This window comes from Nocardia sp. NPDC051321 (genome assembly GCF_044455225.1).
GTDB lineage: Bacteria > Actinomycetota > Actinomycetes > Mycobacteriales > Mycobacteriaceae > Nocardia.
The window spans coordinates 172,685-230,355 of the sequence record NZ_JBITEM010000007.1; the positions used below are offsets into that span (position 1 = coordinate 172,685).

Sequence of the window (57,671 nt, forward strand, 5' to 3'; positions counted from 1 at the left end):
CAGCTCCTCGATGAGGGCGACGACCAGATTCGCCTGGCTCCCACCGTCATCGGCGCGTGCCTGTCGAAGCATCTGTACCGAGGAGTCGACGCCGACGATCGTCGCGCGCACACCGACTTTCGCGGCAACGGCGGCCGCGGCGCCGGTTCCGGTGGCCACGTCGAGGACGCGCTCGAAGGCCAGCGGGCGGATCATCTCGGCCAGCAGTTCCACATCGAGGCGGCGCGCCTGTCCGCCCGCGTACGACTGCGCAATCGTCGCGAACCTCAACTGGTTTCGGGAAACCTGCGCGCGGTAGCCATCAGTCATCTGTCACACCTTCGGCGCCGTGCGGGTACCTGCTACCCCGGGCAACCGGGGAGATGACGAACTCTGATATTCGCCGATATTCATCGGCCCTACGGTACCGTGTATTCACGCAAAACACCGCGTCCGAGCTCCGGGGGGAGATCATCGGGACCGCCTGTTTCGTGGTCGGCACGCCGGCCAGCGCAGGGTGCCCGACGTGCTGCCGGCGTCCGTATCGAGGTGCCTAGCGGCAGTAACTGGGATCTCGATGGAGGCAGGTGGTTCGATGGACGCCGCCGACGTTCGGCGCGGCACCGTGCTGCTGGACTCGCCTCACACGATGGTCGGGGTGCGGGCCGCCGAGGTCGCCGAAGAGGTGGTGACCGCCGCGGCGGGGGCCATGGCTCCGCGCGTAATCGTCGTAGCGGGCAGTGGTTTCGCACTCCGTAGCTGGTCCGAACCGCTACTGGTGGCACTGCGGAAGTTTCCGCTGCGCCTGACGATCCAATCAGGTTTGCCGACACCGGAATCCGTGGCACTGCTGGCCCGCCAGATGCGGGCGCATCGAGCCGACGTGGTCGTCACGGTCGGCGGCGGCAGCGTCATGGACGCGGGCAAAGCCGCTGCGGCGCTGTCGATCACCCATGATCCCACGCCAGAATCGGTGGTGCGCGCGTGCGAAGAAGGCGCACGCGCCGAGGGTGTTCCGCCGATCATCGCGCTGCCGACGACTCCGGGAACCGGTGCCGAGGCGACACCGTTCGCCACGATCTGGCACCGGGACCAGGGCCGCAAGCTGTCGCTGCGTGGATCAGCCCTCCTACCGGTGACGGCGGTGCTCGACCCGGACCTCCTCATCGGCCTTCCCCCAGCGCATTTCGTGAGTTGCCTGCTGGACACCCTTGCGCAGGGCTTGGAGGGCGCGTGGTCGATTCGCGCCGACGAGCGATCCGAATGGCTGGGAGCCACCGCGTGGGAGCTGTCGGCCGATCTGCTCGACCGGCCGCACGACCGCCTGGGATCGGCGCAGCGCCAGGCCGCGCTGCTCGCCGGACACCTCGCCGGGCGAGCGATCGCCATCGCGGGAACCACTGTGTGCCACGCGATGTCGTACTCCTTGACGTTGCGCCACGGGCTCAGCCACGGTCACGCGTGCGGGCTCACGCTCGGGTCGGTGCTGCGGTACAACGCCCTGGTCGACGACGACTGCACCGATCCGCGCGGCGCCGCGCGAGTCCGCGGCGCTATCACCGGGGTCGTGCGGGCCGCGGGTCTGGACAGCGTCGAGGCTTTGGCCCGAAAGGTCGAGGAGCTGGTGCGATCACCCGCGCTGCCGCCGGCCCCCGACATTCGCCACGACGCGACTCGGATCGCTACCGAAGCACTCGCCTACGACCGCGCGGGCAATAACCCTCGCCGCGTGGATGTGGCGGCACTGACGCGTTTATTGGCCGGGACCGCGGAGAGAGATTATGCGCGTTGACAATTACAAGGTCGTGCACTGGCTGAACACCAGGAAAGTCACGACCGGCCAGGTAGCGGAAACCATCGGCATGGACCACGCGCAACTCGAGAAGTTGCTGGCCAGCGAGGACGAGTGGCCCGACGAGGTGGCCGCCGCGCTGGCCCGCGCGCTACAGATCACGCCCGAGCAGCTCGTCGCCAGCGGCCGATCCGAGGCGACCGTGCTGGTCCGCACCGCACAGGAACTGCGCGACACCCGGCGTGCCATTCAGCGCGACGGCATTCACTTCTACAACTACTACACAATGGCGGCACCCCAAGGCGCGGTCGCGCCGGTCATTCTCGACATTCTGTGCCCCGCCGACCGCGTTCCCCAGCTGAACAACGGCCATCTGGAACCCGCCATCACCATCAACCTCGGCCCCGGCGATATTCACGGGCGATGGGGCGAGGAGCTCGGCGAGGCGACCTGGCAGGTGATCAAGGCCAACGCCGAGGCCGACAATTGGATCGTCGGCGACTCCTACGTCGAGCCGTCGTACTGTCCGCACAGCTACTCGCTCGCCTCGGACGCTCCGGCCCGAATCGTCTCCTACACAGGACAATCCGCGCTTGCCGGGCTCATGGAGGACGTCAACGACTGGTCGGATCCCGCAGCGCGGGCCATGCTCGGCTGGCTCGACGAGAGCCTGACTCCACAGCAGGTCGCCGTCCTGCTGCTGGCCCGCCGCGGGCACACCCTCGAGTCGGCCGCGGTGCGGCTCGGCGTGCGCGAAACCGATCTCGTCGCGGCGCTCGACCAGGGCACTGCCGAGCTGTTGCGTGCGCTGGGGACGACGCTCGGCTTCGACTACCGGCTGCTGATCCAACCCGCGACCAGGCACGACGCGGTGGGCAAGACATTCAAGGACATCGCGGAATGTCGTGCGGAGACACGGAACTTCCAGGGTTACCAGGTCACTTCGATGGCGTCGGCCCCACACCTGCCCGACCTCACCGGATTGTTCCTGCGCGTAGCCGGAGACAGCGGTGCGAGTCTGTGCGAACCCGCCGAGACCCACTACCTCGTGTCCGCCGGGTCACTCACGCTGCATTGGACCGGTTCCTACGGAAGCGACGAACAGGCGGAGCTGGGTGTCGACGCGTCAGCCTGGGTGGCCCCCTTCGTGACGCATCGATGGTCCGGCGACGGTGCGCTGATCAAGCTGGGTTCCGGCCGGCATCTCGACTACCTCGACCTGTACGAACTCACCAATACCTATGCCGCGGTGTCGACTTTGCGGCGCGGCCGCCGGGACAACCGCGGCTGGGGTTACGACTCTTGAGATCCATTTCGCGTCACCAGGGGAGAGAAGATTGCGCGTCGTCTACACCGATCCCGCCTGGGCCCTGGATGATTCGGGACAGCCGGACCTCGCCAGGGCCGATATCGAACGCACGGCATTCGGCAGCGACATCGAACTGCGCCTAGGGCTGTTCGACGGCCGATACCTGGTGGCGGGCCAGGACTTTCACGATCACGTGCGCGGCGCCGACGCGCTGGTGATCTATCGCTGTCAGGTCACCCCCGAGCTGCTCGACGCGGTCGCGCCGACCTGCCGGGTCATCGCCCGCAGCGGTGTCGGCATCGACAACCTGAACGCGCCGCTGCTGGCAGGCACCGGCATCGTGTCGTTCAACGTGCCCGACTACTGCGTCGACGAGGTCAGCACCCACACCCTCGCCCTGCTGCTTGCGCTGGAACGCAGCGTTTGCACGCAGGACCGCCTCGTCAAGTCCGGCCAGTGGAATATCCACGCGGGCGGCGTGCCACGACGGGTGGGGACGCGGACCGCGGGCATCATCGGATTCGGCCGCATCGGCCGCGCGACCGCTCGGAAACTGCAGGCGTTCTACACCAAGATCATCGCCTACGACCCCTACGTGTCGGCCGACCTGATGGCCGGATACGGCGTCACCGCCACCACCGGTCTGGCCGAATTGTTCGCTGCCGCAGACGCTGTCGTGATCCACGCGGCATTGACCCCCGAGACCGAACGGATCGTCGACGCCGCGGCACTGGCCGACGTCCGGCCTGGAGCCTTCCTCGTCAACACCGCCAGGGGTCGCCTAGTAGACCCGGCCGCCGTGCTCGACGCGCTCGACGCGGGGCGGCTCGGCGGTTTCGCCTCGGACGTTTTCACACCCGAGGATCCCAATGACGATCCGACCGCGCGCAAGCTGCTCACCCGAGACGACGTGGTGGTGTCGTCGCACCGCGCGTTTCTGTCGGTGGAATCCGAGCGCAGCAGCCGACGCCGGATCGCCGAGGGAGTCGCCAACGTTCTGGCCGGCGGGCCACCACCCGCCGAAGGCAGAGTGACCTGATCCGAGAGGCAGTGCGCGTGATAGAGAACTTCCCTGTTCAGACAGGATCTCCAGCCGAGTTCGCGGCCGGTCTGCGGTTGCGCAAGCTTCTTGCCGAACCCGAGCCGTGTTACCTCATGGGGGCGCACGACGGGCTGAGTGCCCGGATCGCGGCCGAGGCCGGGTTCACCGGGATATGGGCGTCCGGCCTGTGTATGTCGACCGCGCTCGGCGCGCGGGACAGCGACGAGGTGTCCTGGGGAGAACTCCTCGATCTCACCGCGCGGGTGGTCGAGGGCGGCGGGTTACCGGTGCTCGTCGATGCCGACACCGGCTACGGCAACTTCAACACCGCACGGCGGGTCGCCGCCCGCGCCCAGCAGCTCGGCGCGGCCGGAATCTGCATGGAGGACAAGGTCTTTCCCAAGATGAACTCCTACTTCGGGGACAGCCATCCGCTGGCACCGATCGGCGAGATGTGCACCAAGATCGCGGCCTGCCGGGACCGGGTGGACGCCGAATTCGTCCTCGTGGCACGGACTGAGGCATTGATCGCGGGTGCCGGTTTGGCCGAGGCGCTGCGTCGTGCCGAGGCGTATCGGCAGGCCGGTGCCGACGCCATCTTCATTCACTCGCGGCAACGAACCATCGAGGAGATCGCCGAGTTCACCAGGGAGTGGGCGGCGCGGCTGCCGTTGGTGATCGCGCCGACCACCTATCACACGGTCCCAAGGGAGACGTTCGCCGAACTCGGTATCGCCGCGGTGATCTGGGCCAACCAGGCCATGCGGGCGGCGGTGGCCGCGATGCGACAGGTGTGCCGGACGCTGCTCGCCGACGGGGCCGCGGCCGTGGAGCCGAGCATCGCCTCGCTGGCGGAAGTGTTCGCGCTCATGGGCTATCAGGATCTGGAAGTCGATGAGGCGCACTACAGCGCGTTGGCGAAGAAGTGGGTGGATTCGTGATCGACGCCGGCGAACTGGTCGGCGGGCTCGTCGGCCGCGGGGTGGTCGATGTTGTCGGCGTGCCGTGCTCCTATCTGACCCCGTTGATCAACAGGGTGGCGTCCGGGTCGGCCGCACGCTATCTGCCGGTGACGCAGGAGGGTGAGGCGGTGGCGATCGCCGCGGGCTGCTGGCTGGCCGGCGCCACCGCGGGTGTCATCGCGCAGAATTCGGGCCTCGGCAATATGGTCAACCCGCTGACATCGCTCACGTACCCCAGCCGCATTCCGGTTCCGCTGATCGTCAGCTGGCGCGGGGAACCGGGACGCCAGGACGAGCCGCAGCACGAGCTGATGGGGGCGATCACGCCTGGGCTGTTGGATCTCATGCGCGTCGGCCACGCGGTGGTGCCTGCCGATACCGAGGGACTAGCAGCGTGCCTGGACGCCGGTTGGGCCGAAATGGACCGGGAGCAACAGCCTTTCGCGTTCGTTCTGCGCGAGGGCGTGCTGAATTCCGAGCGGCTCGCGGAGCCTCCGCTCGCTAAGCCGGTGGTGCCGGCAGTCACCCGGTCGCACAAGGGCCGGGACGCGCCCGCGCGGATGGCGGCGCTGGAGTGCCTGATCGGGACGCTCGACGATTCGGCGGCCGTGCTGTCCACCACCGGTAAGACCAGCCGTGAGCTGTACGTGCTGGACGACCGGCCGCAGCACTTCTATCTGGTCGGCGCGATGGGATCGGCCAGCGCGGTGGGGCTCGGCGTTGCGCGGCATACGCCACGGCCGGTGGTCGTGATCGACGGAGACGGTGCGGCGCTCATGCGGCTCGGCACGCTGGCAACCGTCGGTGCGCACGGCGGCGCCAACCTGGTACATGTGCTGCTGGACAACAGGGTTCACGACTCCACGGGCGGGCAGCAGAGCCTGGCCGGACAGGTCGACTTCCCGGCTTTGGCGCGGGCGTGCGGATATGCCCGCGTGCACGACTGCGCCGACCTTGCCGAATTCGCCGACGCCGTCAAAGCCGCGCAGGTCGAGCATGGGCCGACATTCATCTATCTGATGATCCGGCCGGGCTCGATCGCCGGGCTCGGCCGGCCGACGGTTGGCCCGTCGGAGGTGGCAAGGCGGTTCAGGGATTTCGTGAGCACGAAGGTCGAGGACGTGAATCATGTTTCGTGACGGCGCATTACAGCCTTCGGTCGACCAACTCGCCGTGCGCAATCCCTGGAACGGGGAAAGCGTCGGCGAGGTAGCCCGCGACACCGTTACCCAAATGGACGAGGCGGTGCGGGGATTGCGCGCCGCATGGCGACCGCTGCGCCCGGACCGGCGGGCGACCATCCTGAGTGCGGCCGCCGGCCTGATCCGGGAACGCGCCGGGGAGCTGGCCGAATTGATCTCTCGCGAGTCCGGCGTGTGTATTGCCGAGACGCGCAAGGAGACCGAGCGGGCCGCGGCGAATCTCGTTGTCGCCGCGACGGAGACCGAGCGGCTGCGGGGTGAGAGCATTCCGGTGCCTGGCCAGGATCGGTTGGCGCTCACCCTCTTCGAGCCGATCGGGATCGTCGCGGCGATCACGCCGTTCAATCGGCCGCTCAACCAGGTGGTCGTGAAGGTGGCACCGGCCGTGGCCGCCGGATGCGCGGTCGTGCTGAAACCGTCGGAGAAGACGCCACTCACCGCGCTTGCCTTCGCCGAGATCCTGCTCGAGGCCGGGTTTCCGCCCGAAAACCTGGTTGTCACAACGGGTGAGCCCGGCGTCATCGGTTCGGCGCTCGCCGGCCACCCGGACGTCGACATGGTCACCTTCACCGGCTCGGTGCGCACGGGGGTGGCGGTATCGAGGGCGGCCGCAGGCAAGAAGGTCCTGCTGGAGTTGGGCGGAAACGATCCCCTGATCGTCCTGCCCGATGCCGATCTCGGGCTCGCGGTGCAATTGGCGGGCCAAGGCGCCTTCGCCACCGCCGGACAGTCCTGTCGAGGGATCAAGCGGGTGATCGTCGTCGGCGAGGTAGCCGACGATCTCGTTGCCGGGCTGGTCGAGCAGGCCCGGCGCAAACAGGCGGGGGATCCACTGGATCCGGCGACCGATGTCGGGCCGCTCATCAGCGAGGAAGCCGCGGTCACCGTGCAGCGGCGAATCGCCGACGCGGTCGCCGCGGACGCGAAACTGCTACACGGCGGGGATCGGCGCGGTTCGCTCATCACGCCCGCCGTACTCGATCACGTACCCGCCGATGCCGAGCTGGTGGTCGAGGAGACGTTCGGCCCGGTGGCGCCGGTGATCCGGGTCGCCGACACGGCCGAGGCGATCAGGGTCGCCAACGGGACGCGGTACGGGTTGCAGGCCGGTGTGGTCACCTCCGATGTCGCCGCGTTCACCGAGATCGCGCACGCGCTGCGGGTCGGTGCCGTAAACCTCAATGCCGGACCGCATTTCGATTCGCCGCACATCCCGTTCGGCGGCGTAAAGTCCAGCGGTATCGGCCGCGAGGGCATCCCCTATTCGATCCGGGAGATGTGCACCATCAAGACCGTCACGCTCCCCTACCCACTCCAGCAAGGTTAGGACGAACCGATGACCGCGGAACCGGATGCCAATCCCGCTACCCCCGACTATCAGGCGCTGTTTCACCTCGCCGGGAAACGCGCCATCGTGATCGGCGCGGGCAGCGGCATCGGGCGCGAATCGGCCCTCGCCCTCGGTGCGCTCGGCGCGGAGGTGGTGTGTGCCGATATCGACCTCGAGCGGGCCGAGGAGACCGCGAAGCTGGGCGGACTTGCCGCGGCCATCCAGTTGGATGTGCGGGACGCGGCCGCCGTCGACACGGCGGCCGCGGCATTGCCGGAGCTGGATGTGCTGGTGTTCACCACCGGGCGGAATGTCCGCAAGCGTCTGCTCGACTACGAGGTGGCGGAATTCGACACCGTCGTCGATCTGAATCTTCGTGGCGCCTTCCACATTCTCCGTGCGTTCGGCCGGGGAATGGTCGCGCGCGGGGGCGGTTCGATCATCGGCATGTCATCGATCCGGGCGATCACCGTGGAACCCGGGCAGGCGGTTTACGCGGCGACGAAAGCGGCGCTGCTCCAACTGATTCGCGGGGCGGCGGCGGAGTTCGGCCCGGCTGGCGTTCGGGTGAACGCGGTCGCGCCCGGGGTGGTGCGGACGCCGCTGACCGATCCGATCTTCGCGGTGCCGGAGTGGCAGCAGGCGTACGCGTCGAAGAGCGCGCTCGGCCGGTGGGCTCAGCCGAGCGAAATCGCCGGGGCCGTCGCGTTTTTGGCGGCCGACGCAGCGAGCTTCGTCACCGGGACGATGTTGTATGTCGATGGCGGCTGGACGGCCATCGACGGTCGCTACGATCCGCCGCGTTGAGCTGACGAATCGACGAGCGCTACCGCGTCTTCGACGAAGGTGCCCATGTCGGGTGCCTCGAAGAGGAGGTTCATCGGCAGCTCGGTGCCGAATTCCGCACGCAGGGCCGACATCAGCTCGCCTGCCAGGAGCGAGTCGCCGCCGAGTTCGTAGAAGTTCGCGGTCGGCTCGGTGTAGCCGGTACCGCATACCCGGCCGACGACGACCCATAGTCGTTCCCGCACGCTCAGTCCTTTCGCCGCAGCTTGCCGGAGGGCGTCCGGCGCACGTCGGGCACGATCTCGATCGTCCTCGGTATCTGGGCTCTGGTCAGTTCGGCGCGGCAGCTGCGCCAGAGTTCGGCCGAGACCTGCTCTGTGTCACCACCATTCAAGCTCACCTCGGCGTGCACCACCTCGCCAAGCGCGGGATCGGGCATTGCCCGGACACGGACATCGCGCACCGCGGCATTGCATTCCAGGACTCGCTCGATGTCGCGGGGAAAGACCTTGACGCCGCCGACATTGATGGCGTCGTCCTTGCGTCCCACCAGGGTGACATAGCCTTCGTCGTCCATCCAGGCGAGGTCGCCGACGCTGAAATGGCCAGCCACCTCCGCCAGTTTCGGTCCGGCGCCGAGATAGGTTGGCTGTCTGGCATTCTCGTCGGCCATGAACAGCTCCCCTGTCGTGCCTACCGGGACCTCATGCCGGAACTCGTCGAGAATACGAATCGAACAGTGAATCGGACGTCCGACGGAGCCGGGATGCTGGAGCCAGTCGTCGCCGCGGATGCTGAGGACGCCGATCCGTTCCACGCTGCCGTATTCCTCGTACACCTTGGTCGGCTCGATCAATTCCAGCCAACGACGTTTCACCGACTCCGAACACCGGGCGGCGGTGTGCACGACCAGCCTGAGCGAGGCGAACCAGCCGCCGTCCATACCGGACGCTTCGATGAGCGTGCCCATCTGGGCGGGCACGGTCCGAAAAACCTCTACGCGTTCGGATTTGAGCAGTTCCAGGAACAGCTTGGGCGAGGCATTGCCGGGGATGACGATGCGATGGCCCAGTGCGAGGCCGTGGTAGAGCGCGCCGAAACCCGCGTGGTACAGCGGAAGTCCGACGATTTGGGTCTGTCCGTACGCCATCCCCCGCTCGCTTTCCTTGCTGCTGAGCGGTTTCGAGTCGGCGTAGGCCCACGGGCGGTTTCTGATGATGAGCTTGGGAACCCCGGTCGTGCCGCCGGAGAGCGACACCGATCTCGGTAATCCGTCGGCCGGTAGGCCCGAAATCGGTTCTTCCCGTTGATGGTAGGAAATCAAGTCGAGGTCGTTTCCTTCGACCACCCAGCCTCGGGGATACCGGTCGACGATGTCACGCTTGGCCGCAGCCGACCATCGATGGTCCACCGGGATAACGGTCGCGCCGACCTCCCAGAGCGCCAGCGTCGCCACGACGTGGCCGATTCCCGGTGGAAGTGCCACCGCGGCAACATCTCCCGCGCGCAATCCGCTCTTCCGGTAAGTATCGGCTCGTTCGAGCATGCTGATGACGAGTGCGCGCCAGGTGATGTCGTCGCTGGTGGCGTCGGTGAAGCCGCGGACCTGCACGGCGCAGTCCCGCGGCCGGTCCGTCGCCGTTTTCGCGACGAGCGCACAGATCGAGACGTTGTCCATCCGGATCATCCGTTGCCGAGGACGTATTCGTCGGCGATGCACAAGGTTTCGTCCAGCAAGGCCATGCCCTCCCGGATCTCCGCCTCGTCGATGATCAGCGGCGGGCACACCAGGATCATGTTCCAGTGGGTGAGCAGGTACAGGCCCTTGCGGAAGGCTTCGGCGGTCAGCCTCGTCATCGGCTCGGCGGCCGCGCCGTCCGGATTGAACGGGACGAGTGGTTCTCTGGTCTCGCGGTCGACGACCAGTTCGATGCCCCAGAAACAGCCACTGCCTCGGATGTCGCCGATGGATGGATGCCGTTCGGCCAGCCGATGCAGTTCTGCTTCGATCAGCGGACCCATGCGGTCCGCGCGTTCGATAAGCCGTTCCTTCTGGTAGACGCCCAACGCGGCGACGGCCGCCGCGCAGGCGACGGGGTGGGCGCTGTAGGTCAATCCGTAGGGGAACACCGACTCTTGCAGCCAGCTGGACAGTCGGTCGCTCACGGCGACGGCCGCCAGCGGCAGATAACCGGCGGTCAAGCCCTTCGCGCAGGTGATCAGGTCGGGGACAACGCCCCAGCGGTCGCAGGCGAACCAGCTTCCGGTGCGGCCGAATCCGGTCATCACCTCATCGAAGATCAGCAGGATGCCGTGTTCGGTGCAGACCTCGCGGATCGCCCGCAGGTAACCGTCGGGTGGGACGATCACCCCGTTGATGCCGGTGATGGGCTCGATGAACACCGCGGCCACGTTCTCGGCCCCCTCGTACTGGAGCAACTCCCGGAGATGGGGTGCGCCCGAGCAGACCGGGCACGGCGAGGGATGACCGGCCGGACAGCGGTAGGTGTACGGGTCGAGCATCCTTACGACACCCGGCATTCCGGGTTCGCCCACCCACCGGCGTGGCTCACCGGTCAGCGTGAGGGCACCTGCCGTGCTGCCGTGGTACGAGCGGTAGCGGGCGATAATTTTGCTTCGGCCGGTGTACGCCCGGGCCAGCCGGATCGCGGCCTCGTTAGCCTCGGTTCCGCTGCAGGCGAAGAAGAACGAGTTCAGGTCGCCCGGCGTGACCTCGGCGAGTCGATCCGCCAACTCGTCGACGACCTCGATGTCCCACGGGCGACCCAGCGTCGCCGCGGTGGCCACCTGCTTTTGCACCGCCTCCTGGACCTCGGTGCGGCTGTGTCCCAAGTTGGCATTGACGAGTTGGGAGCTGAAGTCGAGATAGGAGCGCCCGGCGGCGTCGAAGAACCGGCATCCGTCGCCGCCGACGATTCTCGGTGGCGGTTGCGCCCCCTGTCTCGACCATGACTGGATGACCCGTCCCCTTGACTCTCCCATGTGAGACACCTCCGATTACGTTGGCACTGCGGCGATTCCGGCCTCAGCGAATGGCGACGCGACGCTGACTCCCCGGATCGAAGGCGAACGTCGCGATGATCGATAGGACGCTGGCCCAGCCGGTGAGCACGAGCAGGTTCGGCACGATGCTGACAAACCCACCGTGCTGCGCGAGCACACTTTTCATCCCGTCCACCGCCCAATACTGCGGGGTCAGCGGGGCAAGCGGACGATTCCAGGCGGGCATCAGCCGCACCGGTACGACGGCACCACCCACCGCGCCCATGCCGAGTACGACCAGCTGGCACAGGTTTTGCATCGCCGAGACATTGCGAGTGAGCGAGATCAGCACCAGCCCAAGGGCAATGGCCGTCCAGGCGATGGTCAGGATCAGCACCACCAGGGCGAGCAGTGATCCATTGACGCTGCCGCCGAACAGCACTCGTCCGGTGACGATCAACAGCGCCATCTGCGCCGCGGAGAGAAGGAAGTACGGGATCGCGAGCTGGATCGCCATCATCCCTCTGGACAGGCCGCTGGTTTTCACCAAACTCCATGCCCCCGAGGCGTGTTCGCGGTAGTGCGAGGTACCCATGAACATCATCACGTAGAAGCCGAACATGATCGTGAAGCCTGGGACGGTCTGATTTGCCCCCGCGCCGCCGGTTATTCCGGAGAAAGCGTCGCTGAGCAGGGCCTGCATCAGTAGTGGGGCGGCGAAGAGGAAGACGAACAGGGTGGGGTCCTGGCGCCAGGTTGCCAGTTCTTTTCGGATGAAGGCCCAGGTGATCGTCATAGCGCCTGCCCGATCACCTGCAGGAACGCGTTTTCCAGGGAGACCGGAACCGCTCGCACGTCCTTGATGGGGAGGTTGCTCTCGTCGAGTAGCCGGACAATCGTGGGGAGGAGTTCCGCGTTGTGGGTGCCGACCCTGATTCGCCTGCCGTGCACGGTAATACCGTTCTCCGGTAGTGCGCCTTGCAGTAACGTCGCCACCGCCGCCGCCTCGTCGCTGACGATCTCGCAGTAGGGGCTGGCGTGTTCCGCGACAAAGCTTTTCACGTCGGCGGTGACCAGGATCGATCCCGCGTCGAGCACACCGATTCGGTCGCAAAGAATTTCGGCTTCGTCCAGGTGATGAGTCGTGTAGAGGATCGTCGAGCCTTCGCCACGGAGTTCTCTGAGTAGGTGGTGGATGGCGTGGCGGGAGTCGATGTCGACGCCGGTGCTCGGTTCATCGAGGACCATCAGCGGCGGCGAATGCACGATTCCCATGCCGATCGTCAGCCTGCGGCGCTCACCGCCGGACAGGTTCGCGCCGCCGCGGTTCGCTATCCCGCTCAGACCCAGGCGCTCCATCACCTCGGCTGCCCTGCGTTGCGCGGTGGCGCTCGGCATCCCGCGCACGATCGCGGCGAAGTGCAGGTTCTGCCAGACGGTCATCGCCAGGTAGACCGTATTGTCTTGCGGCACATAGCCGATGCGGCGGCGCAGCCGGCGGCCGTGCCTGCGCACGTCGGTGGCGAATACCTCCACCCGGCCCGCGGTCGGCTTGACGAGCCCGCAGATGATGTCGAGAGTCGTGGATTTGCCCGCGCCGTTGCGGCCGAGTAGACCGAAGATCTCGCCGCGACCGATCGCCAGGTCGACCCCGTTCAGGGCGACGACCGAGCCGTACGTTTTTCGAAGGCTCGCCACGCGAACAACCGGCTCATCGGCTAAATCCATGACGTGGCCTGGTGTCGCGCCACTATGGAGCGGACCTGATCTCGATAGTGGACTGCTCGCCCGTAGCACTGGGTCATCAGGACCACACCCACGCCACTGGGAATGTGGTGGACGAAGCTGGTGGCGGCACGTCCAAGCCACCCGACGGTCTGCGCGTTCGGATCCAGCGCCGCCCAGGTCGGATCGTTGCTCGGTACGTGGAGGCCGTAGGAGAAGCCGTAGCCAGGCCCTGGAATGTAGTCGGGGCCGCCGCCGGCCAGCGGTCCGATCTGATCGGTAAAGAGTTGCCGGGTGATAGGCCCCAGCGCCGGGATGGCCAGTTGGCCGTCGTGGTCGGAAGCTATCGCGCACAACAGCTTTGCGAAGTCGATGGCGGTGGAATAGCCGCCTGATCCGGCCGACAACCAGGGCGGTCGTTCCCGGTGTGTCACCAGTCCGGGTGGGGTGACGAATGGTTCCGCGACGCGATCCATGTCTTCGGCCGGAACGCTGAATCCGGTGTCGCGCAAGCCAAGTGGGCGGCAGACTCGCTGTTCGATGATTCCGTCGAGTGGCCGGTTGTCCGCTAATTCGAGGATGCGGCCGAGGACGTCCATGGCCATGCCGTATTCCCACACGGTCCCGGGATCGGTGGCCAGGGGCTGCCTCGCCATTTTCCGTACGACGTCGTCGAGGGTCGGCAGCTCGGCTTTGTGGTCGTATTTCCGCAGCTCAGCTTGCTCGTAGTACGGCTTGATGTTCGCCGAGGTGTGGTAGCCGCCGCCGATGCCCGCGGTCTGTCGCATCAAGTCCTCGACCAGAAGGGGGCGGGTCGGTGGTCGCAGCGCGCCGCTGTCCTCGACGCGGGTGCCGGTGAAGTACGGCAGCCACCTGGTGACGGGATCGGCCAGTCGAAGCCGATTGTCGGCCACCATCAGTAACGTTGCCAGCGCGGTGAAGACCTTCGTCATGGAGTAGACGCGGAAGATCGCGTCGCCGGGCATCGGCCGCGCGCCGTGCGGGTCGAGGGTGCCGACGGTTTGGAAGTCGATCAGCGACCCGTTGTCCGTGATCGCGAGGACCGCGCCCGGTATTCGGCGCGCTGCTACGTCGGCCGAAACCGCCTCCAGCAGTTCGGTCATCATGTCCATCGTCGCCTCCCGCGCCCCCCGACGCTTCACTTACCGTCCAGCTCCCTGGAGCTAGACCTCCACGTTGTCGATCAGACGGGTACTTCCGACCCAGATGGCGGCCACCAGCCGGTTGCCCGCGGTGGCCGCGGCGACCGGGTCCAGCGTCTCGCTGTCGACAAGTTCCACATAGTCGATCCGGTGCGCACCGGCCTGGGTCAACGCCGCGCGACCCGCGTCGAGCACGGTGGCGACCGACCCGGTTTCCGCCCGCAGCTGCGTGGCGAGCTCGGACAAGATGCGGAACAGCGATGCCGCGATCGGCCGCTCAGCCACGGCAAGGTAGGCATTTCTGGACGAGAGAGCCAGGCCGTCCACCTCCCGCACCGTCGGCACCGACCGGACCTCGAGCGGCAACCCGAGGTCGCGGACGACGGCCCGCAGCACCACCAACTGCTGAAAGTCCTTCTCCCCGAGATACACCGCGGTCGGCGCCAGCAGAATCAAAATCTTCGACATCTCGGTGGTGACTCCGGCGAAGTGGGTAGGCCGCCGCTCCCCACACAGCACGGCCGAAAGCCGCGGCACCGCTACGGTCAGCCCGAAGCTCGGCGGGAACAACTCCTGCGCCGTCGGCAACCACGCGATATCCGCCTCCGCTTTCTCGCACAGGCCCAGATCGCGCTCCTCGTCGCGCGGGTAGGTATCGAAGTCCTCATCCGGCCCGAACTGCAACGGATTCACAAAGATCGACGCCACCACCACGTCATCGCGCACCTTCGCCTCGCGAACCAGCGCAAGGTGCCCTTCATGCAGGGCACCCATCGTCGGCACATAGCCGATGCTCTTACCCTGCGCTCGAGGTTCCGCCAAGGCGCGCTGTAACTCCGCGGTACTTCTGACAACGATCATCGCGTCGATTCCCTCAGCAGTACGACTCGCGCAAGCCGCCGTGGCCGCAGGAAACTCGCCACGCTCGATTCATCCGCCGATCCTAACAAGCAGACTCGACCCACATTCTCGAATTCGACCTACTCCGAACGGTTTTGGGGAAATTTGGGGACTCACTACACCAGCCGATACCCGCCGCTATTGCGCACCCCATTGCCCACATCGCCCAACCCGCGATCAGCTCCCGTCACGACCGCAAACTTGGCCGACCAGTCGGCGGTCCCTCACTCCCCCATGTTCCCACGGAAGACAACCCGAAATATCCCCCCGACCGGGTGTTACGTCGAGAAGATTTCCGTGCTCAATCGTCGAACCAGTCCGGAAACTCGCTGTGGCCCTTCACACCCGCGCGTCCGCCGATCCTCAGCAATCCGGCATCCGCGAAGGTGGTCCCCGCACACCCGACGCCTCCCGGCACTGCCGCGAACCGAGAACGCCGCACCGCCACCCTTACGGTTTGTCATGTCGCTCCGGCCAGTCGACATCGCTACGGCTCCGCCGTGGTCCATCGTCGCGGTCGAGTTCCAGCCCACATCGAGGAGCACACGACAACCGGCGGTGTGACATCTTCTGGTCCGTCATACCAACTTCGACGCCACCAACCACGCGGTGGTTCCCGCCGAACCCGGTGACACCACCGGACACTCCCCTCGCCTCCTCATCGCCGAAGAATCATGACCTCACCCTCGAGCGGGGCTGCGGCTGGCAGTGGGACGGCACCTCTAACCCGACACGCTGAATGGTGGTCAGCAGGAGGCGCTGCGTCGCGTTGGTCTCCGTGCCGTCCGTGAAACCTGTTGGTATACACGTGGATTCACTGAGCCGCAATACCTTCCACAGGCATCGGGGGCCTTGCGAGAGGTATGAGGGGTCTGTGAGATCGGCCGGTGAGCTCAGTAGCGCTGCTCAGGACCGTATGCGTCGCGGGTCGCTGATTGCGGTGAGTTGTTCGGTGATCGGGTCGGTGATGGGGGTGGTTTTCACCAGGTCGATGAGTTCGCCGCCGGGGTGTTCGTGTTCGAGTATGGGTTCGCCGAGGCCGATCTTCTGCTGGATCTTGGTCATCCAGGCCGGTGCCCACCAGCAGTCGTCGCCGAGCAGCTTCATCGTGGCAGGCACGAGCAGCATGCGCAGAATCGTGGCGTCGATGAACAGTGCGGCGATCATGCCGTAGGCCATGTACTGCATCATCACCAGATCCGAGAACGCGAACGCGCCGGTCACCACGAGCAGGATCAGCGCGGCCGCGGTGATGATGCGTCCGGTGTGCGCGGTCCCGACACGCACCGCCTCGGTGGTCGAGGCGCCTTGCGCTCGTGCTTCGACAATTCTCGACAGCAGCAAGACCTCATAGTCGATGGACAGGCCGTAGATGATTGCGATGATCAGCACCAAAACCGGTGCCATGATCGGTTGCGGGGTGAAGTTGAGCAGGTCCGCGCCGTGCCCGTCGATGAAGATCCAGGTCAAAATCCCTAGCGTCGAACCCAATCCGAGCGCGCTCATCAAGGCAGCCTTGATCGGCAAGACCAGGGAGCCGAAGGTCAGAAACATCAGCACGGCGGTGACGAACAGGACCAGGACCACCATCAACGGAATACGAACCAGCAGTGCGTCGATGCTGTCTTTCTGCATCGCGGGCAGCCCACCGACCAGCATGCTCACCCCCGCAGGCAACTCCAGGGATCGCAGGTAGTCGATCGTCTTGCCCGCGTCGTTGATGTCGACCACGCTCGCCTTGGTGCGGTAAACCTCGGGGCGATCGCTGGCGCGCGAGGGCACTTCGAAAGGCGTGGTCAGGCCGGGAGCCTGGTTGGCCTGTTTCCACACCGCCCCGACCGCGGTGCTGTCGTCCGCGACGAAAACCAGCTCGAGCGGGTCGGATCTGCGCAGCGGGAAGTAGGTGTCGATCTGTTCCTTGGCCTGGCGGACCTCGTCGCCCGGGGGCAGGTACTTCTCGCTGAGCCCACCGAAGAGCAGATGCTGCATCGGCAGGATCAGTACAACCAGTGCGAGACACAGCGAGACGGCGATCTTTATCGGGTGCTTCATTACCCAGACCGTCGTCCGGCCCCAGAACCCGTTCTCGATCTCCTCGGCGGTCTTGGTTTTGCGGAACCCTTTGAGCCCCAACGCGTCCACTCGTTTACCGAGGACGGCCAGCATCGCGGGCAGCACGGTGATCGAGGTGAGCGCGGCCAGCGCCGCCGTGGTGATCGCGCCGTACGCCATGGTTTTCAGGAAGCCCTGCGGGAACAGCAGCATGCCGCCGAGGCTGGCGATGATCATCGTCGCGGAGAACACTACGGTGCGGCCCGCGGTCATCACCGAGCGACGGACCGCCGCGCGGGTGTCATAACCTTCGGCGATCTCCTCGCGGAATCTGCTCACGATGAACAGCCCGTAGTCGATCGCCAGACCCAGGCCGATCATCGTCACCACCGGGGAAACGAAGGAGTTCACCTCGGTGAAGTTGGTAAAGATCCGCATGACGCCCAACGAACCGATCATCGTCAGACCTCCGACAGCCAAGGGCAATGCCGCCGCGACTACCCCACCGAAGATGAAGAACAGCAACAACCCCACCGCGGGCAGCGCGATAACTTCCATCCGGCGGATATCGTCAGACATCCGGTCGTTCAAAGTGCCCGCGATCGCTTGCACCCCGCTGACCTGCACATCCACCCCGGGGATGGCGAAAACATCTTTTACCTTGCGGTAATTGCGCACCATCTCGGTGTCGCTGTCACCACGAATGGCCACCAACGCGATCGCGTGCTTCCGATCCTTGGTCGCCGCGACCGAGCCACTGGCCTTACCGGTCTCGGTCCGCCAATACGCCGCGTTGATCCCGGCGATCTGGTCGGGATAGTCGCGCGGCAGGCTGTTGAGGTGATCGGTGACCGTACGGGAGAACTCCGGATCATCGACTGTCTTGCCTTCAGGCGCGGTATAGAGCAGGGCTACGTCGACATCATGGTTACGGCCGAACGCCTCATCCGCCAGGCGCCCGGCTTGGGATGACTCCGATCCCGGATCGAACAGGCCACCGGAGCTGAGATGATCCTCCAACCCGAATCCATAAGCGCCCAAAGCCAACAGGCCCGCCACCGCGACACCGATGACCCCGAATCGCAGCCGATAAACCAGATCGCCCCACCAGGTGAACACCTAGACCGCCTTTGATCTGGACTCGCCCTCAGTCACTGGACTGTCAAACCCGCACGCACGCAACAGAATCACGCACGGCAGTGAATCGGCGAGCGGTGCGGACGGCTCCACCGTGCGCCGGACCGCTCCCATCGCTTGTCCAGCACCCGGTGCCATCATTTGAATCCTCCCGCTCGATGTGACTACGAATCAAACGTACCGACTCGTAATGAGTTGCCTCCCCAGACAGTCCTTCGGGGCTAGCCAAGCCCGGGTTACCGTCGCGGCCGTCCGTAGTCGAAAGCGGCGTCGCATCTTCGGCCACACCCGAGCGGAATTCTGGACGGTCGTCGGCAGCGTTGCCGGTGTCCTTGGAGTGCTGGTCACCTTGATCTTCGGGATCGCGCAATGCTCGCCGGGCTCGAACACGACGAGCCAGACATCGCCGCCGCTGACAACGATCCCGAGTTCGACACCGACCTCCACCCAGCCCAGCGCCGCTTCCACCACCACCACGTCCGCGCCCACAACGCCGCCCGCGGAGAACGAACCACCGCCATACAGCAGCGGCAGCGTCGTGATACCCAATTCGAGCAGCCCATGGGGCGTCTCGATTTTCGACTGGGGCGGCGGCTGGACCGACAACCCCGTGAGCGCCGCCACCATCGTCATCGATCCTGACGTCGGGATCTCCGCATCGAAAGGCGCGATCTTCGCGACAGTCACAACCCCGGGCTATTCAGCATGCGCCGCCGCGAACTACAACCTCACGTCGCGAGCATGGACAGAGCTACCGACCGGGACCACCTTGTGCATCAGAACGGAAGACACACGCGTCGGCCGAGTGCAGTTCTTCTGGAAAAAGGGCCGCGATACCACCGCCGCCGCAATCCGCGTGATCGGCGTCATCTGGGAGCCGAAGCATCCGTAGTTCAGGTGGGTATGGCCGCTGGGCAGGCCTGGACCGAGATCGATGCACTCGCCGGCGCAGTGCCCGAAGAGCCATCTGGGTCGATCTTGCTCGCGCATGGTGCGGTCTCGCGGGTGCGGCGGCGGTCTCGATCTCCGATCCGCAGTTGCATGCCTTCAGCTGCCAACCTTCCGGCGCACGCGTGTCGGCCTAGCCGCCTACTCCGCCGCGAGCTAGGTTCAAAATCACGAGTCCGCGTGATTCTGTCCGGGCTAGCAGGCGCGCGCCTCGCTCGGCTGCCAGCGTGCGATCATGTCGCACGCGATATCGATTGGGGGATAGGTCCACCATGGAACCAACACTGCCGACCTCGACACGGGTCAATACTCATGCACCACAACCTGTTTCGCCGGAGCAGCTAGAGCGGCTGCGGAAGAATGCTCCAGGGTCGCTGCCGGACGATCTACTCCAGTGGTCGGCCGCGGTCGGTGCCGTCGCGCCGGCAGCGACAATCTTCGGCAAAGCGTTCCTGGAATCGCTTGCCGAGCGGGCGGCCGACGGAGTGGCAGGACTTCCGGGCAAGCTGCGCCAGCGCTGGTTCCGGCATGGACGCCAAGGCTCCGGCAACAACGAACTTTCCGCTGTGCTCGACATCGAGAACGGAAGTGCTGCGGCCATTCTGGTAACCGCTGACCTCCCAGACGAAGCGCGATTGGCCCTGCTCGACCTCGACCCAACCGAACCCGCGTGGCAGGGAAAGATCTTGGGCTGGGATTTCGACCGCCAGCGGTGGGCCCCGGTAGAGCCGCCAACGACACAGGTGACGCCGCCGAGCCCTGCGTAACCGCATCAGGTCGACGTAAACGTTGTCGGCATTGAACGCGGCTGCCGAACACGGTATGAGACATGTCTGGCACGACATCGGATCATCCGCGCGTGCGCGCAGAGAACTCGAGCAGATCTTCGATCTGTCGACGCGTGAGCGGATCATCCCTGCAAAACGCGGGAGGCACTTCCGAATCACGCGACGGTTCATCGTTGGCAACGGGCCATCGTTGGCGAGCGCGAGGAGCACGGTCCGGTGCCGATCTTCGCGATCCTCAGTCAGCGACTGAGCAAACGGATCCCGGTGGCTTTCGTTGTCGCCCTTGGGAATCTACTGTTCGCCATCGGCACAGTCCTGGTCATCACCAGCGCCGCTACCCATGTGCAGTACGCGACTCAGGTCCTGCCCGGTTGGATGCTCTCCGGAATCGGAATCGGAATCGGAATCGGAATCGGCCTTGCCGTGCCAAGAATGATCGCCTCCGACGCCCTCGACCTGGCGCCGGACCAGTCCGCCACCGGAAGCGCCGTGGTGAACACCGCCCGCCAGCTCGGCTACGTGCTCGGTGTCGCCATTCTGATCGCCATTCTCGGGTCGCTCAACGTCGCATCCGATCAGATACTGACGTCCTTCCAGCACGGCTGGTGGTTCATCGCCATAGCCCCCGCCAGCGCCGTAACGGCGTTCGGTATCACATCTCGCGTTCGCGCTGTCCAGCCGAGATTGCATTCGAATGTCGGCGCGTTCGTGGTCCTCTGCCGACCTAGGTGGACTACCCTCCCTCCGGTCAGGCGTTTCCTTTCCGAGTGAAACGAGTTGCCCATGGCTGGCAGGGTCCGACGAATTGTCGCGGTGTCGGCTGGGTTGACGGCCCTGGTATTGGTGAGCCTCTCAGCTAGGGCGCCGACATCCGCGGTCGCCGACGATTTCTCCACCCCGCCGACACCGGGCGACATAATCAACAGTGAGCCGCTACGGATGGCGCTGTCGGTGCCGCTCGACCCTGGATCATTTCCAGCCAACGCTCACCGAATCGTCTATCACACGACCGCCGCCAAGGGTGAGCCGACAACCGCGACCGCAACGGTGCTCAGCCCGATTCCGCCGTGGCGCGGCTCCGGCGAGCGGCCACTGGTGAGCTTCGCGGTCGGCACCCATGGGATCGCGCCGCATTGCCGCACTTCGGAATTGGTTCAACACATGCTGACCTATGATCCGCCGTTGGATATTGCGACCGAATACGAGGTGACGTTCATCGGTGCGATGCTGATGCAGGGGATCGCCGTGGTAGTCACCGATTACATTTCCAACACCTATCTCATCACTGAAGCCGAAGGAAATGCCGTGATCGACGCGGCGCGGGCCGCGCAGCGGCTGCCCGACGCCGGTATTCCAGCACACGGGCCAATCGTGTTCTGGGGTTACTCACAGGGCGGGCACGCGGTGGGTGCCGCCGCTGAGCAGGCCGGATCTTATGCACCTGAACTCGATCTCAAAGGCTCTTACGTCGGCGCACCAGTGGTATCGCATCTGAATTTGTTCAGGTACGCCGAGGGCGGGATGTCGCTGGGCGCCGGTGGGTTCTTCCTGAAGTCGCTGATCAGCTCCTACCCAGAGGTGGAATCCGCAGTCGACGAGATGCTCAGCGATAAGGGTCGGCAGTTCCTCGAGACGGCCGCCGCCCAATGCGTGGCCGGGGCGATGCTGAGTTACGGCCTCCAGCCGTCCAATTCGCTGACAAAGGACGGCCGCTCGATGGCGCAGGTCCTCGAAGCCGACCCGCGGACAGCTCAGGTGCTCGAGAAGATGACGCTCGGCCGCACCGGACCCACCGCACCGATAATGCTGGTGACCGGAAGCAATGACGACCTGGTACCCCCTGCTGATCCCCGGCAACTCGCCCGCACCTGGTGCGGCACAGGTGCCACGGTCGACCTGGTTGATCTGCCGCTCCCAATGGTGTTGCCCGGCTCGATCATCGGACACACTGTCAACTCGCCGATCGTCGGGCTCGCTGATGGGCAGCGTTGGCTCAACGACCGATTCAACGGTGTCGCCGCGCCCTCCACGTGCCCCTGAGTGGCTGTGCACACGACCACACAAATAGGCGGAATTTCATCTGATTCAGTATTCGGCACTTGTCGATACAAGTCGAATGCCCAGTCTGGTTTGACCCCGGCGCATCAGCGAATGCTCTTTTCCCACAACATATTCGATCACGTTCATGTCGGTCGAATAGAGGACTAGATTACCCCTCGCGCCGAGACCTGCGGAGCCTACTCTGAAAGGTCTTCAATCGGCGGTTTCCGACCGAATACCCGAGGGGGAAAGTCCATGACGCCGTGCTCGCACAGCCAACGCCAGCGGTGACGGCCATGCTTCCACCCGACACGGTCACGCTCGTCGGCCGCGACGACGATTTGCGGCGGATCCTGGCGGCCGCGAAACCAGGACGGGTGTTGTCGATTCACAACGAGCACAGCGGGTCCGGGAAGACCGCGCTGGCGACCCGCGCTGCTCACCAGCTGAAACCTGAGTACCCGGACGGGCAGTACTTCGTGATGCTGCACGCGAACACCCACGGACAGCCGCGCGCCACGCCCCCGGACGTGTTGGCCGATCTCCTGGTCGGTCTCGGCGTCGACCCTCGATGCCTGCCCGACACCGTCGACGAGTCCAGGAACCTGTGGCGACATCGGCTGGCGGACAAGCGGGTACTGCTGGTGCTGGACGATGCCCAGGACCTCGCCACGATCGAACCACTGCTGCCGAACAGCGAGCTGTGCTTGACCTTGGTGACCAGCCGCCGACACCTGTTCGCACGGGGTGAGGCCGTCCCTCTCGCGCTACACAGGCTGAAGGAGGGCTCCGCCATCAAACTGCTCACCGACCTGTCCCACCAGCATCCCGCCACTCGCCAGGACGACCGTGCGGTCACCAAGATCGTGCGGTCCTGCGGGTATCTGCCTTTGACTATCAAGGTTTCGGCGGGGCGGCTCGCGCGTCACCCCGGCCGGAGCCTCACCGGTCAGGCCGACGACTTGGCCGCGACAGCCAAACGGCTGGCCGGGCTCGACATCAAGGACCCCTCCGCATTCGCGGTGTTCACGCTGTCGTATGACGACCTCACACCCCAGCGGCAGCGACTGTTTCGCCGTCTGAGCCTCAATCCTGGCCCGGACTTCGACGCATACGCGGCCGCGATGCTCAGCGAGGTGGACCACGCCACGGCCGAGTGCGAACTGAGCGCCTTATGCACCGACCATCTGCTCGAGGAAACCGCTCGCGGCAGGTACCGGCTACACGACGGGCTGCTCGAGTACGCCTGCTACCTCACCAGCCGTGAACCCGCCTCGGACCGCACCCGCGTCGTCGAGCGACTGCTGAACTACTACCAGGACAGTGCCGCAAACGCGGACCGGCTGCTGGCACGCTACGTCCGGCCCTCCGCGTCCTCGCAATCCACCGCTTCCGCGGACATCCCAATCCAAACGTTCGGCATTCCCAAGGAGGCACTCGCATGGATGCGCACCGAACGTGACAACCTGCTGGCCTGCCTGGAACACAACGCCACCCGCGATACCGCTCGAATGGTCACGCTGACAGCCGTTTTGGCGATGCTCCTGTACCAGGACGGCCCCTCGCCGCTGGCGGTTCAGTTACATGAGCGTGCGATCACCACCGCGCGCAACCATGGCGACATGCTCGAAGAAGCCAACGCCCTTGTCAACCTCGGTGCTGTACGCACGCTAACCGGCGACTACGCCCACGCCACCGAAGTGATCGAGCGAGCCCTAGGCATCTACCGCGCGAAGCACGACCGGCATGGCGAGGCCAACGCACTCGATCACATCGGCATCGTGCGCCGGCTGGCCCGGGAATACGGCCCGGCCGGCGAAGCCTTCGAGCAAGCGCGGGATCTCTTCGATGATCTAGGCGACCAATTGGGCAAGGCCAACGCTCTCAACGACCTCGGCGTTGTGCACTGGCTGACCTGGGATTACCGGCAGGCCGCGACAATGCAGGAGCAGGCACTCGAGCTTTATATCGACGTAGAAAGTCCTCGCGGCAAAGCCAACGCACTGACCGACCTCGGCATCGTGCGCTGGATAGCCGGGGATTACCAGCAAGTCGGCGACCTACTGGAACAGGCACTTCGGCTTTATGAGGAACTCGCGGTTGTCCGGTGGGAGGCCAATACCGTCACCGACCTCCGGGTCGTCCGCCGATTGAACGGCGACTACGACAAAGTCGAGGAGCTGCTGTGGAAAGCTCTGGCGCTCAACGAAAGCATCGATGACCGCCTCGGAATAGCCAGCGCACTCAACAATCTCGGCATCGTGCATTGGTTGACCGGTGACGACGTCAACGCCGGCGACCTGCACAACAGAGCGCTGACGCTCTACCGTGAATTGGGCTACCGCCATGGAGAGGCTGACGCCCTCAACACCCTTGGCATCGTGCGTCGCCTGACAGACGACCTCGAGGAGGCGGAGACCCTGCATCGGCAGGCCCTCACTCTCTACGAAGAACTCGGCGACCGCTCCGGGAAGTCCGACGCGCTCAACAACTGCGGCACCGTACGATGCCTGACCGGGGAATACCAGGAAGCCGAGGCGCTGCATCGGCAGGCCCTCGACCTCTATCAAGGACTCGGCGAATTGCTCGGCGAAGCCGAGGCGCGCAACGGGATCGGGAAGGTCCTGCTGGCAACCGGTAAACCACGCCGAGCACTGGACGAATTCACGAAGGCTCACGACATCACCGACAGGATCGGGAGTCGCCTCGAACATGCTCGGTCCGTGGAACTCCTGGCACGGTGTAACGCCGAGCAGAACGATATCGTCGCCGCCATCGCGGGCCTTCTCCAAGCCATCGATACCTACCGGTGTTTAGGCGTTCGCGAATCCGACACCGCTACGGCATATCTCGCCGAGCTCATGACTGATCGCGGCAGAGCGCTGCTGTCCGATTTCGAAAGCACAGGGAAGATTCTCGATCTCAACGAGGCGATCGAGTTCTTCCGATACGCACTGTTCGCTGCGCGCGACAGCCACCCCGAGCTGACCACCGCGCTGTCGAATCTCGGTGGCGCACTGTCCGTCAAGTCCGAGTACACCGGGTCACTCGCCGAACTGGACGATGCCATCCTCCTGTTCCGACAGGCCGCCCACATCGCGCGCACGAACCCCAACGATCAAGCCGCCTGTCTGACCAATCTGGCTGCGAACCTTCACGTTCGGTTCGCACGCACCGGGTCGGCAGCGGATCGCGACGAAGCGAATCAGCTGAGGCAACACATGGCCGATGCGAATGACATGATTCTCCGCGAGGACGACCGACCATCAGACACCTCTCATACTCGGACTCCCACTGTTTCGCCGGACTCGGTACTGGCACATGTCGAATATCTGGCGGACGAGTCGGCTCTGGTAGGGCGTCCGTTCAGAGTCTCGGTGTGGATAGAAGCCGCCGAACCGCTCGTTCCGAATCCGGAGCTTGTCCTGCTCCGCGTCGTATTGGATGCTCCCCCGAGCATCGTCGCCCCAGTCACTCGAAGGACGCGGATGGGGCCGGACCGGCGGACGGAGCCCGTCGACTTCGAGGTCATGCCGACGCTGTCCGGCTCTTTGCCAATGATTTTCCGCTTCTACCGGGACCCCGACAATCATCCTGTGCTCGAAATAAGATCGGGCCTGCTGGTCGGCACTAGGGAGACGGCGAGATGACCCAGGCACTACCTGCCGCGGTCACCGGAGTCTTCGGTCCCCTCGCTCCACGAGACTACGATCGGCCCAGGACGATTCATCTGCGGTTCGTCGAGCGGACCGGAGATCGTCGCTATCTCGTCGAAGCGTGGGGTTCGGCATTCCCCGAGGACGGCGGCGGCACCTACCAGGGCTGGCTAGGCCGCGATGCGCTGGGGGTGATCTCGCTACGTGAGTTTCTGCGTTGGGAGTGGGAAAAACACATCCTCCAGTACGAACCCGGTAGTGAAGGTACTCGGTTCCCGTTCTCCGATCTGTGCAATCTGTCGCACAAGCCACACCTGTTGGAGCGCAAAGCGTTTGAGCTCGTCCACATCGGTGCGACCACCTTCCGAAGCCTGTTCGACGGCAACGATGAGGGCCTGCGACAGATCCGCACACTCCTGGAGAACGCGTTGCGCAGTGGAACGCAGGTCATCACCTTCGAGTCCGAAAAACTCTGCATGCCATGGGGAATGCTCTACACCTCGCCCTACGCGGATCACCCTATTCCGTCCGAAAGTCGCTGGTCCTACGAGGGATTCTTGGGCTACCAGCACATCATCGAGCACACCTTCGGACGCATGACCGACTTCGATCCACGAATCCTCATCCCTGACACCGGGCTCGCCGTCGGCATAAACGTGGATCACCGGATCGATGACGAGTTCCCCGATACCCCGTACATCGGTCCTACCATCGCGTTCTTCCGCGACAAATCCAAAGTCGTTGTGCGAACCACGAAGCGCGAGGTGGAGGAGGCGTTCCGGAACAAGGACTTCACAGACAACATCACGTACTTCGGCTGTCACGCTCGAGTGACGGGCCAGAACGGTCTATTCATGTTGTCCTACGTCGAACTCGACGAGGACGAACGCATCCACGGCCAAGAGATCAGCGATTGGCTGAAGGAACCCGGCTTGGCGACCCGCCCACTCATTTACATCGGCGCCTGCCAAGGTGGCCTGGTCGATTCAACCTTCTACTCTTCATTCGGCGGCGCCATGCTCGATAAGAACGGCGGGCGATGTCTCGTCGGCCCACAACTGAACCTGCCGCCAGTGTTCGCGGCCGAGTACTCGCGCCAGTTGTTCACCGAATTCCTCCGGCCGGAAACCAAATTGGGCGATCTCATGCAGAACCTTGCCCAAAAATTCATCGATGTGCACAAGAATCCGCTGGGTCTCATGTTCGCCCTCTACCGAGGGATCGACGTCCATCTCTGGCCGGAGGGGAACGACCAATGACAGCGCTGACGACTCTCGATCTGGGCGAAGACGGGAACCTGCTGCGGCCCGACGACGGCTCACCCGTCCGCGCCGCGGCTGTCCCCAACTTCTTGACCAACCGGCTCGCCATCCCTCGAACCGCCACGGACATCGTCGTATTCGCGCACGGCTGGCGGAACACTCGCACCACTGCCGAGCAACGAGCCAGGCAGTTCTTCACACTTGTGGAGGACCGCTATCGCAGCGAGCGCGACTCCTACCCCCGATTGAAAGCCTGGCACGGCTACTACGTGATCGTCCGATGGCCGTCCATGAGCAATCCCCGGCCCAGCGGATATCGGCGCATCCGTGATCGCGCGCACGCGATGACCACCGAGGGTCGCGCCGCCCAGGCCCTCGGCCAGCTCCTCGGATACCTGAATACCGAACGCCAACTTCCAGGCCCATCCGCGCTGCGCAATGCCAGCGGCCAGTATCTGCATTGCGTTGGGCACTCCTTCGGCGGCCGATTCCTCGTCGAAGCGGTCCAGGCCGCGGCCGACAAGGACCCGCCGGCCCTAGCCTGGAACCGCGCCAACTCTCGCTACCCTTACACCGTCGATACCCTGCTGATCTTCCAGATGGCCGCTCGCCCAGACATTTTCACCGGCCCCTTCGCCCGCATACTGAACGACGACGCGCCTATCAACGGGCCCATCGTCCTGACTCACTCGCGCGCGGATCGAGCCACCGGCCTGTGGCATCGCCTGGCCGAGGGCACACCCGGAATCGGACACGTTGGCGCACGATCACCCGCCAACCACATTGCCAACGCCACCCTGCACAGCATCGACGAGCGCTACCGCCACGCGGAACTCGATCAACGCATCGTCAATGTCGACGCGGGATGGCTTTTCCGCCAGGGCCGTTGGCGGAACCCCGCCGGGGCGCACTCCGACATCTGGTATCCCGAATCAGCGCACCTCCTGCTCTCGCTCGCCGAACTCGCCCGGTGACGAGGCGGGCGTGCTCAGTCGGGAGTCAGAGGTCCATCGTTCACGCCAGCTGCGCCAGGCACACCGGCTGCCCCGCCAGCACAATCAGAGATGCCTTCCGCCAGCGCGGCACTCCTATGCGACCGCCAGGAGGACGGCACCGCGGCCCGTGATGTCGCTCCGGCGTGTCGACATGCCGGAGCATCAACAAGTTTCGCAGGCAAGCCATCGGCCAGCAGTCGGGGACGGCTGCTGGCCTGCGTACTCGGCGGCGGACCCACCGCGCTGCACGGCGACCAGGCACAACTTTGGAAGGGATTGTGCCACGCGCTTCGAGTGCTCGGGTCACGGGCAGCTACCGGTTGCGGCATCACGGGCACCGTCGATGACGGCATGGTGTTGTGGTTCGCTGAGCACCGGCCAGTCCGGGGTATCGGTGAAGTTGGCGATCGCGGCGTCTGCTGCCTGGTCGACGCCGCTTTGGCCCGAGGTCTTGCGCACAGATTCGAAGCGGGGCAGCAGATCCTCGCAGGTTTTGTGGCGCAGTTGTGCGGGTGTGCTGCCAGAGGGCACCGATACCGGGCGAGAGTTGTCCGGCGGCAGCAGGACCTCTGGGGTGGTAGGGCGGGAGGCCGAGGTTGTCAGCGACGTCGACGCCGATGGTGGTGCGGTGTCTTGGCCACCGACGAAGTCGCACGCCGGAGTCGGCAGTACGGCGGCGCAGACGATGGCGAGCACGGTACGGCGCATGCGCTTTCCTCACAAAGTCGAGAGTCGGCTACCTCATAGTCGAGGAGGTACCCACACGCTCGCCCCTGAAGCGAACTCTGCGTATTTGAGTGGTGGTCGCGAGATTCGGAGAACTTCATCGGACATGGATGTCGAACCTACAGCCATCGGGTCCTCGTCGACCTCCTCGGTGGTGTGCACGGCAGCCTGCTCGTCGTGCTCAACCGTCACACCGGCCATGCCAACCCCCGCCGGCACCCCATTGAATACAGCACGGTCATCGCGCAGCACATAGCGAGGAGCGCACGGAGTTGGCCGCCGTCGTCCAGCCGCCGAATGGTCGGCCGACCACGAAATAGTGGTGCCACTCGACGTGCGTTCTCGCTGGTAAACCCAGCCGGGTCGACGATGTTTCAGCACCCTTTTCGGGGGCAGGGCCAAAACTACAACGGGTCAATGAGATGGCCGATGTCCAACGAGCTCCGAGGAGTGATTCCATGACCGGCGGATCCCCTACCCCGAAAACCCGAGTCGTAGTAGTAACAGGGGCCAGTGCGGGCGTGGGACGTGCCTGCGCCCGGGCCTTCGCCGCGCGCGGTGACCGGGTCGCCCTGTGCGCCCGCGGCGAGCAGGGGCTGGCCCATGCCTGCCGGGAAATCACCGAACGCGGCGGCACCGCCGTCGCCGTGCCCGTCGACATGTCCCAACCCGAGGCGGTCGAACAAGCCACGGACCGCATCGAGCAAGAGCTGGGACCGATCGACGTGTGGGTCAACAACGCGTTCGTCGGCGTCTTCGGGCCGTTCGACCAGATCGGCCCGAAAGAGTTCGAACAGGTTACCGCCGTGACCTATCTCGGCTGCGTCAACGGCACCCGAGCCGCCCTGTCTCGCATGCGCGAGCGCCGGCGCGGCACCATCGTCCAGGTCGGTTCGGCCCTGGCCTACCGCGGTATTCCGCTGCAGTCCGCCTACTGCGGGGCCAAGCATGCCATCCAGGGATTCACCGAGGCGCTGCGCTGCGAGCTGCTGCACGAGCGCAGCTCCATCCACATCACGATGGTGCAGATGCCCGCGTTGAACACCCCCCAGTTCCAATGGGCGCTCAGCCGCATGCCCGACCAGGCACAGCCGGTACCGCCGATCTATCAGCCCGAGGTCGCGGCCGAGGCGGTGCTGTACGCGGCCGATCATCCCGGTCGACGCGAATACTGGGTCGGCGCGAGCACGGTCGCGACCTTGCTTGCCAACAAAATCGCTCCTGGCCTGCTGGACCGCTATCTTGCGCGCACAGGATTCGGTTCCCAGCAGACCCCGCGACCGGAGAATCCGCACCGACCGGCGAACCTGTGGGAGCCGCTCGATGACGCCGACGGTCATGACTTCGGCGCGCACGGCCGGTTCGATGCCAAAGCGGTGAAGTTCAGTCCGCAACTGTGGCTGTCGAGGCATCGGGGCGGCGCGCTCGCCGCGGCCACGGCGGCGGCCGTAGGCGCTTGGGCGTTGCGGAACCGGATCACCTCGTCCGCCCGATGAGAATCGAACGTTCCGCGTCTACCGGGGCCGAATCGTGTCGGAGATGGTTCAGCACAACGACTCTCGCACGCTAGAACCAACGCAGCTCGAACTCCTCAGCGCAGCGCGCACACGCTTATCCTGGCACCGCTTTCGTCCCCCTGCCCGGGATCGTCGGTGCCGGTATGGACGATGACCGCGCTGCCCCCATCGGCGCTCAGGTCAGCGACGGTGAACGCGCTCGTCGTGGTCGTCAGCAAGCAGCGGTAGTCGGCGCGGACCTCGATCGAGCTCGCTCCCGCAGCTTTAAGCACCTTCTGACGACCCGGTTATCGCAGCAGGACGTTCCGTAGGGCTGATACCCGCGATCGCGGTATATGACTGTTCGATCGCCCGCGACCACGCTCTGTGAAAATCGTCAAATTTGCGTCATCCGGTTTTATTGCAGTGTGCAAGGGTAGGCACCAGGGTGTACGGCTGGCCAGCCCCAGCCACCCCGCCGCGCACCAGGTTCCGCCGTCTGCGGCGGACCGAATAACTACACCACCGCCCTGCCACAGCTGCAGTCGGCCCCTGTGCGCCGACTGCGCAATGAGAGGTCTCGGTCATGCCGACATCCAGATCGACGCCGGCGGCGACCCGTCGCTGCCGGACGTTGCCCGCTAACTGAGCACCAATGCATGCACGGTATGAGCGGCGTTCAACCGAACGCGCTCGCACCCACGAGAGCACTAGTGACGAGGTTTGTTGTTGATGGAAACAAGAACCGATGCCGATTCCTCCGAGGACCAGCCGATCACGTCCGCCGAACCGAGGTACTCCCCGCTCACCGATGTTCCCCAGCCGGTCGGCGCATTTCGCTTCTGGTTCGCCGACGAGCGCTGGGAGTGGTCAGACGAGGTAGCCCGCATGCACGGCTACGTGCCCGAGTCGGTGCGCCCGACAACGAAACTTCTTTTGTCGCATAAACATCCCGCCGATCGAGCCATGGTCGCCGATACCCTGGCTCGCTCGGTGGAGAACGGCGCACCGTTCTCGAGTCGACACCGCATCATCGACACACAGGGTCGTGAGCACCACGTCATCGTGGTCGGCGATCGGATGGTCGACGACACCGGACGCGTCGTCGGTACCAGGGGCTACTACATCGATGTCACCGACGCCCTGGCCGTACATCGACGCGAAATCCTCGATGCCACAGTGCCGGACGTCTTCGCCTCCCGTGCGGTGATCGAACAAGCCAAAGGCGTGCTGATGCGGATGTACCGCGTCGATGCAGAGCAGGCGTTCCGCATTCTGCGGTGGCGGTCCCAGGAAACGAACGTCAAGCTCCGGCTGCTCGCCCAGCAGATCATCGACGAACTGGACACGGTCCCAGCAACTCCCCCGCACACCCAGAGTCGGTTCGATCACCTCCTGCTCACCGCGCACCTGCACGTACCGCCGCAGCGGGACACAGCCGGCCGACCGACCGGCCCGGCATGAAAGGCACGCTGATGACGCACGAGGCGACAACGAGCCCTACCCCATCAGGTCGCGCCTACCGTGGCACCGGCGCCGACAGCTACGACCATATCGAAGTCTGGTTCGAAAAGCTGGCCGCGACGTCAGAGGACCGCTGCGAGCGCGCGCGGCTCCGCGAACACATTCTGCGGCTGTGCCTGCCGCTGGCCGAACACATCGCACGCCGCTTCACCGGCCGCGGCCAGGACTACGACGACCTGCTCCAAGCGGCACGCGTCGGACTGGTGCTCGCGGTGGACCGGTTCGACGTCGACCGCGGACCGTCGTTCCTATCGTTCGCTATCCCCACCGTGACCGGCGAAGTCCGCCGCTTCTTTCGTGACCACACCTGGGCTACCCACGTGCCGCGCCCGATCAAGGAGCTTCAAGGCCGTATCGGGCCGGCCACCGAGCAATTGGCCCAGCGTCTGCACCGCATGCCCACCGCCCGCGAACTGGCGCACGAACTGGACGTCGAACTCACCGAGCTCACCCACGCGCTCGTCGCAGCCAACGCGTACCACACCAATCCGCTGGATAAGTGCATCGAGGACGAAAAAGACGACGGTGAACTGGAATGGACCGCGCCTCTCGGCACCGACGAACCCGGCTACGACTTCACCGAACAGGTGATCAGCGTCGCGCCATTACTGCAAGCCTTACCCGAACGCGAACGCTCCGTCCTCATCCTGCGCTTCGGACACAATCTCACCCAGGCACAAATTGCCCGAATAGTCGGCCTGTCCCAGATGCAGGTTTCTCGCATCCTCGCCAAGACTCTCCAGGACCTGCGCAACCAGGTGCTCGGTGAGCAGTACACCAGCGTTTGACCGAACTCTCGGTACGGCGACAGGTTTGCATGATCTTGGCGGGGTAGTGCAACAATATGCGCAGGACAGGATCTGGTTGGAGTAGCGACAAGACTATGTTCGCCGGCTTTGCTCTGTTGATCACCGGCACTGTTGCCGCGGGCTTGTTCTTGGTAGCCGTCGGCCTCGCGCTGCCGATCCGGGCGATCGTTGCCGTCGTCGCGGCGCTCGCGTTGCTGAGCGGCGGGGCGACGATACTAATTCGCGCCTATCATCATCGCGGCGGGCTGCTCGATCCAGACCCGACCCGCAAAGAAGTGCAAGAGTACAAGACGGATTATCGCCGCTAGATTCCCCCGCTGGCGGGCTTGACACCAGCGCCTCTCCCCGCCGAGCACGCCCGGCATCGGCGCCTCATGAAAGCACGCGTCGGTGCCGGGAGCAACCGAGCGGTTCACCGCGAAGATGGTCACCGCAACGGTTTCCGGCGCTCGCGCAGTTCGTTCGGCGCACTGTCATAAGTAGGGCCGTTGCCCACCGGCTAGCGCGCTGATGGTCAGACACGCGAACACCAGCACCGTAACAACGCTGGTCGGACTGTGTCGGCGAGGAGTTGTCGACAACGTTGCGCCTGAACGGCTCTCGTACTGCTCGGCGGCTACCCGGTCCAGCGTGGCCCGCGTGGAACCCGCCGCAAACGCCGCCAGGTACGGATTGGCGTGCGTGAGATGGCACAACCCGTACAGGGTGCCTACAGGCAAATGCCGCCGTGGTGGCTCCTGAAGCGCCCGGGCGTAATTGGCAAAAGCCTGCCGCGCCGAACACTGCCCCGGTACTCTGCCCACTCGCTCACGGAAAGGGGGCCCGCCATGACTGAAGTCGTCGCGGTTGCATTGATCGGGCTATTCGTCAGCCTCGCCCTGCTCATACGTCGCCTCAATCGTTCTGTCGACTGAATGTCCACCGCCGAGCCGTAGACACTTCAACTACGCTTGCGTATGGCAACTGTTGCAGGCTGCCGCTATCGGGTAGGGTCTGGCACTCGTGGTGGCAACTGCGGCAACGACATCGCGCGACGAGGTGTATCGGTGGGGGGCTGTCACCGCGGCAGGCGTGGTGATCGGCTACGCGGCGGTGCTGCTGGCGAACGCGCGGCATTACTACACCGATGACACCGAATCCCAGTACGCCGCACTGTGGGTGATGCTGGGACGCCAGTTGCGGGCAGGCCATTTTCCGGCGCTGGTGCCATGGGAGTGGATGTCGGGCAACTACGCGATGGAAGAGGCGGGACTGTACAACCCGCCGCAGTTGCTCATCGATCTGATCGCGCCGTCGGTGGACAATCTCGCGATCTACGCGACCGTCGTGAAGCTGGTGTTCTCGATCATCGCCGCGCTCGGGGTGTTCCGGATCTGCCGCGAGTACGGCGCGCGGGCGCCCTGGGCGGCGGTCGCCGGGATCGGCTTCACGCTCAGCGGATGGTTCCTGTTCTTCGATGAAGCGAGTTGGGCGACCTCGCTGACCGGTACCGCGTGGCTGGTCCACGCCTGGGCGTCGGGGGTCCGTTATGCGAGGGGGCGAAGCGGGCCGATTCCGGCTTTCGTGTTCTTGTATCTGGCGATCTCGGTCCAATACATCTTTCCCGCAGTGGAATCGGCGCTGATGATCGCCGCGGTGGCGGTCGGCGAAGTCGTATACCAGCGGCAGTGGGCGCCGACGTGGCGGTTGCTCGCGGCTGCGGGGTGCGCCGGACTGGTGGGGCTGGAAACCTATCTGCCCGGAATGTTGTCCTCGGCGACGACCTGGCGTGGCAACGAACGGGTTCTCAATGACCCTTTTCTGACGGTGCCGTGGTCGGAGTCGCTCAACGCGAGTCTGCCCAGTACGGTGCCCGCGTTCACCGGGTGGTGGGGATATGTCCAGCCGCTACCCATGGTGTACATCGCGTGGTTCTTGATTCCGGCACTGGCGTTCATCGATTGGCGTGCGGCGGTGCGGTCGGTCAGGGAGCTGAGCGGAGTCGGACTGTTCGCGGTGGCGGTATTGATGTGGACTGCGGGGCCCGGGCGGATCGGGCCGCTGCGCTGGCCTGCCAGGGTGCTGCCGATGGTCGCGCTCGCGTTGCTGGTGCTGATGTGTGTATTGCTCAGTCGCCATGGGACTTTCACGCGGGCGCGCAGCAGAGGCGCGGCCGCCGTGGTGTTGATCGGCCTGTTGCTCGCGCGGTCGTTCTCGGCCGACCCGCAGCACCTGGTGCGGCATCTCGTCGCGGTCGGGGCCGTGGTCGGGCTCGGCGCTGTCGCGGTGTGGCTCGGCCGGACCCGGGGGACGGTGGCGGTGTGCCTGTTGATCATCGGGTCGATGTTCCCGATCGCCTACCTTCAGGTGCACTCCGCGCCGCCGACACCGCTGTCTTACAACTTTCCCGAACGGCGCTCGGAGATGACCGGTGCCTTTCCCCATTTCGGCGGTGTCACTCTGCAATTAGCCGACCGTGGCCTGCTGCAACCGGCGGACGAGAGCTTGGCGGGTGCGTACAGTTCGCTCGCGTTCGGCAACTATGCCAAGAATCTCGGGTTGGACTACGTCAACGCCTACACCCCGATAGGTCACGCCGCCTTCAGCGCCATGCTGTGCATGGGCTGGGACGGCAGCACGTGCCCGGATGCGTTCCGGCGCGCCTTCGCGGTCGAATCGTCCACCGGCCGAACGATTGTCGACCTGATGAAGGTCGACCGAGTCGTGCTGCAGCGAGCCCAGTTCCCCGACGCACGTAACCGTCCCGCGCCGCCGGGCTGGAAATGGGTCGACTATCCAGGACACGAGCGTTACATCTGGGTTCTGGAACGCACCGACGGCCCGATCTCGACCAGCAACGGCCTGATCGCCGATTCCGCAGGGGTGACGGCGGTCTCGACCTCACGGGCGGACGTCACCAGCCGGGTTCGGGTGAGCTCCACCGAGGGCGGACGGGTCGTCTTCGCCCGGCTCGCGTGGCCCGGCTACCGAGCCAGCCTGCAGGGCAGGGACATACCGGTCACGACGGTGGCGGGTACGTTCGTCGCCGTTGACATTCCGGCGGGCATCGACAATGCCGAACTGATGCTGAGCTGGCGACCGCCGGGCTGGCAGATCGGCATCGGGACGGCTGCGGCGGGATTGGCCGGGTTGGCTCTACTCCAATGGGCCGGCGCCCGGTCCCGCCGCCGCGATACCGACATCGCTACGGAGACATTGACATCCGGGCAAGACTCGGGACGGTCCCTCGCGACTGTCGGCTCGTGAACCCAACGCGCTACAGCGGATACGCCTGACTGCCGTCGGCCGCGAACTCGCCGCCGGCGGCGGTGAAGGCGTTGAGCGCGGCCACCAAACCCTGCCGCTGCGCGGCGGGCATGGACTGCACGACACGGGCGATTTCGCGACGGCGGCTCGCGGTGACCTCTTCGACGACCTCTCTGCCATGCGACGTGAGGTCAATGATCAATTCACGGCGGGTCTGCGGATTCGGTTGCCTGGTGATCAATTCGGCGGTCAGCAGCCGCTCCACCATGCGGGTGGCGGTCGAGGGCTGCACGTCCAATTGTTGAGCCAGCGTAGCCAGTTTCACCGGCCCCTGGGTGGCGAGAATCACCAAGGTGCGGAATTGCGGGAGGGTGATCGTTTCGTCGACGTGCGCGATCGATCGGGCAGATATCGCCACCAGCAACCGTGATGCGGTGAGTAGTGCATCGGTCACTTCGTCAACCGAGTCCGGGGTGATTGAGCGGGCTGGCGACACCATCATCCTCCTCAGTGAGTGTAACCAAAGTTATTTTACTGCCCACCGAAGTTTGCCTATAACAACTGTTGCGTACCGCCACAATGAGCAATGCGGAAGTAGACAGACGAACCTGGGCAGCGATTCCGCTGCCACGCCGCGAATCCACGGGACGGTGATGCGCGCCGTCTCTGCGCACGGCGGCCGAATCGCCTTACAGATAACGCTGGTCAAAGCCTTCGCCTCGGCGTTGTGCATCGGCGGCGGGTCGGTGGGACCCTAGAGGCCGCGACGTCCCTCCCGCGCGCGGACGTCCCGATGGGTCAGCCAAGAGCCGCAATGAGTTCCCGGCAGGCTGTCTCGCAGCGCCGGCAGGCCTGCGCGCAGATCTGGCAGTGCTGGTGTGCGGTGTGCCGTTCGCATTCGTCGGCGCAGGCTTTGCACACGGCGGCACAGGCTTCGAGCGTCGCGCGGGTGACGTTCGCGTCGTAGCCGGTGTGCCGCGACAGCACACGTCCGGCGGTTTCGCACATGTCGGCGCAGTCGAGATCGGTTCTGATGCACTTCACCATCTGCGCGACTTCCTGTTCGCTCAGGCAGGCATCGGCGCAGGCGGTACAGGCCTGGGCGCATTCGAAACATTGCTCGATACACGCTTCGAGGGCCTTGCGGTCGACGTGGCCGAGATCGACTGGATAGGTGTCGAGTAGCTGACCAATGGTCTTCATCAGTACCTCCACGGTGGCTCCCAGTGGCTGGTGCTCTGATCGGCACCGGGAGAGCCGCCTGCGAAGCCAAAATCGCGATACCCGGCGCCCCCGCCTCGAAACCGCAGGCGCGGGCGACGTGGTTGCCCGAGCCGGTTCCTCACGAACCGGATTCTTCGGCACCACACCCTGAACTTCTAATTGCCTATAGCAACTGTTGCAGTATGCCATTACCATGAGGGTTGGGCGGACGCCCAAAGCGATCGACCAACCTCAATGACGACAGGACGACAGGAGGATCCGTGGTCACGGCAGCCGAGCAGGGCGAGGAAACGCGCGCCAAGCTGATGACGGCGGCGGTCGAGTTGATCGCTGAGCACGGCTGGGGTGCGGTGACCACCCGGATGGTCGCCCAGCGGGCTGACGTCCGGCCGGGGCTGGTGCACTATCACTTCTCCTCGGTGACCGACTTGCTCATCGACGCCTCCTTGCAGACGGCTCGGACCGAATACGACAGCGTGCTGGCAGGCGCGCTCGCGCTGCCCGGCCCGGCCGCGATGACCCAGATGCTCACCGCGATCGGCTCCTACACCGGAACCGACACCGCGACGGTCGCGATGAGCGAGATGATGCTGGCCGCCACCAGGCTGCCGAGGTTGCGAACGGAGCTGGCCCACTTCGTCGCTCGCGCCCGCGCCACGATGACCGCGTGGTTCCACGAGCAAGGCACGGCCGATCCCGAGGCCACCGCGGCGGTGGTGCTCGCGCTCATCGACGGCCTGATCCTGCACCGGATGATCGATCCCAGCCTGGCCGCAGTCGAGGTGACCGGCCCACTGTTGCGCGCGGCGGGAATACCCCAAAACCCAAACAGCGAAGGATATTCCAGTGACCGAACACCAGACGGCACACGCTCCGGCGATTGAGCGGCCGCGCGGCGGAATCCGCCTGCACGGCGTCGGCAAGACCTACGGCGAGGGCGAGGCCGCCGTGCACGCGCTCACCGACGTCGACCTCGACATCGCGCCGGGCGAACTCGTCACGATCCTCGGTGCCAGCGGCTCAGGGAAAACCACCCTGCTCAACATCATCGGCGGCATCGAATCCGCCGATACCGGCACCATAGTCGTTGCTGGGCAGGATATTTCGACCACGAAACCGGCGGCCCTCGGCGCGTTCCGGCGCGACCACGTCGGCTTCGTCTTCCAATTCTTCAATCTCATACCGAGCCTGACCGCGCGGGAAAACGTCGAAGTCATCATCGAGTTGACCGGACGCGGCGACCACCGCCGGGCACCGGAGCTGCTGACCGCGGTCGGATTGTCCGACCGGGCCGACCATTTCCCCGCACAGCTGTCGGGCGGGCAACAGCAGCGGGTATCGATCGCCCGGGCCCTGGCGACCGACCCGGATCTGCTGTTGGCCGATGAGCCCACCGGCGCACTGGATGTCGCTACCGGACGCAGCGTGCTCGAGCTGCTGCAACGGACCAGTCGCGCCGGACGCGGGGTGGTGATGGTGACCCACAACGAGGTGACCGCCCAGATCGCCGACCGGGTCATCCGGATGCGCGACGGCCGCGTCGTCTCCGCCGACACCAACGCCAGCCCCCTCGACGCCGCGAACGTCAGGTGGTGAGGTCGATGTTCATGTCCTCGAAACGGGTGCTGGCCAACAAGATTCTGCGTGACATGCGCAGGCGAACCGCGCCGGTCGCCGCCATCGCCACTACGGTGCTGCTCGGGGTGTTGCTGTTCATCGCCAGCTATGACTCGTTCCGCAACCTCGAGACGTCCTACCAGCGCACCTACGATCGCCTGCACCTGGCCGACTTCACCGCTACCGGAGGCGATCCCGCGGCCATCGCCGCGGCGGTCCGGGCCGCCGACGGCGTCGCCTCGGTCGCGGAACGCACCCAAACTGATGTCCCGTTCTCGATCGGGGACACCAAATTACTCGGACGCGTGGTCGGGTTGCCGCAGCCCGGCGCCTCGTGGGTGAACGAAATCCAGTTGACCGCAGGGCAATTGCCGGATTCCGCGCATCCGGATCAGGTGGTCGTCGAACAACACGCCGCCGACACCTTCCACCTCGAGACCGGTGATTTTCTCCAGATCTTCGACGGCGCCCGCCCGCACACCGTCACGATCTGCGGCATCGCTCGATCCGCGGAATACCTCTGGCCTGCCCGCAACCGCCAGGAAGCCCTCGGTGATCCGCATGCCTTCGCCGTCGCCTTCGCGCCACAACCCGAGGCGCTGCGACTCACCGGAGATCCGCGCCCGAACCAGACACTGGTTGAAATGGCCGACACGGCAACGCAAGCCGATCGCGGCAGGGTAATGGGGGCACTGCGCGCCGCGGGTGCGCTCGATGTCGTGCCCCAGGCCGAGCAGCCCTCGAACGCGATCCTGCGCGAAGACCTCAACGGTTTCTCCGAAATCGCCGTCGGCTTCCCCGCCCTGTTCCTGGCCGCCGCGGCGATCGCCGAGTACGTGCTGATCACCAGGCTGGTGCACACCGAACGCCCGATCATCGGGACCCTGCTGGCGATGGGCGCGCGGCGGCGCAGCGTGGTCGGGCACTATGTGAGCTACGGCGTCGGCATCGCCGCCGTCGGTGCGCTACTCGGAGTCCTCGGCGGGTTCGTCGCCACCTCCGTGGTCACCTCGGCCTACACTTCCGCGCTCGGCATCCCCGACACCGTGATCGACCACCGAATCCCCACCGCCCTTGTCGGATTCGCCCTCGGCCTGCTCACCGGGCTCATCGCCGGTCTGGCGCCCGCTGTCGCCGCGGCCCGGCTCGCTCCCGCCGAAGCCATGCGCGGCGACGGCATCCGCGCCGCCGAAGCAGGACCGCTCACCCGATGGTCGGCTCGTCTGCACCGAATGCCCGTCGTCGCGCGGATGGCCTTGCGTTCCCTGACCAGGGGCCGTCGCCGCACGATCGCGACCATGGTGGGCACGGTGCTCTCGTTGACCCTGATCCTCGCCTCGGTCGGCATGCTCACCAGCATGCGCAGCGTGCTCGACATCCAGTTCCATCAGATCGAACGCGAAGATGTCACCGTCTACCTCTCCCCCGGCGCCGGGGATCTCGCCACCCGACTGCGCGCGCTGCCCGGCGTCACCGCCGTCGAACCTGCCTCGGCCACACCGGTCACCGTCGCCGCCGGCGATCGTTCCTACTCGACGATGCTCAACGGTCTCGCCACGGACACGACGATGCACGGATTCCGGACACCCGACGGCGGAACCCGGACGCTGTCCGCCGAAGGGCTCCTCGCCGGTGCGCCATTGGCCGACCGGCTGGGCGTGGCGGTGGGCGATACCGTCACTGTCACTCCAGCTTTCGGCGCCTCGCGGCAGCAGCGCATAGCCGGTTTCGTCGATGAACCCCTCGGAACATTCCTCTACGCCAGCGACGCCACGGCCGGCCACCTCGGTGGTCTGGGCCTGCGTGGCTATCTGGCCCGGTTCGACACCGACGCCGATCACGACGCGCTGCGCGCGGCGATCACCTCGCTCCCCGGCGTCGTCGCGTACACCGACACCCATGCGCTCGAAGATCAGGCAAACCAATTCCTCGGCCTGTTCTGGGTTTTCATCATCGTCATGCTGATCCTCGGCGCCATTCTCGCCTTCACTGTCATCTACGTGACGATGACCGTCAACCTCGCCGAACGCACCACCGAACTGGCGACGCTGCGGGCCGCGGGCGTACCGGTCCGCCGGCTCACCGCGGCACTGGCCACTGAAAACCTCGCCGCGACACTGCTGGCCGTTCCGCTCGGGCTGGCTGCCGGAATCGCCGCGGCATGGGCATTTCTGCGCTCGTTCAACAGCGACATGTTCAGCCTGCACCTCTCCCTCGGCGTGCTACCCCCGCTACTCGCCGTCGTCGCGGTGCTGGCCGCCGCCGCACTGTCGCAACTACCGGCTGTGCGCCTCGTCGAACGAATCGATATCGCGCACGTCGTCCGCGAGCGGGCCCAGTGACCGCGGTCCCGCTGCCCGTCAATCTCGTTGAAGGAGTACAGAAATGGCCGCGATAAGTTTCACCGCCAAGCTCGGCGCCCGCGCATTACGCACGCGATGGCTGGTTCGCGCGCCGATCTGGCTCTACCGGGCGGGGCTCGGTTTCCTGTTCGGCTCACGCATGATGCTGCTGCGGCACATCGGGCGAAAGTCCGGCGAAGCCAGGTATGTCGTGCTCGAAGTCGTCGACCGGCCCGCGCCCGGCGAGTACGTCATCGTGTCCGGCTTCGGCACCCGAGCCCAGTGGTACCGCAATATTCAGGCGAACCCAGACGTGCGGATCTCCACCGGAACCACGAGAAATCGACCCGCCCTCGCGATTGCGATGACCCGCGACGAATCCGCCGACGCCCTCGCGCACTACATGCGCAACCACCCGACCGCATGGGAAAAGCTGCGCGCCAGCATCGAATACGCCACCGGCAAGCCCGTCGACGCACTGCCGATGGTTCGTCTCCGGGTGCGGGCGAGCGCCGACCTCTGAAGATTGCGCCTGCTCCGCTGCCTTCGTGAAAGAGGTTGCACCGCTATGGGTTTCGTCAGTACGCCACGCCTCGCGATACCGATTACCTATGGTGTGCACGCTGCGGGCACGATCGTCGCGTCCGGGCCCGCCGAGACTGTGTCCATCACGTGCTGGTCAATGGCGCGGTGGTCAGCGGGGAGTCGGTTGTTCGTACCGACGGCCCCGGCGCGATCGTGCGCTCAGGCGGGGTTTCCTATAGCGCCCGAGGTAGGGCCTTCGGTCGCCAGGGCGCCGCTGAGACGACGGGCCGTGTTGATCAATCCGACGTGGCTGTAGGCCTGCGGCATGTTCCCTACCTGACGCCCGACGGAGGTGTCGTATTCCTCGCTGAGCAAGCCGAGGTCGTTTCGCAGAGCCAGCAACCTCTCGAACAACTCGACGGCCTCTCCTGCACGATCGATTTCGTACAGCGCGTCCGCAAGCCAGAATGAGCAGGCTAAAAACGCTCCCCCGGAATCAGTAAGCCCGGCGCTCCCACCGCCGGCCTGCGGCTGGTAGCGCAGCAGCAGGCCGTCGCGGCACAGCTCCTGTTGCACCGCTTCGATGGTCCCTACGACGCGGCTGTCATGCCACGGCAGGAAGCCGACCCGCGGAATCAACAGCAGTGCCGCGTCCACACCGTGCGAACCGTAGAACTGGGTAAAGGTGTTGCGGTCGCCATCGAAACCCTTCGCACAGACATCGGCGTGGATGCGTGCCCGCAATGCCTTCCAATCCTCGGCGGGTCCGTCCAAGCCGAATCGTTCTACCGCTTCGATGGCGCGATCGACTCCTGCCCATGCCATGACCTTCGAGTGCACGAAATCGTGCCGCTCCCCGCGTACCTCCCACAGGCCGTTGCCCGGTGAGTCCCAATGGCTTTCGAGAAAATCGAGCAAGGCGCGCTGCATGTCCCACACCGCCTCCTCCGCCTCGATTCCCGCCTGTCGGGCCAGATGCAATCCATCCAGCACCTCGCCCCACACGTCGAGCTGGAACTGTCCCGATGCGTCGTTGCCGACTCGGACCGGCCGCGAGCCTTCGTAGCCACCGAGCCAGTCCAAGGTGGATTCGGGCAGCCGACGGGTTCCGTCGAGGGCGTACACCGTCTGCAGGTCCGCCGGATCGCCGGCGACGGCGCGCAGCAACCACTCCCGCCACGCCTTGGCCTCGGTGACGAACCCGGTACCCAGGAGCGCCTGCAGCACGAACGTCGCGTCGCGTAACCAGCAGAAGCGGTAGTCCCAATTACGTGCTCCGCCCAGCTGTTCGGGCAGCGAGGTGGTCGGGGCCGCGAGAATGCCACCGGTCGGTGCGTAGGTCAGCGCCTTCACTGTCACCAGCGACCGGCGCACCGCTTCGTCCCATTTGCCTTGATAACGCAGTTGGCTGACCCACTCCGACCAGAACGATTCGGTATCTCGCAACGCCTCTTCCGCGTCCGCGAACCGCGGGCGCGGTTGGTGCGAAGGCTGGTAGGTCAACACGAATGGCACTCGTTGCCCGGCGGCCACAGTGAAATCTGCGCAAGTCGTCAGTTCATGATCGTGGAGCGGGACGGGCGTGCGCAGCCACGCCGCGTCGGGCCCGGCAATCGCGCTCAGGTACTCGTCGCGGTGGCGGATCCACGGCACGATGCGCCCGTAGTCGAAGCGCAGTCGCAACGCCATGCGCATCGGTACCCGTCCATTGAGGCCTTCCACCACACGCACAACATCGGCCGCTTGCCCTCGTGGTGGCATCGTGTCGATCAGTCGGACACTCCCGTCGGGTGTGTCCCACTCCGTCTCGAGGATCAGGGTGTCCCCGCGGTATCGTCGCCGGCTGCACACCCCGCCCCTCGTAGGGGCTAATCGCCAGTAGCCCGCCCGCTCGTCGCCGAGCAGGGCGGCAAAGCAGGCGGGCGAATCGAACCGCGGTAGACACAGCCAGTCGATAGATCCGTTGCGGCCCACCAATGCGGCAGTCTGCAGATCTCCCAGTAAGCCGTAGTCCTCGATTCTCACCGCAGCCCACCTTCGCGTCTCGATTTTGCCCAAGACATATCAAGGCAGATACCCCTGTCCCGGCATGGCAAGCACACTTCTCGTTATTTCATCCGCAATCGCGTGTCAACCACAACCAGCGGAGTATCGGCGGTTCATTTTGTCGCCGCGCTATTTGATCCGGTAATCCGCGGCGTTCGCGCTGATACTCATGCCGTGCCCAGCTTCGTCCTCGCGAATCTGCAGGGCTCCGTTCTTCACCTCGGGAACGCCCTGCACCAGCAGAGGTTCCAGACGCACATGGTCGACGAACCACTCGACGTGGCGAAGATTGGGGATCGCCGCCGCGACCGGAGCGCTCAGCGCCGGGGCACAATGGCCCGACACATCCAGTCCTCGGCTCGCGGCGACGGCGGCGCCGCGCAAGAAGCCGGTGTATCCACCGCACCGGGTGGCGTCGAGTTGGAGGCAGTCCACGGCGTCGAGCAGCGCCGCCGCGTCATATACGTCATAGGCGTACTCGCCCGCGGCGACATCGCAGCGCACCGCATCCCGCACGGTGGCCAGACCGACTCGGTCGTCGCTGGTGACCGGTTCCTCGAACCACACAACGCCGCGCTCGTCCAACTCGGCACCGACCCGCCTCGCCTGCCCGGGTAGATAACCACCGTTCGCGTCCACCATCAATTGCACATCGGCACCGGCGAGTTCACGTAGCCGGTCCACCCGCGCGAGATCACACGCCACCCTGCTTCCGTGGTCCTCGCCGATTTTGATCTTCATGGCCCGACAGCCCGCCGCATGCCATAGGTTGACCTGCTCGGCCAGACCGCGGTCGTCGAGGGAGACGAAACCACCCGAACCATAGACGGGTACCTCGGTGCGAACCCTGCCGAACAGCTGCGCGAGGGGCACCTCGAGCAGACGGGCCTTCAAATCCCATAGCGCGATGTCGACGGCACTGAGGGCATGGGCGGCAACACCTTTCGTGCCGATATTGCGGCATGCTCGGTGCATCGCCGCCCAGCAGTCGGCGGTGTCCAACGGCGATCGGCTGCTGAGCACTCCTGCGAGGTGCGTGGAGATCACCTCGGCCGTCGCCGGGGAGCTGTAAGTCCATCCCAATCCGAACTGGCCACCGGCGCCGACGCGTACCACCACCGCATTGGTCCAGTCCCATTCGAAGGTACCGTCCGCTTCAGGTTGCGGGGTCGGGAAGCGGTAGACAGCCACCGCGATGTCTTCGTCGATCTTGGCCTTATGGTCCACGTCGGTGTCCTACCCCGGAAATCGCCGCTCAACCGGCGTACGTCCTTCAGTATTTCGGGCTGATCGAACCGCGCGGCGCTGGCGCGATTGAGCGCGAGATCTGGGGGTAGGACGCGGACGTCGAAGTTTCAGTCTGATCGGAGGAATCGATGGCGAAAACGGTTGGCGACTACGTACTGCAACGATTGCGGGAATGGGGTGTCGAACAGGTCTTCGGCTATCCCGGCGACGGCATCAACGGACTGGTCGCCGCCTTCGGGCGCGCGGACAATCAGCCGCGCTTCGTGCAGGCCCGCCACGAGGAGATGGCCGCCTTCGAGGCGACCGGTTACGCCAAGTTCAGCGGCAAGGTCGGTGTGTGTACCGCGACCTCGGGCCCGGGCGCGATTCATCTGCTCAATGGTCTCTACGACGCCAAACTCGACCACGTCCCGGTGGTGGCCATCGTCGGCCAGACCGCCCGCAGTGCGATGGGCGGCAGCTACCAGCAGGAGGTCGACCTGCAAACGCTGTACAAGGATGTGGCCTCGGATTACCTGGTCGAGGTGAACGTCCCCAGCCAGCTGCCCAACGCTCTCGACCGCGCCTTCCGCACGGCGATGACGCGGCATGCGCCGACCGCGGTGATCATCCCCTCAGACCTGCAGGAGGAGAACTACCAGCCACCGCAGCATGCCTTCAAAGAGGTGCCATCGAGCCCACCCGGCCTACTGCCATCCACCACGACGCCACCGACCGAGGAGATCCAGCGCGCGGCAGAGGTGCTCAACGCGGGCAGCAAGGTCGCGATCTTGATCGGCCAGGGCGCCCGCGAGGCGGCCGAGGAAGTTGTGCAGGTGGCCGAGCTCACCGGCGCAGGCGTGGCGAAGGCGTTGCTGGGCAAGGACGTGCTGCCCGATGATCTGCCGTTCGTCACCGGCCCCATCGGCCTGCTCGGCAGCCGGCCGAGCTATGAAATGATGCGCGACTGCGACACTTTGCTCATCGTGGGCTCGAATTTTCCCTACGCTCAGTTCCTTCCGGAGTTCGGGCAGGCGCGCGCGGTCCAGATCGATCTGGACGGCGCCATGATCGGCATGCGCTACCCCACCGAGGTCAACCTGATCGGTAACTCCAAAGATGTTCTTCAGCAGATGATTCCGCTGCTGCGGCGCAAGGATGACCGGTCCTGGCGGAATACCGTGGAGAAGCATATCGAGCACTGGTGGCAGACCATCGAGCACCAATCCATGCTCGAGGCCAAGCCGGTGAACCCCATGCGGGTGGCCTGGGAGCTGTCCAAGCAGATCCCCGAAAACGCCATTGTGACAGCCGATTCCGGCTCCGCGGCCAACTGGTATGCCCGATGCCTGCGCTTCCGCGGGCAGATCCGCGGCTCACTGTCGGGCACGCTGGCCACCATGGGCCCCGGCGTTCCATATGCGATCGGCGCGAAGTTCGCCCACCCGAACCGTCCCGCCATCGCGCTCGTCGGTGACGGCGCGATGCAAATGAACGGCCTGGCCGAACTGATGACCATCGCCCGCTACCATCGGCTGTGGTCGGACCCACGATTGGTAGTGTGTGTACTGCACAACAACGACCTCAATCAGGTCACCTGGGAACTGCGCGCCATGGGCGGAGCACCGAAATTCGAAGAATCCCAGTCACTTCCCGATATCTCCTACGCTGACATCGCCCGCTGCTTCGGCCTGCACGCCATCGCCGTCGACGATCCGGACCAACTGGCCGACGCCTGGCGTGAAGCCCTGTCCGCCGACCGTCCCACCGTGCTCGACGTGCGCACCGACCCAGAGGTCCCGCCCATCCCGCCCCATGCCACCTACGAACAGATCAAGGAAATGAGCATGGCGATCCTGCGCGGCGAGCCCGACGCCTGGCACCTCATGCTGCAGGGCGCCAAGACCAAGGCCCAGGAATTCCGGCCATAAGCGGGTAACGGTCGCGCTAACTGACGCCATTCCGGCCCGGAACGTAGCATTTTCGGCAAGGGTGGTGCTCAGGTAGCAAGGAGGCCATAGTCGTGCTCGAGCAGCTCACCGACGTACCGTCCGGAGTGCAGGGGTTGCGTGCGATAGGTACGGTATCCAAACGCGACTACGACAATGCCTTCGCACCACTGGTCGAGGACGCATGGCAGGCCGGGGACCGGATGCGGCTGCTGTATGAATTCGGCCCGCAGTTCGATCGCCTGACACCCGCGGCGCTCGTGGCCGACGCTGGACTCGGCGCACGCTATCTGCGACTGCTCGATGGCTGTGCCGTCGTCAGTGACCGGGCTTGGCTGCGCGACTCGACAAGCCGGATCGGCGCCCAAATGCCGTGCCCAGTACGGGTATTCACCGTCGCCCAACACGACGAGGCGCTGGCCTGGCTAGCTTCGCTGCCCGCACGCACTGTCCCGTCACATCGCGATATTGCCGCAGCCTATCTTGGCGGAACAGTCGCAGCGATCTGCTGGTTCGTGAGCGCCTGCACGGCACGTCTGCACAGGTCGCCAAGGTTCAAGGGTCCCCGTTAACTCGTAGCATCGGGATCGGCCGGTGTCCGCGCCCCGGCAGCATCCAATCCGGCGGCGAGCAGCTGGGCCAGGTGGATCGGCTGGGTGCCCGGGGCGAGCTGGCGGACCTGGGTGCGGCAGCTGAAGCCGTCGGCCAGGACCTGGGCGCCGGTGTCGCGCTGCCGGATGGCGGGCAGCAGTTTGTCTTCCGCGCACGCGACCGAGACATCGTAGTGTCCGTCCTCGAAGCCGAAATTGCCTGCCAGACCACAACATCCGGCGTCGAGCACGTCGACATCGGCCCCGGTGGACTTCAGTAGCTCTTGGTCGGTGGCGTAGTGCAGGATCGCGTGATGGTGGCAATGCGGTTGCGCCATCACCTTGGCGTCGAGCTTCGGTGGCTGCCATCCGTCGGCTCGTTTGCTCAGCAGTTCGGCCAGCGTGTAAGTCTGCTCGGCGAGCCGTTGGGCGTCCTCGTCGCCGTAGAGCAGTTGCGGTAGATCGGAACGGAACACCGCAGCGCAACTGGGTTCCAGCACCACCAACGGTGTGCCTGCTCGCAGGTAAGGCTGCAGTATGCGCAGGGTCCGCCGCAGCGCACGCTGCGCGGTGGCCAGCTGCCCGGTCGAAATCCACGTCAGCCCACAGCACACGGCCTGTGCCGGGACCCGCACGTCGAAACCGGCGTCTTCGAGCACCGCCACCGCGGCGTGCGCGATATCGGGTTCGAAGTTATTGGTGAAGGTGTCCGGCCAGAGTACGACCTGGCCGCGTGCACCAGGGCTGGCACGGCGTTGTTTGCGGAATGCTTTCTGAAAGCGGGTCTTGGCGAAGCGCGGCAAGTCTCGTTTCTCGGCGAGACCGCCGGCCCGTTTGAGTACCCGGCCGATGCCCGGAGCCTGGGTCACCCCGTTGGCCAGGGCACTCATGCTGGTGGCCAGGCGCGCCCAAAGCGGGATCCAGCCCATCGAGTAGTGCGCCATGGGACGCAAGCGCTTGTCGTAGTAATGCGAGAGGAATTCGGCCTTATAGGTGGCCATATCGACATTGACCGGGCAATCGCTGCGGCACCCTTTGCACGCCAGGCACAAATCCAGCGCATCGCGCACCTCGTCCGAGCGCCACCCGTCGGTGACGACCTCCCCCTCGAGCATCTCGAACAACAGGCGCGCGCGCCCGCGCGTCGAGTGCTCTTCTTCCCGGGTGGCCCGATAACTCGGGCACATCACGCCCGTCTCGTCACCACGGCATTTGCCTACGCCCACACAGCGAGCCGCCGCCTTGCTGAATCGGTGGTCGTCCTCGGGAAACGCGAAATAGGTCTTGGGCTCCGTCGGCCGGTAGTCGGTGCCGAGGCGAAGATCTTGGGTCGGCTGCTTGGGCCGCACGATATCGCCCGGATTCATCCGGTCTTCGGGGTCGAACAGCGCCTTCAATTCGGCGAACGCCTCGATCACCCGGTCTCCGAACATAATCGGAAGCAGCGCGCTGCGGGATTGGCCATCTCCGTGCTCACCGGATAGCGAGCCACCGTAGCTCACCACCAATTGCGCCGAGTCGTCGATGAACTCGCGGTAGCGAGCGATGCCCTCGGCCGTGCGCAGATCGAACGGAATCCGCGTGTGCACGCAACCCTGGCCGAAATGCCCGTACAGCGAGGCCGATCCGTACCCGTATCTGCGCAACAATTCGTCGAAATCGCGCAGGTAGTCGCCGAGCCGGTCCGGTGGCACGGCCGCGTCCTCCCAGCCCTCATGGGTTTCCGGGCCGTCCGGCGGGTAGGCGGTGGCACCAAGACCTGCCTCACGCGCTGCCCAAATCTCCTTTTGGCGACGCGGGTCATCGAGCAGTGTCGTGGTGGCGCCGGTACGGTCGTACAGTTCGTCCATCATCGCGTGCGCCTTGCGGTCGGCGTCGTCCTGGTCGGCGCCGTCGAATTGCACCATCAGCCAGCCGTTTCCATCAGGCAGCTGACGGATCGCCTGCTCGGCCAGATGGCGGCTGTGCTCGAGCGCGACGAGCCGGTCGTCCAGGCCCTCCAAGGCTTTCGGATTGTGCCGCAAGACTTCCGGCACCGCGTCGGCGGCCGCGTAGACATTCTGGAACCCGAGCACCGCCAAAGCGACCGCTTTCGGACGCGGCACCAATTCGAGCTCGGCCCGCAGCACCGTCACCAGCGTGCACTCGCTCCCGACGAGCAGCTTGGCCAAGTGGAAGCCGTTCTCCGGCAACAGCGAATCCAGGTTGTAGCCCGACACCCGGCGTGGAATGTCGGGGTACCGCTTGCGGATGTCGTCGGCGTAGCGATCACGGATGCCGCGCAGGCCTTCGACGATCTCGCCCAGCCGGCCGCCCTCGCCGATGATCGCCTCGGCCTGCTCGTCGCCGGTCTGTCCGACCCAGGTCCGCAGACCGTCGTAGGTGAGGATTTCCAGGCGCCGGACCGAGTCGACCATCTTGCCGTACGCCTGGGCGGTGGCCCCGCACGAATTGTTGCCGAGCATGCCGCCGATCGTGCAGGATACGTGCGTCGATGGCCGAGGACCGACCTGTAGTCCGTACGCCGCCAGTTGATCGTTCAGCGGATCCAGGGCGATCCCCGGCTCCACCACCGCGGTCCGTGCCTGCGCGTCGACGGAGAGGAGCCGGTGACAGTACTTGCTCCAGTCGAGCACCACCGCGACATTGCAGCATTGGCCCGCCAAGCTCGTCCCGCCGCCCCGCGACAGCACAGGGACACCGTGCTCTCGGCAAACCTCGATCGCGGCCACGGCGTCCTCGGGCGTCCGCGGTAGCACGACACCGATCGGCACCCGCCGATAATTCGACCCGTCGGTCGAATACGCCGCCCGAGAACCGGCATCGAACCGCACCTCCCCTTGGACCACTGCCCGCAGATCCTGTGCCAGCTGCGCATATCCCTGCACCGAGGGCATTCCGAGCTCCGTCATGTGTCGACTCACCTTCTCCGTCAGTACCGACCAACTCGCTTCGTCATGCCACGTATCGCGTCGACCATGCACGTCTCTCGCGTTCGTTCTCTCGATCTCCCGCAGGCCGCCGCGACGAAACCCGCAATATGGCCTCCTTGATGCCTCGCCGGATCAGCCACACATCCGAGGAACTCGCTATCGGCATTAGTGTGCTCCGGCATGCGCTGGACCTCATCGCCGATCCATACACCCTCTACCACGATGCCGGCCACGAGGTGCGTCGGCTGCTGAACGAGACGTTCTACCGATGCTTCTACGTCGATGATCTGGAAGACACACAGCCCGCCGTAATGGGCGAGAAGACCCAAGTATTCGCTGATTTCCACGAGGCGGCCCGAACCTGCCACCGACCTCAGGCGAGGCCGAGGTCGAAGCACACCCAGAAACAACGAAACACCGACCGACGAGCGGACGGTGTTTCGAATAAGCCCTCTATGGTGGTCCCAGCTGGTTTCGAACCAGCGACCTTCCGCGTGTGAGGCGGACGCTCTCCCGCTGAGCTATGGGACCTGAACTCATGCCACATGGTGGCGGGCCGGAGGGCGTGGGAAGCACCTTCCGAACGAGATGGAACATTAGCATGCGGCACCGGCGGTTCACCAAATCGCCACCCGGCCAGGGGCGGAACGTGCTGGGCGGCAGTTCGTCTCGGTGAGGTCGTGACTGGGCCCACTCGCCCGGTCTCGGCAGTCACATCGGGCGGCTGAATCCTCCCAAACCACATCGGCCACCTCCGCCACTCTGGCAACCTTGCCGATTTCCCCCGTTCTACCAGCGGATTTGTAGCTTTCACCGGGCGTCCGCTAATGTTCTGTCTCGCACCACGGAGGCCAGAACGGTCACCGAGATGCACATGCGGATGTAGCGCAGTGGTAGCGCATCACCTTGCCAAGGTGAGGGTCGCGGGTTCGAATCCCGTCATCCGCTCGAAGAGGTAGGGCCAGGCAATTAGTTTAGCCGTCCCCCTTCGCACGGTGGAGTGGCCGAGTGGTGAGGCAACGGCCTGCAAAGCCGTGCACACGGGTTCGATTCCCGTCTCCACCTCGCGCGATTAGCTCAGCGGGAGAGCGCTTCCCTGACACGGAAGAGGTCACTGGTTCAATCCCAGTATCGCGCACCACCGTAGTACCAGGTCAGGCCCCCTTTCGAGGGGGCCTTTCTTGTTTGTGCCAAATCCGTGCCAGATCACCGCTTCCATCCAGGTGGTCGGATTCGCGTCGTCTCACCGCACCGATGAGCCTTCGCAGGTGCCGCCGAGGCCCCGGCCTGCGCTCGAATCTGTTGGAAAGGCGGGATCGAGGAGACTGGGATAATGGCACCGCGCGAGTTGGACGCCCGGCCCCAGTGGCGATGGACTGGGGACTCGCACTTTCTGGTCGCCGCGCTAGTGGCGGGGCACTGGTGGGTGTTGCGGATGAACGGTTTTCCCGATCATGCGCTGTGGACGTTGTTCGTCGATGGGGTGGTGCGGTTCGATATCGATGATCTGCCGTCTACTTGGGGACGGCCGCTCGATCGGTCCGCTCCGACGCTGGAGTCCGGTATTGCGGAGGAGATATTGGCGCCCATCGCGGGTTTCGTGGCGTATGGCAGTGAAGTGGGACGGCCCTGCGATGACCCGTTCTGCTGCGGTTGACGGGTCAGACGTCTAGGAAGCGGACGTCTTTGGCGTTGTGGGTGATGAAGGTGCGGCGGGCTTCTACGTCTTCGCCCATCAGGATGCTGAAGAGTTCGTCGGCTGCGGCGGCGTCGTCCAAGGTCACTTGGCGTAGCACGCGGACCGAAGGGTCCATGGTGGTTTCCCAGAGTTCTTTGGGGTTCATTTCGCCGAGGCCTTTGTAGCGTTGGACGCCGTCGTCGCGGTTGATTTTCTTGCCTGCGGCCAGGCCTTCGGCGAGCAGGGCGTCGCGTTCGCGGTCGGAGTAGGCGAAGTCGGGATCGCTGCGCTGCCACTTGAGTTTGTAGAGGGGCGGCTGGGCCAGGTACACGTGCCCGTTTTCGATGAGGGGGCGCATGAATCGGAAGAGCAGCGTCAACAGCAGCGTCGCGATGTGCTGGCCGTCGACGTCGGCGTCGGCCATCAGGACGATCTTGTGATAGCGCAGTTTGGCGATGTCGAACTCTTCGTGGATGCCGGTGCCGAAGGCGGTGATGATCGCCTGGACTTCGGTGTTCTTCAAAACCCGGTCGATGCGGGCCTTTTCGACGTTGATGATCTTTCCGCGCAGCGGCAGGATCGCTTGGTACATCGAGTCGCGGCCGGATTTGGCCGAGCCGCCGGCGGAATCACCCTCGACGATGTAGATCTCGGACTTGCGTGGCTCTTTGGAGCGGCAGTCGGCCAGCTTGCCGGGCAGCCCACCGAGGTCGTTGACGCTCTTGCGGCGGACGAGCTCGCGGGCTTTGCGGGCGGCGGTGCGCGCCTGCGCGGACGAGACAGCCTTGGTGACAATGGTTTTGGCGTCGGCGGGGTTGGCTTCCAGCCAGTGTGCGAGATGCTCGTTGCAGGTTCGCTGCACGAATGACCTGACCTCGGTGTTGCCCAGCTTGATCTTGGTCTGGGCTTCGAATTGCGGTTCGGCGAGTCGCACGCTCACGATGGCGGTGAGGCCCTCGCGGATGTCGTCGCCGGTGAGGTTGCTGTCTTTCTCCTTGAGCAGCTTCTTGTCTCTGGCGTACTTGTTGACCACCGAGGTCAAGGCCGCGCGAAAGCCCTCTTCGTGGGTGCCGCCGTCATGGGTGTTGATGGTGTTGGCGAAGCTGTGCACCGACTCGGAATAGCCCGCGTTCCACTGCATGGCGACCTCGAGGTCGTGGCCGGGGCCCGCGCCGGTGAACGAGACGACTGCGTGGTGGATCGGCTGCTTGGTCCGATTGAGGTGGCGCACAAAGTCTTCCAGGCCACCCGGGTAGTGGTAGGTACGTGTCCGGGCGTCGGGCTGCGCCTCCTCGGCGACCGCATCGGCGGCGGCCCGCTCATCGGTGAGGACGATGGTCAGGCCCTTGTTCAGGAACGCCATCTCCTGCATGCGACGAGCGACGGTCTCGAAGTTGAACGTGGTCGTCTCGAAGATTTCCGGATCCGGCCAGAACCGCGTGGTGTTGCCGGTGCGCGCGGTCGGCGCACCGCGGACCAGCTCTTCCGGCTTGGCGCGCAGATAGTTCTGGGTCCAGTGATAGCCGTCGCGGTCGATCTCCAACTCGATCCGGGTCGACAGCGCGTTCACCACCGATAACCCGACGCCGTGCAGACCGCCGGCCACCGCATAGGTGTCGGAGTCGAACTTGCCTCCTGCGTGCAGTTGGGTCATGACGACTTCGACCGTCGGTATCCCCGTCTCGTGCATCTCGACCGGAATGCCGCGGCCGTCGTCGGCCACCTCGACGCCGCCGTCGGCCAGCAGCGTGACGTCGATCCGGGTGGCATATCCGGCCATCGCCTCATCGACCGAGTTGTCGACAATTTCCCGGACCAGGTGGTGCAGGCCGCGCTCGTTGGTGGAGCCGATGTACATGCTCGGACGCTTACGGACTGCCTCGAGGCCCTCGAGGATCGTGATGGACGCCGCGTCGTAGTCCTGCTTGGACGTCTTGTTCCTCGAACCGGTCGAGGCGGAATTTCTGGTAGCCACTGGTCGGTAGACCTCCCCACTTGTTGATCTCCGACGCAGCGGAGAGCGCACACAAAAGGCCCAGGGGGGTGTTGCCGAGAAGTACGGGTCCTCGCGCGTGCTGCGCGCTACGCGCCGAAGGGTTCGCCGCTAGTTACCTTTCCATCATAGCCATAAGCGGTCTACGCATGTCCATTTGACACGGCCAGTCTCTTCGCAGATCCATCAGAACTGGCTCAGTCGATCCCCCCTATTCGAACTTCACTACCAGACGCTCTACGGGCGCGCTAGACACCAAAGGGGGGAATCTGCTGATTCGACGAACAACAGCCATACATGACGCGTCATCAAATACAGCAGGGCCTAGGACAGCGGCACCAGAAACCGGCGGACATAGAGCCCGCCAGATCCAAGTGTTGGCGACGTTCAGCCCCGAAAAGCCATCGCCCTCTACCGACGATCGCGCAGATCGTCGACAGCGGGCGAATATGCCTATGACAGCTCGAGATCGAACGCGTGCCTAGATCATGGCCGCGGGGGTGGCGGAGACCAGTCCTCCATCGATGAGCAGGTCGTGACCGTTGATGTAGGCTCCCTCATCCGAGGCCAGGAACGCGACCGCGGCCGCGACCTCTTCGGACGTGCCGATGCGGCCCGCGGCCACCATGGCGGCGGCGGCCTCCTTGATCTCCGCCGACGCTTCGGCCTCCAACGCCGGTGTCGCCGTATAACCCGGACTCACGGAGTTGACCCGAATTCGCCTGGGGGCCAGTTCAGCCGCCAACGTACGGGCCAGATTGTGCACGGCCGCTTTGGTTGCCGAGTAGAGGGCGGCGCCGGGACTACCCCGGTGCAGCGCGAACGACGCGTTGATCACGATCGCGCCGTGGTCGGCCAGCAGCGGCAGGGTCTTCTGGATGGTGAAGAACGCCGCTTTGAAGTTGATGTCCACCACTCGGTAGAACTCGTCCTCGGTCACGTCCGTAATCTGCTGGAACGCACCGATTCCCGCGTTCGCGAACACCACGTCCAGTCGCCCGAACCGGTCCTCGATGGCGGCCGTCAGCGCGTCGAGGTCGGCGAGGTTCGCGGCGTCGCCTGCCACCGCGAGCACCCGATCCGCATCGTCCAGCTCCTCGACCGCGGCCGCGAGACGACCTTTGTCGCGACCCGTGATGACCACCCGCGCACCCTCGTCGAGCAGGCGGCGCGCGGTCGCCAACCCCATGCCGCTGGTGCCGCCGGTGATGAGGGCGATCTTGTCGTCGAATCGGGAACTACGCATCTGGGGCGACCTTTCAAGACAGTTGAACTGTTCAAAGACTTACGTACAGTTCGACTGTTTGTCAACAATGGAGCTATCCTCGATCTCGTGATGACGGCACATCCCGAACGGGCACAGATCCAGTTGGCGAACGTGCTTTCCGCCGTGGGAAACCCCCTGCGACTGTGCATCGTTCGAGTGCTGGCCGACGGGGGTGAGCACACCTGCGGCTCGATCGTGGACGGCGTGCCCAAGTCGAACCTGACCCACCACTACCGGGTGCTGCGCGACGCGGGCATCATCTGGCAACGGGTATCCGGCCGCGAGACGCTGCAGTCGTTGCGCCGCGAAGACCTCGACGCCAGGTTCCCCGGACTGCTCGATTCGCTGATCGCCGCGGCACGCAGTGAAGCCGAGGACCCCATCGCCGTAGCTCAGACCTGACCGCTCGACCCGCCCCGGCAAAGGGCTGTCAGTGACACTGTCCACCGATTAGAAGACGCTAGGGTCACCGGTCGTCACTGACGGCGAGCAGAGCAAACCGAGCGTTGTCACGTATCCGATCGCCGGGTTGAGCACGCTGAGCAGCCGGGAGCCTGACACGTACCGACCCCCTGGCCGAGGTCGGTACGCCGGAATTGTCGGTGGTCGGCATTAGGCTGAGCCGCACAGGAAACCGAGCCAGGGGGTCACAGCGTGACGGCAAGCCAGCAGGTCGAGGCGCCCGACGGGACCGACCCCGAGCTACTCGATCTGCAGGACGATATTTCATTCGGGCTCGAGGAAGTCAACGAGCTGCTGGCCGAATTGATCGCGCTGCAGGCGGATCGCAAGGCCAAGGACGGGGAGATCCTGTCCTATCGGCTTGGCGTCACCGGTGCGCAACCCGAGACGCTGGCCAAGATCGGCGCGCGCTACGACCTGTCCCGCGACCGAATCCGGCAGCTGCACACCAAGGCCGTGGCTCAGCTGATTCGCAACGCCCAACTGAGCGGCCATCGGGCGGCGAGTGTGTTCGCCGAGCGCTATCCGATCGGCGCGCGCGACCAGCAGCTGGTCCGCGCGTTGCTGGTGGAGACCTACGCCACCGACACCGATATCGCGGCAAACGAGTTGTCGTACTTGAAGTTGCGGCTGGCCGGACACGCCTCCGAGGACGCCAAGCGGATCGCGGGATTCGTGACGCAGCGGATCGCGGCCTGGCAAAAGAAGACCAATCGGCGGCTTGCCAAACTACGCGACGCGGAACCGCGCGCGACGAGTCAGCTGAATCCGTGGCTGGGGCAAGTGGATTGGCCAGGATCCAAGACCCCGGACGCGCTACCGGTGACCTCCGCCCGCACCGTCGACAGCGACGACGACGGCCGCGGACACTTCTACCTGGACAAGGTCGGGCGCGATGTGCCGTTCGACTCCGGGTTGGCGGCGCGGCTGCTGTGGATCCTCAACGCAAGCGATCTCGTCGACTCATTCCAGGAGCAACCGGCCGCGGTCGGCTTCGACCTGAACGGCACGGAGCAACTCGGCTATCCGAGCATCGCCGCCCGGCTCACCGACGGCCGGGTCGTGCTGATCGATGTGCAACCGCTCGGACACGTTGCCTTCCACGTCAATCGAACGAAGGCCGCCGCGGGACGCGCCTACGCGCACGGCAAGGGGTGGGGCTGGCTGGTCTGGACCGGCAGCCTGCTCGGCCTCCCCGATCTGCTCGCCAGGAAGGTCGACGCGAACAGCGCGGCGAGGCTGGCCGAGATCGTCGAGCACGGACCGGCACCGTGGTCCGCCATCCGGCAGGTCCGCGACGAGACCGGCCTGGAGCTACTCGACTTCATCGCGCTGGTGTTGCGCAACGAATGGCGGTGGGACCGTGGCCCGTTCCGGCTCAGCGCACCACCATCGCGCCCGCAAGGAACGTGACGATCAGCATCATCGCGCAGCAGGTCACCAGCTGCCAGTGATTGATGGTCTGCTGCAGGTGCTTGATGGTGTTGCGCAGCGACGTGTCGAGCCGGTGATGGTCGTCGAGTTTGCGCCGCGCCTGCGCGAGTGAATCGGCCCGTTCCTGCGCCTCCTGCTCCGCCCGCTCCAGCCGAGTGGTGAGCTTCATCAGGTGTTTCTGCTTGTCGCGCACGGTTTTCCGGGACAGGGCCAGCGTCGTGCGCTGGTTGACCAGCTCCTGACGCTGCCGGGCGATGATCATCGCCTGCGTTTTCGTGTGGTGCTCCCAGTCGGCCACGGTGGCCCAACCTCCTGTCGTCACATCACGATATCCCCAGACGATGTCGCCGCTGACCCAGCCGTGGATGAAGTCGCGCAGCTCGAGTGGGTGCTTGCGCGGCGAAGCCACCGCGCTGTGCACGGTGTCCAGCACACCGGTCACCGTCTGGTAATCGCATGCGGGCGGGGCGAAATCGGCGACGCCGAGCGCGTGCAGATGATCGACCCAATAG

At 65.2% G+C, this 57,671-nt stretch carries 48 protein-coding genes and 4 tRNA genes (2 of these 52 running past the window's edge); 31 read left to right on the plus strand and 21 right to left on the minus strand.

The genetic code is table 11. The features are described 5' to 3' along the window. On the minus strand, positions 1–309 hold the 5' portion of the coding sequence (locus tag ACIA8C_RS18265; protein ID WP_397135994.1) for a class I SAM-dependent methyltransferase. Its footprint begins 486 nt before the window's first position; only the first 309 of its 795 coding nucleotides appear in the window; the start codon lies at positions 307–309; the stop codon falls past the left edge of the window. 265 nt (positions 310–574) lie between these two features. Between ACIA8C_RS18265 and ACIA8C_RS18270 the strand changes: the two genes are divergently transcribed. The 7 genes from ACIA8C_RS18270 to ACIA8C_RS18300 are packed head-to-tail and all read left to right on the plus strand — an operon-like array spanning position 575 to position 8,423. Next, positions 575–1,771, plus strand: coding sequence for an iron-containing alcohol dehydrogenase (locus ACIA8C_RS18270; RefSeq protein ID WP_397135996.1), 1,197 nt, complete (start codon positions 575–577; stop codon positions 1,769–1,771). Then, on the plus strand, positions 1,761–3,077 hold the full coding sequence (locus tag ACIA8C_RS18275; RefSeq protein WP_397135997.1) for a helix-turn-helix domain-containing protein: 1,317 nt from the start codon (positions 1,761–1,763) through the stop codon (positions 3,075–3,077). The genes ACIA8C_RS18270 and ACIA8C_RS18275 overlap by 11 nt, the downstream gene beginning before the upstream one ends. 31 nt (positions 3,078–3,108) lie before the next feature. Further along, the gene (locus tag ACIA8C_RS18280) at positions 3,109–4,119 is read left to right on the plus strand and encodes a C-terminal binding protein (RefSeq protein ID WP_397135999.1); all 1,011 of its coding nucleotides are present in this window, start codon (positions 3,109–3,111) and stop codon (positions 4,117–4,119) included. 17 nt (positions 4,120–4,136) lie between these two features. Next, entirely contained in the window at positions 4,137–5,063 is a 927-nt protein-coding gene (locus ACIA8C_RS18285) for an isocitrate lyase/phosphoenolpyruvate mutase family protein (protein WP_397136001.1), read from the plus strand. Next, positions 5,060–6,223: a phosphonopyruvate decarboxylase gene (gene aepY / locus ACIA8C_RS18290; RefSeq protein WP_397136003.1), complete on the plus strand. Its 1,164-nt coding sequence runs from the start codon at positions 5,060–5,062 to the stop codon at positions 6,221–6,223. The genes ACIA8C_RS18285 and aepY overlap by 4 nt, the downstream gene beginning before the upstream one ends. Continuing rightward, on the plus strand, positions 6,213–7,613 hold the full coding sequence (locus tag ACIA8C_RS18295) for an aldehyde dehydrogenase family protein (RefSeq protein WP_397136005.1): 1,401 nt from the start codon (positions 6,213–6,215) through the stop codon (positions 7,611–7,613). Before aepY ends, ACIA8C_RS18295 begins: the two co-directional genes overlap by 11 nt. 9 nt (positions 7,614–7,622) lie before the next feature. After that, complete coding sequence (locus ACIA8C_RS18300) at positions 7,623–8,423, plus strand: SDR family NAD(P)-dependent oxidoreductase (RefSeq protein WP_397136007.1); 801 nt, start codon at positions 7,623–7,625, stop codon at positions 8,421–8,423. Here ACIA8C_RS18300 and ACIA8C_RS18305 read toward each other — a convergent pair. From ACIA8C_RS18305 to ACIA8C_RS18345, 9 genes are all read right to left on the minus strand, one after another. Then, entirely contained in the window at positions 8,405–8,647 is a 243-nt protein-coding gene (locus tag ACIA8C_RS18305; protein ID WP_397136009.1) for an acyl carrier protein, read from the minus strand. The two genes, ACIA8C_RS18300 and ACIA8C_RS18305, sit on opposite strands and share 19 nt — an antisense overlap. Before the next feature lie 2 nt (positions 8,648–8,649). Next, positions 8,650–10,080 carry an AMP-binding protein gene (locus ACIA8C_RS18310; RefSeq protein WP_397136011.1) on the minus strand — a complete coding sequence of 477 codons (1,431 nt, stop codon included), beginning with the start codon at positions 10,078–10,080 and terminating at the stop codon, positions 8,650–8,652. A gap of 5 nt (positions 10,081–10,085) precedes the next feature. Continuing rightward, entirely contained in the window at positions 10,086–11,405 is a 1,320-nt protein-coding gene (locus ACIA8C_RS18315) for an aminotransferase class III-fold pyridoxal phosphate-dependent enzyme (protein WP_397136013.1), read from the minus strand. A 43-nt stretch (positions 11,406–11,448) separates the two neighbouring features. Further along, the gene (locus ACIA8C_RS18320; RefSeq protein ID WP_397136016.1) at positions 11,449–12,201 is read right to left on the minus strand and encodes an ABC transporter permease; all 753 of its coding nucleotides are present in this window, start codon (positions 12,199–12,201) and stop codon (positions 11,449–11,451) included. After that, positions 12,198–13,103 carry an ABC transporter ATP-binding protein gene (locus tag ACIA8C_RS18325; protein WP_397136018.1) on the minus strand — a complete coding sequence of 302 codons (906 nt, stop codon included), beginning with the start codon at positions 13,101–13,103 and terminating at the stop codon, positions 12,198–12,200. The genes ACIA8C_RS18320 and ACIA8C_RS18325 overlap by 4 nt, the downstream gene beginning before the upstream one ends. Positions 13,104–13,123: 20 nt before the next feature. Then, on the minus strand, positions 13,124–14,293 hold the full coding sequence (locus ACIA8C_RS18330) for a serine hydrolase domain-containing protein (RefSeq protein WP_397136020.1): 1,170 nt from the start codon (positions 14,291–14,293) through the stop codon (positions 13,124–13,126). A gap of 21 nt (positions 14,294–14,314) precedes the next feature. After that, positions 14,315–15,154 (minus strand): pantoate--beta-alanine ligase, encoded by an 840-nt coding sequence (gene panC / locus ACIA8C_RS18335; RefSeq protein WP_397136022.1) that lies wholly within the window; start codon positions 15,152–15,154, stop codon positions 14,315–14,317. A 945-nt stretch (positions 15,155–16,099) separates the two neighbouring features. Then, on the minus strand, positions 16,100–18,364 hold the full coding sequence (locus ACIA8C_RS18340; protein WP_397136024.1) for an MMPL family transporter: 2,265 nt from the start codon (positions 18,362–18,364) through the stop codon (positions 16,100–16,102). A 189-nt stretch (positions 18,365–18,553) separates the two neighbouring features. Beyond that, entirely contained in the window at positions 18,554–19,009 is a 456-nt protein-coding gene (locus tag ACIA8C_RS18345) for a hypothetical protein (protein ID WP_397136026.1), read from the minus strand. Here ACIA8C_RS18345 and ACIA8C_RS18350 point away from each other — a divergent pair. From ACIA8C_RS18350 to ACIA8C_RS18380, 7 genes are all read left to right on the plus strand, one after another. Next, positions 18,993–19,274 (plus strand): hypothetical protein, encoded by a 282-nt coding sequence (locus ACIA8C_RS18350; protein ID WP_397136028.1) that lies wholly within the window; start codon positions 18,993–18,995, stop codon positions 19,272–19,274. The genes ACIA8C_RS18345 and ACIA8C_RS18350 overlap by 17 nt on opposite strands. Before the next feature lie 328 nt (positions 19,275–19,602). Then, a complete protein-coding gene (locus ACIA8C_RS18355) occupies positions 19,603–20,097 on the plus strand; it encodes a hypothetical protein (RefSeq protein WP_397136030.1) in 495 nt (164 codons plus the stop codon). A gap of 237 nt (positions 20,098–20,334) precedes the next feature. Then, complete coding sequence (locus tag ACIA8C_RS18360; protein ID WP_397136032.1) at positions 20,335–20,889, plus strand: hypothetical protein; 555 nt, start codon at positions 20,335–20,337, stop codon at positions 20,887–20,889. A 12-nt stretch (positions 20,890–20,901) separates the two neighbouring features. After that, positions 20,902–22,158 carry a lipase family protein gene (locus tag ACIA8C_RS18365; RefSeq protein ID WP_397136034.1) on the plus strand — a complete coding sequence of 419 codons (1,257 nt, stop codon included), beginning with the start codon at positions 20,902–20,904 and terminating at the stop codon, positions 22,156–22,158. A 296-nt stretch (positions 22,159–22,454) separates the two neighbouring features. Further along, positions 22,455–25,808: a tetratricopeptide repeat protein gene (locus ACIA8C_RS18370; protein WP_397136036.1), complete on the plus strand. Its 3,354-nt coding sequence runs from the start codon at positions 22,455–22,457 to the stop codon at positions 25,806–25,808. Next, entirely contained in the window at positions 25,805–27,073 is a 1,269-nt protein-coding gene (locus ACIA8C_RS18375) for a hypothetical protein (RefSeq protein ID WP_397136038.1), read from the plus strand. Before ACIA8C_RS18370 ends, ACIA8C_RS18375 begins: the two co-directional genes overlap by 4 nt. Next, entirely contained in the window at positions 27,070–28,050 is a 981-nt protein-coding gene (locus tag ACIA8C_RS18380; protein ID WP_397136039.1) for a hypothetical protein, read from the plus strand. Before ACIA8C_RS18375 ends, ACIA8C_RS18380 begins: the two co-directional genes overlap by 4 nt. A 324-nt stretch (positions 28,051–28,374) precedes the next feature. Here the strand turns inward: ACIA8C_RS18380 and ACIA8C_RS18385 are convergent, their stop codons facing one another. Beyond that, positions 28,375–28,779, minus strand: a complete 405-nt coding sequence (locus ACIA8C_RS18385; RefSeq protein ID WP_397136041.1) for a hypothetical protein — start codon at positions 28,777–28,779, stop codon at positions 28,375–28,377. 476 nt (positions 28,780–29,255) lie between these two features. Between ACIA8C_RS18385 and ACIA8C_RS18390 the strand changes: the two genes are divergently transcribed. After that, complete coding sequence (locus ACIA8C_RS18390; RefSeq protein WP_397136043.1) at positions 29,256–30,293, plus strand: SDR family oxidoreductase; 1,038 nt, start codon at positions 29,256–29,258, stop codon at positions 30,291–30,293. 95 nt (positions 30,294–30,388) lie between these two features. Here the strand turns inward: ACIA8C_RS18390 and ACIA8C_RS18395 are convergent, their stop codons facing one another. Then, positions 30,389–30,586: a hypothetical protein gene (locus tag ACIA8C_RS18395; RefSeq protein WP_397136045.1), complete on the minus strand. Its 198-nt coding sequence runs from the start codon at positions 30,584–30,586 to the stop codon at positions 30,389–30,391. A 433-nt stretch (positions 30,587–31,019) separates the two neighbouring features. On the opposite strand from ACIA8C_RS18395, the gene ACIA8C_RS18400 reads away from it, so the two are divergent. The 4 genes from ACIA8C_RS18400 (at position 31,020) to ACIA8C_RS18415 (ending at position 35,872) form a co-directional block, all read left to right on the plus strand. Continuing rightward, positions 31,020–31,757 carry a PAS and ANTAR domain-containing protein gene (locus tag ACIA8C_RS18400; RefSeq protein WP_397136047.1) on the plus strand — a complete coding sequence of 246 codons (738 nt, stop codon included), beginning with the start codon at positions 31,020–31,022 and terminating at the stop codon, positions 31,755–31,757. Continuing rightward, positions 31,754–32,605, plus strand: a complete 852-nt coding sequence (locus ACIA8C_RS18405; protein WP_397136050.1) for a SigB/SigF/SigG family RNA polymerase sigma factor — start codon at positions 31,754–31,756, stop codon at positions 32,603–32,605. Before ACIA8C_RS18400 ends, ACIA8C_RS18405 begins: the two co-directional genes overlap by 4 nt. A gap of 95 nt (positions 32,606–32,700) precedes the next feature. After that, the gene (locus tag ACIA8C_RS18410; RefSeq protein ID WP_397136052.1) at positions 32,701–32,934 is read left to right on the plus strand and encodes a hypothetical protein; all 234 of its coding nucleotides are present in this window, start codon (positions 32,701–32,703) and stop codon (positions 32,932–32,934) included. A gap of 697 nt (positions 32,935–33,631) precedes the next feature. Then, positions 33,632–35,872: a hypothetical protein gene (locus ACIA8C_RS18415; RefSeq protein ID WP_397136055.1), complete on the plus strand. Its 2,241-nt coding sequence runs from the start codon at positions 33,632–33,634 to the stop codon at positions 35,870–35,872. 10 nt (positions 35,873–35,882) lie between these two features. Here the strand turns inward: ACIA8C_RS18415 and ACIA8C_RS18420 are convergent, their stop codons facing one another. Both ACIA8C_RS18420 and ACIA8C_RS18425 read right to left on the minus strand, forming a co-directional pair. Beyond that, complete coding sequence (locus ACIA8C_RS18420; protein WP_397136057.1) at positions 35,883–36,371, minus strand: MarR family winged helix-turn-helix transcriptional regulator; 489 nt, start codon at positions 36,369–36,371, stop codon at positions 35,883–35,885. Positions 36,372–36,670: 299 nt separating this feature from the next. Further along, the gene (locus tag ACIA8C_RS18425; RefSeq protein WP_397136059.1) at positions 36,671–37,075 is read right to left on the minus strand and encodes a four-helix bundle copper-binding protein; all 405 of its coding nucleotides are present in this window, start codon (positions 37,073–37,075) and stop codon (positions 36,671–36,673) included. 281 nt (positions 37,076–37,356) lie between these two features. Between ACIA8C_RS18425 and ACIA8C_RS18430 the strand changes: the two genes are divergently transcribed. From ACIA8C_RS18430 to ACIA8C_RS18445, 4 genes are read left to right on the plus strand one after another with little or no spacing between them, the layout of a single operon-like run. Then, entirely contained in the window at positions 37,357–37,980 is a 624-nt protein-coding gene (locus tag ACIA8C_RS18430; RefSeq protein ID WP_397136062.1) for a TetR/AcrR family transcriptional regulator, read from the plus strand. Continuing rightward, positions 37,943–38,692, plus strand: a complete 750-nt coding sequence (locus tag ACIA8C_RS18435; protein WP_397136064.1) for an ABC transporter ATP-binding protein — start codon at positions 37,943–37,945, stop codon at positions 38,690–38,692. Before ACIA8C_RS18430 ends, ACIA8C_RS18435 begins: the two co-directional genes overlap by 38 nt. 11 nt (positions 38,693–38,703) lie before the next feature. Further along, a complete protein-coding gene (locus ACIA8C_RS18440) occupies positions 38,704–41,055 on the plus strand; it encodes an FtsX-like permease family protein (protein ID WP_397136066.1) in 2,352 nt (783 codons plus the stop codon). A gap of 43 nt (positions 41,056–41,098) precedes the next feature. Next, positions 41,099–41,578, plus strand: coding sequence for a nitroreductase family deazaflavin-dependent oxidoreductase (locus ACIA8C_RS18445; protein WP_397136068.1), 480 nt, complete (start codon positions 41,099–41,101; stop codon positions 41,576–41,578). Between the two features lie 221 nt (positions 41,579–41,799). Here the strand turns inward: ACIA8C_RS18445 and ACIA8C_RS18450 are convergent, their stop codons facing one another. Together ACIA8C_RS18450 and ACIA8C_RS18455 are read right to left on the minus strand one after the other, a co-directional pair. Beyond that, a complete protein-coding gene (locus ACIA8C_RS18450; protein ID WP_397136070.1) occupies positions 41,800–43,605 on the minus strand; it encodes a glycoside hydrolase family 15 protein in 1,806 nt (601 codons plus the stop codon). Between the two features lie 150 nt (positions 43,606–43,755). Further along, entirely contained in the window at positions 43,756–44,853 is a 1,098-nt protein-coding gene (locus ACIA8C_RS18455) for an enolase C-terminal domain-like protein (RefSeq protein ID WP_397136072.1), read from the minus strand. Positions 44,854–45,002: 149 nt separating this feature from the next. Between ACIA8C_RS18455 and ACIA8C_RS18460 the strand changes: the two genes are divergently transcribed. Both ACIA8C_RS18460 and ACIA8C_RS18465 read left to right on the plus strand, forming a co-directional pair. Next, positions 45,003–46,784 carry a thiamine pyrophosphate-requiring protein gene (locus tag ACIA8C_RS18460; protein WP_397136075.1) on the plus strand — a complete coding sequence of 594 codons (1,782 nt, stop codon included), beginning with the start codon at positions 45,003–45,005 and terminating at the stop codon, positions 46,782–46,784. A 92-nt stretch (positions 46,785–46,876) separates the two neighbouring features. Next, complete coding sequence (locus ACIA8C_RS18465; protein WP_397136077.1) at positions 46,877–47,374, plus strand: STAS/SEC14 domain-containing protein; 498 nt, start codon at positions 46,877–46,879, stop codon at positions 47,372–47,374. Here the strand turns inward: ACIA8C_RS18465 and ACIA8C_RS18470 are convergent. Then, the gene (locus ACIA8C_RS18470; protein WP_397136079.1) at positions 47,371–50,304 is read right to left on the minus strand and encodes an FAD-binding and (Fe-S)-binding domain-containing protein; all 2,934 of its coding nucleotides are present in this window, start codon (positions 50,302–50,304) and stop codon (positions 47,371–47,373) included. The genes ACIA8C_RS18465 and ACIA8C_RS18470 overlap by 4 nt on opposite strands. A 477-nt stretch (positions 50,305–50,781) precedes the next feature. After that, positions 50,782–50,856, minus strand: a tRNA-Val gene (locus tag ACIA8C_RS18475). 345 nt (positions 50,857–51,201) lie between these two features. Between ACIA8C_RS18475 and ACIA8C_RS18480 the strand changes: the two genes are divergently transcribed. From ACIA8C_RS18480 to ACIA8C_RS18495, 4 genes are all read left to right on the plus strand, one after another. Then, positions 51,202–51,273: transfer RNA gene (locus ACIA8C_RS18480), tRNA-Gly, on the plus strand. Between the two features lie 46 nt (positions 51,274–51,319). Next, positions 51,320–51,390: transfer RNA gene (locus tag ACIA8C_RS18485), tRNA-Cys, on the plus strand. A gap of 1 nt (position 51,391) precedes the next feature. After that, positions 51,392–51,466: transfer RNA gene (locus tag ACIA8C_RS18490), tRNA-Val, on the plus strand. A gap of 192 nt (positions 51,467–51,658) precedes the next feature. Continuing rightward, entirely contained in the window at positions 51,659–51,982 is a 324-nt protein-coding gene (locus ACIA8C_RS18495) for a hypothetical protein (protein WP_397136082.1), read from the plus strand. Positions 51,983–51,986: 4 nt separating this feature from the next. Here ACIA8C_RS18495 and gyrB read toward each other — a convergent pair whose 3' ends face one another. Together gyrB and ACIA8C_RS18505 are read right to left on the minus strand one after the other, a co-directional pair. Next, positions 51,987–53,978, minus strand: a complete 1,992-nt coding sequence (gene gyrB / locus ACIA8C_RS18500) for a DNA topoisomerase (ATP-hydrolyzing) subunit B (protein WP_397136084.1) — start codon at positions 53,976–53,978, stop codon at positions 51,987–51,989. A 499-nt stretch (positions 53,979–54,477) separates the two neighbouring features. Further along, positions 54,478–55,242: a glucose 1-dehydrogenase gene (locus ACIA8C_RS18505; protein WP_397136087.1), complete on the minus strand. Its 765-nt coding sequence runs from the start codon at positions 55,240–55,242 to the stop codon at positions 54,478–54,480. Between the two features lie 90 nt (positions 55,243–55,332). Here ACIA8C_RS18505 and ACIA8C_RS18510 point away from each other — a divergent pair, with 90 nt between their 5' ends. Continuing rightward, the gene (locus ACIA8C_RS18510; RefSeq protein WP_397136564.1) at positions 55,333–55,665 is read left to right on the plus strand and encodes an ArsR/SmtB family transcription factor; all 333 of its coding nucleotides are present in this window, start codon (positions 55,333–55,335) and stop codon (positions 55,663–55,665) included. A gap of 252 nt (positions 55,666–55,917) precedes the next feature. Beyond that, positions 55,918–57,138 (plus strand): sigma factor-like helix-turn-helix DNA-binding protein, encoded by a 1,221-nt coding sequence (locus ACIA8C_RS18515; protein WP_397136089.1) that lies wholly within the window; start codon positions 55,918–55,920, stop codon positions 57,136–57,138. Here the strand turns inward: ACIA8C_RS18515 and ACIA8C_RS18520 are convergent. Then, positions 57,104–57,671, minus strand: the 3' portion of a protein-coding gene (locus tag ACIA8C_RS18520; RefSeq protein ID WP_396998645.1) for a hypothetical protein. Its footprint extends 380 nt past the window's final position; the window shows 568 of its 948 coding nt (coding positions 381–948); the start codon falls outside the window, past its right edge; its stop codon occupies positions 57,104–57,106. The two genes, ACIA8C_RS18515 and ACIA8C_RS18520, sit on opposite strands and share 35 nt — an antisense overlap.

What these genes read in the sequence shown, in the direction of transcription:
- ACIA8C_RS18270 (WP_397135996.1), top strand. Translation starts at nt 575, where the DNA reads ATGGACGCCGCCGACGTTCGGCGCGGCACCGTGCTGCTGGACTCGCCT.
- ACIA8C_RS18275 (WP_397135997.1), top strand. Translation starts at nt 1,761, where the DNA reads ATGCGCGTTGACAATTACAAGGTCGTGCACTGGCTGAACACCAGGAAA.
- ACIA8C_RS18295 (WP_397136005.1), top strand. Translation starts at nt 6,213, where the DNA reads ATGTTTCGTGACGGCGCATTACAGCCTTCGGTCGACCAACTCGCCGTG.
- ACIA8C_RS18300 (WP_397136007.1), top strand. Translation starts at nt 7,623, where the DNA reads ATGACCGCGGAACCGGATGCCAATCCCGCTACCCCCGACTATCAGGCG.
- ACIA8C_RS18310 (WP_397136011.1), bottom strand. Translation starts at nt 10,080, where the DNA reads ATGGACAACGTCTCGATCTGTGCGCTCGTCGCGAAAACGGCGACGGAC.
- ACIA8C_RS18315 (WP_397136013.1), bottom strand. Translation starts at nt 11,405, where the DNA reads ATGGGAGAGTCAAGGGGACGGGTCATCCAGTCATGGTCGAGACAGGGG.
- ACIA8C_RS18320 (WP_397136016.1), bottom strand. Translation starts at nt 12,201, where the DNA reads ATGACGATCACCTGGGCCTTCATCCGAAAAGAACTGGCAACCTGGCGC.
- panC (WP_397136022.1), bottom strand. Translation starts at nt 15,154, where the DNA reads ATGATCGTTGTCAGAAGTACCGCGGAGTTACAGCGCGCCTTGGCGGAA.
- ACIA8C_RS18345 (WP_397136026.1), bottom strand. Translation starts at nt 19,009, where the DNA reads ATGGTGGCGGCGCTCACGGGGTTGTCGGTCCAGCCGCCGCCCCAGTCG.
- ACIA8C_RS18355 (WP_397136030.1), top strand. Translation starts at nt 19,603, where the DNA reads ATGGAACCAACACTGCCGACCTCGACACGGGTCAATACTCATGCACCA.
- ACIA8C_RS18365 (WP_397136034.1), top strand. Translation starts at nt 20,902, where the DNA reads ATGGCTGGCAGGGTCCGACGAATTGTCGCGGTGTCGGCTGGGTTGACG.
- ACIA8C_RS18370 (WP_397136036.1), top strand. Translation starts at nt 22,455, where the DNA reads ATGCTTCCACCCGACACGGTCACGCTCGTCGGCCGCGACGACGATTTG.
- ACIA8C_RS18375 (WP_397136038.1), top strand. Translation starts at nt 25,805, where the DNA reads ATGACCCAGGCACTACCTGCCGCGGTCACCGGAGTCTTCGGTCCCCTC.
- ACIA8C_RS18380 (WP_397136039.1), top strand. Translation starts at nt 27,070, where the DNA reads ATGACAGCGCTGACGACTCTCGATCTGGGCGAAGACGGGAACCTGCTG.
- ACIA8C_RS18385 (WP_397136041.1), bottom strand. Translation starts at nt 28,779, where the DNA reads ATGCGCCGTACCGTGCTCGCCATCGTCTGCGCCGCCGTACTGCCGACT.
- ACIA8C_RS18390 (WP_397136043.1), top strand. Translation starts at nt 29,256, where the DNA reads ATGACCGGCGGATCCCCTACCCCGAAAACCCGAGTCGTAGTAGTAACA.
- ACIA8C_RS18405 (WP_397136050.1), top strand. Translation starts at nt 31,754, where the DNA reads ATGAAAGGCACGCTGATGACGCACGAGGCGACAACGAGCCCTACCCCA.
- ACIA8C_RS18410 (WP_397136052.1), top strand. Translation starts at nt 32,701, where the DNA reads ATGTTCGCCGGCTTTGCTCTGTTGATCACCGGCACTGTTGCCGCGGGC.
- ACIA8C_RS18420 (WP_397136057.1), bottom strand. Translation starts at nt 36,371, where the DNA reads ATGGTGTCGCCAGCCCGCTCAATCACCCCGGACTCGGTTGACGAAGTG.
- ACIA8C_RS18425 (WP_397136059.1), bottom strand. Translation starts at nt 37,075, where the DNA reads ATGAAGACCATTGGTCAGCTACTCGACACCTATCCAGTCGATCTCGGC.
- ACIA8C_RS18440 (WP_397136066.1), top strand. Translation starts at nt 38,704, where the DNA reads ATGTCCTCGAAACGGGTGCTGGCCAACAAGATTCTGCGTGACATGCGC.
- ACIA8C_RS18445 (WP_397136068.1), top strand. Translation starts at nt 41,099, where the DNA reads ATGGCCGCGATAAGTTTCACCGCCAAGCTCGGCGCCCGCGCATTACGC.
- ACIA8C_RS18460 (WP_397136075.1), top strand. Translation starts at nt 45,003, where the DNA reads ATGGCGAAAACGGTTGGCGACTACGTACTGCAACGATTGCGGGAATGG.
- ACIA8C_RS18470 (WP_397136079.1), bottom strand. Translation starts at nt 50,304, where the DNA reads ATGACGGAGCTCGGAATGCCCTCGGTGCAGGGATATGCGCAGCTGGCA.
- ACIA8C_RS18495 (WP_397136082.1), top strand. Translation starts at nt 51,659, where the DNA reads ATGGCACCGCGCGAGTTGGACGCCCGGCCCCAGTGGCGATGGACTGGG.
- ACIA8C_RS18505 (WP_397136087.1), bottom strand. Translation starts at nt 55,242, where the DNA reads ATGCGTAGTTCCCGATTCGACGACAAGATCGCCCTCATCACCGGCGGC.
- ACIA8C_RS18510 (WP_397136564.1), top strand. Translation starts at nt 55,333, where the DNA reads ATGACGGCACATCCCGAACGGGCACAGATCCAGTTGGCGAACGTGCTT.